The following is a 44,335-nucleotide window of genomic DNA, read 5'->3' as shown; positions in this document are numbered from 1 at the left end:
GCGTCATGGCCGATGGTCTTGTCGCCATTGTCCAGCGCAACCTTCGCCGAACCCTTGGTGATCGGGATGTCGTCGCCCGGGAAATCGTACTTCGACAGAAGCTCGCGGATCTCCATCTCGACCAGCTCGAGCAGCTCGGCGTCGTCGACCAGGTCGACCTTGTTCATGAACACCACCAGCGCGGGAACGCCGACCTGGCGCGCCAGCAGGATGTGCTCGCGGGTCTGCGGCATCGGGCCATCAGCAGCCGACACGACCAGGATCGCGCCGTCCATCTGCGCGGCACCCGTGATCATGTTCTTCACATAGTCGGCGTGGCCGGGGCAGTCGACGTGCGCATAGTGACGCGCAGCCGTCTCGTACTCGACGTGAGCCGTCGAGATCGTGATGCCGCGGGCCTTCTCTTCCGGCGCCTTGTCGATCTGGTCATATGCCGTGAACGTGGCACCGCCCGACTCGGCCAGAATCTTCGTGATCGCTGCCGTCAAAGACGTCTTGCCATGGTCGACGTGACCAATCGTTCCAATGTTGCAATGCGGCTTCGTGCGCGCGAATTTCTCTTTGGCCATGACACCTGTTTCCTGACAACGGCCCTACGAGGCCTGAAAAGCGCGGTCGCATTAGGGGTTTTTGGTGGAGGATGCAAGTTGCGGCTTCGCCACCGGCAAGCCTTCCGGGGCCGTATCACGAGGGCGATAGCCGCAGAGCTAGCCCAGCACGCCGCAGCGACCGCCGATACGCTTCAGCAAATGCGCCGTCACGGGGAAGCCATTGGATGGCGTGCTCACAATATCGCGGGCATCTGGATCATCGCGCCGCGAGAACGGCCAGGACGACAGCGATTAGGAAATAGCTGGCAAAGCCCAGATGCTGCGCCACCCAGCCGGCGCCGAGACCACCGGCCATGCTGACGACGGCGTCCACGCCTTGCAGCAGCGTGAAATCGATCCCGGCCTGGCGCGGATCGGTGCTAAGGCATAGGTCCGCTCTCGGCGGCATCCTCAGCGCCCAATTCGCCGCGGCCAAGAGTCCGCCTTCGCGCGATAGCGCTCAGCCGCCGAACACCCGCCGATACCGCGTCACCACATCCGCCGCGCCCGAGACCTTCTCGGGATTGTCCGAGAGCTTCACCGCCGGGCGGCCATTGGCCTTGCTCACCTTGCAGACCAGCGACATCGGGTCGAGGTCGCGCGAACCGTCCGGCGAGCAGCCGACGAGGTCGTTGGTAAGGTCGGTGCCCCAACCGAAGGCCATGCGGACCTTGCCGTCGAAATGGTGGTAGACGCGCTCGATCGCGGAAACGTCGAGCCCGTCGGAGAAGACCAGCAGCTTCTCCCTGGGATCGCGGCCCTTGCTGCGCCACCACGCCATGATCTCCTCGCCGGCCGGGATCGGCGGGGCGGAATCGGGCCGGAAGCCGGTCCAGTCGGCGACCCAGTCGGGCGCGTGCCGCAGGAAGCTCGTGGTGCCGAAGGCATCGGGCAAGGCGATCAGGAGATTGCCGCCATAGACCTGGCGCCATTCATCGAGCACGCGATAGGGCGCGCGCAGCAACTCATCATCGCTTTCGGCCAGCGCAGCCAGCACCATCGGCAGTTCATGCGCGTTGGTGCCGATCGCCTCCAGGTCGTTGTCCATCGCCAGCAGCACGTTGGAGGTGCCGCTGAAGGCCGGCCCCAGGCCCTCCTTCAATGCCTCGACGCACCAGCGCTGCCAGAGATGGCCGTGGCGCCGGCGCGTGCCGAAATCGGAGAGGCGCAGATTCGGCAGCTTCTGCAGCCGGTCGACCTTGTCCCACATCTTCGCCTTGGCGCGGGCATAGAGCACATCCAGCGAGAAACGCTTCTGGCCGACCATGACACGACGGGCGCGCAATTCGTTGATGATCGCGAGCGCCGGAACCTCCCACATCGTCGTATGCGTCCAGGGTCCCTCGAAATGCAGTTCGAACTGCCCGTCGACGCGGCGCAGATCGTATTCGGGCAGGCGGAAGTCCGCGAGCCAGGTGATGAAATCCGGCGAGAACATTTGCGTCTTGCCGTAGAAGCTGTTGCCCGCCAGCCAGATCAATTCCTTCTTCGAGAAGCGGACCTCGCGCGCATGGTCGAGCTGGGCGCGCAACTCGGCCTCGTCGACGATATCGGCGAGCCGGATGTGCTTCGAGCGGTTGATCAGCGAGAACGTGACCTGCACCTCCGGATGGAAGGCCCGGATCATCTGCAGCATCAGGAGCTTGTAGAAATCGGTGTCGAGCAGGCTGCGGATGATCGGATCAAGCCGCCAGCCATGATTATAGGTACGCGACGCGATATCGGTGACGGTCATGGCGGGGCCGCGGGGTCCGTGATGCTCAAAGGGCAGCACATGACTAGGCGAGGTCGCGCCTTTTTGACAATCGTCTTGCGTCGGGACGCGCCGACGGGCGCGCATGCCCCGTCGGCAGATGAGGCGCTTGTCTCGACCCCGCGAAGCGGAAACAGTCGCGGCAAATCAAAAGACGGCCTCAGGGAGAGACGATGACATCGAACGGCAGCATCGCCGGCAGGCGCGCCTATGGCTGAGAGCGCCAGCCACGGCATCCCCCAAGCCAACTTGCCCCACGTCAACTTGCCCAATGTCAGCCTCGCCGAACGGGCCTGGCGCATCCGCCGCAACGCCCTGCGCATGGGCGAGGTCCAGGGCCAAGGCTATATCGCCCAGGCGCTCGGTGTCGCCGATGTGCTCGCAGTCTCGTATTTCCACGCTCTGACCTATCGCCCGCATGAGCCGGAATGGGAGGGGCGCGACCGCTTCCTGCTCTCGATCGGGCACTATGCGATTGCGCTCTATGCCGCGCTGATCGAGGCCGGGATCATCCCTGAGGATGAGCTTGAAACCTATGGCGGCGACGACAGCCGGCTGCCGATGTCGGGCATGGCGGCCTATACGCCGGGCATGGAGATCACCGGCGGCTCGCTCGGCCATGGGCTCGGCATCGCTGTCGGCATGGCCCTGGGCCTGAAGCGCAAGGCGTCGAAGAGCTTCGTCTACAACCTGTTCTCCGATGGCGAACTCGATGAGGGCTCGACCTGGGAGGCCGCCATGGCGGCAGGTTCCCACAAGCTCGACAACGTGATCGGCATCGTCGACGTCAACAACATGCAGGCCGACGGCCCCTCGACGCAGGTGATGAATTTCGAGCCGCTGGCTCCGAAATTCGAGGCCTTCGGCTGGCAGGTCCAGCGCGTCGACGGCAACGACCTCGCGGCGCTGGTTGAGGCCTTTGACGCGGCGCGCCACAGCGAGGCGAAGAAGCCCCGCATCATCATCTGCGACACCAGGATGGCCAAGGGCGTGCCCTTCCTCGAGGAGCGCGAGCGCAATCATTTCCTGCGCGTCGAACCGGAGGAATGGGTCGAGGCTCTGGCCATTCTCGATGCAGGGAGGCCGGCATGAGGCCCTCGAAATACCAACGCCCCGCCCATCTCGACAATCCGGCGCTCGGCGGCACGCGGCTCACCACCTCGGCGATGATCGCCTCGATCGCAGGGCCGGACCAGCGCACCAAGGCAGCGCCGTTCGGCCACGCCTTGGTCGAACTCGCCAGGACACGGCCCGACATCGTCGGCGTCACCGCCGACCTGAGCAAATACACCGATCTGCATCTCTTCGCGAAGGCCTATCCCGACCGCTTCTACCAGATGGGCATGGCCGAGCAGGTAATGATCTCGACGGCGGCAGGGCTGGCGCGCGAGGGTTTCACGCCCTTTGCCACGACCTATGCGGTCTTCGCGGCGCGGCGCGCCTACGACTTCATCTTCATGGCGATCGCGGAGGAGAACCTCAACGTCAAGATCGTCTGCGCCTTGCCCGGCCTGACCACGGGCTACGGCCCGAGCCATCAGGCAACCGAAGACATAGCGATCTTTCGCGGCATGCCGAACCTGACCATCATCGACCCTTGCGACGCCCATGAGATCGAGCAGGCGGTCCCCGCGATCGCGGCGCATCGGGGGCCGGTCTATATGCGGCTCTTGCGCGGCAATGTCCCGCTCGTGCTCGACGAATACGGCTACCGTTTCGAACTCGGCAAGGCCAAGACGATCCGTGACGGCCGCGACGTGCTGATCATCTCGTCCGGCTTGATGACGATGCGGGCCCTGGAGGCCGCCAAGCGGCTCGAGGCCGACCGCATCGATGTCGCGGTGCTGCATGTGCCGACGATCAAGCCGCTCGATGTCGAGACGATCGAGCGCGAGGCTGCCCGCACCGGCCGTATGGTGATCGTGGCCGAGAACCATTCGGTCGTCGGCGGCCTTGGCGAGGCGGTGGCGGGCGTTCTGATGCGCGCCGGCATCCATCCCCCGTCCTTCCGCCAGATCGCCCTGCCCGACGCCTTCCTCGATGCAGGCGCACTGCCGACGCTGCACGACCGCTACGGCATCTCGACCGACGCGATGGTCGCGAGCATCAAGAGCTGGCTCTGACGAACCAAGCCGTGATGGCCTCGCTTCGCTCGCAATAACGGGAGCTGCGTTGACAGGCTCGGCCAACTCGGCAAGGAGCAAGCCTCGTCGGCGCGCTCGCATGCGCCGCGTTGTCGGGAGCCGGGATTGAGCGCGACATCACAAGCGGCGCAGAGTTTCATCGACCGCGTCCATAGCCGGGAGGTCGTGCTCGGCATCGTCGGCCTCGGCTATGTCGGCATCCCGCTGGCGCTGGCAGCGCTGCGCCGGGGCATCAAGGTCGTCGGTTTCGACATCGACCAGCCGCGCGTCGATCAGATCAATGCCGGCAAGGAGACGATCAAGCACATCCCGATGGAGCTGATCGTCGAGGGCCTGAAGACGCAGCGCTTCGCCGCCACGACGGATTTCGACCGGTTGGCCGAGCCCGATGCCCTGCTGATCTGCGTGCCGACGCCGCTCTCGCGCCATCGCGAGCCCGATCTCTCCTATGTCCGCCAGACCACGGAAGCGATCGCCCGGCGCCTGCGGCCGGGCCAGTTGATCGTGCTGGAATCGACTACCTATCCCGGCACCACCGATGAATTGATGCGCCCGATCCTGGAGACCGTTACCGGCGTCAAGAGCGGACGGGACTTCTTCCTCGCCTATTCGCCCGAGCGCGAGGACCCCGGCAATGGCGAGTTCGGCACCTCCGACATCCCCAAGGTCGTCGGCGGCGACGGCCCCGATGCACTCGCCATGGCCGATGCGCTCTACGCCGCGCTCGTGGTCAAGACCGTGCCAGTCTCCTCGACCGCGACCGCCGAGGCGGTGAAGCTGACCGAGAACATCTTCCGCGCCGTCAACATCGCGCTCGTCAACGAGCTGAAGCAGGTCTACGCCGCGATGGGCATCGACATCTGGGAGGTGATCGACGCCGCCAAGACGAAACCCTTCGGCTACATGCCGTTCTATCCGGGACCGGGCCTTGGGGGGCACTGCATCCCGATCGACCCGTTCTACCTGACCTGGAAGGCACGCGAATTCGACGTCACGACGCGCTTCATCGAGCTCGCCGGCCAGATCAACACCGATATGCCCTATCGCGTCGTCGACCGGCTGGCGGAGCTTGTGGACACGCAGCTCGGCCGCGGCTTCAGCGGTGCGCGCATCCTCGTCCTCGGCATCGCCTACAAGAAGAACATCGAGGACATGCGCGAGAGCCCTGCCCTCAAGCTGATCGAATTGATCGAGGCACGCGGCGCGAGCGCCGCCTATCACGATCCGCATATCGCCGAGATCCGGCCGACGCGGAAGCATGGCGGCCTGACCGCCCGCAAGAGCCAGGCTCTGAGCGCCGAGACGCTTGCCGCCTTCGACGCCGTGCTGATCGCGACGGACCATGACGATGTCGATTACGGCCTCGTCGTCCGCCATGCCAAACTCGTGGTGGATACCCGCAACGCCTGCGCCCGGCATGGGCTTGCGGCCAAGACCATCTTCAAGGCCTGATGCGACGATGAATAGCACTGAGCCAGCTTACGATCTCGCCGTCATCGGCGGTGGCATCAATGGTTGCGGCATCGCCCGCGACGCAGCCGGGCGCGGCGCCTCGGTCGTGCTGTTCGAGAAGGACGACCTTGCCAGCGCCACCTCCTCGGCCTCGACCAAGCTGATCCATGGCGGCCTGCGCTATCTCGAGCATTACGAGTTCCGGCTGGTGCGCGAAGCCCTGATGGAGCGCGAGCGGCTCTGGCGGCTCGCGCCGCATATCATCCGGCCGCTGCGCTTCGTGCTGCCGCATCATGCCGGCCTGCGCCCCGCCTGGCTGCTCCGGCTCGGGCTTTTCCTCTACGACCATATCGGCGGACGAAAGCTCCTGCCGGCGACGAAGACACTCGATCTTGCTCATGATCCTGCCGGCCGGCCGCTCAAGGACGACCATGCGCGGGCTTTCGAATATTCCGATTGCTGGGTCGAGGATTCCCGCCTCGTCGTGCTGAACGCGGCTGATGCAGCCACTAAGGGAGCGGCGATCCACACTCGGACAAAGGTCGTCTCTGCCGATCGCGACGGCGACCTCTGGCGGATCGTCAGCGAAAGCGAAGCCGGCCGCGTCACTGTGACCGCCAAGGCACTGGTCAACGCCGCCGGCCCCTGGGTCGGCGAGGTCCTGGGCGGCGTCGTGCGCTCGAACACCAAGGCCGCCGTCCGCATGGTCCAGGGCAGCCATATCGTCGTGCCCAAGCTCTACGAGCACGACCGCTGCTACATCTTCCAGAACGCCGATGGCCGTATCATCTTCGCCATCCCCTATGAGCGCGACTTCACCCTGATCGGCACCACGGACAGCGACTACAAGGGCGATCCTGCCCAGGCCAAGGCGACGCCCGAGGAGATCGATTATCTCTGCGCCGCCGCAAGCGAGTATTTTCGTGCGCCCGTCACGCCCGAGCAGGTGGTCTGGACCTATTCCGGCGTGCGCCCGCTCTATGACGACGGCGCTTCCAAGGCGCAGGAAGCGACGCGCGACTATGTTCTGACGCTCGACGCACCCGAGGGCGAAGCCCCGCTGCTCTCGGTCTTCGGCGGCAAGATCACGACCTATCGCCGCCTCGCCGAAGCGGCTCTGGACAAGCTCGCCCCGCATGCCGGCTGGGCCGGCCGGCCCGCCTGGACCGTCAACGGCACATTGCCCGGCGGCGATTTCCCGGTGACCGGCTTCGAGGCGCTGGTCAACGAGATCGCCGCCGCCTATCCCTGGCTGGTGCGATCGACCGTGACGCGGCTGGCGCGCGCCTATGGCACGAAGGCGCGCGAGATTCTCGCCGGCGCGCAAGGCATGAGCGATCTCGGCCGCCATTTCGGCGCCGATCTCTATGAGCGCGAGCTGCGCTATCTGATCCGCGCCGAATGGGCCAAGCGCGGCGCGGACGTGCTCTGGCGGCGCGGCAAGCTGGGCTTGCGCCTCTCGGAGGAGGAGCGCGCGGCGCTGGACGCCTTCATGCTGGCCGAGGCGACGATGACCGAGCCGGCAGCCTGAAGGCATCGAGGCTCGATGGCGGCTCAGCCTACCTTGCGCGCCAGCACGAAGAGCGCAGCGGCGGCAAGCGCCGACAGGGCGACGAGAAGCAAGGTGCTCGGCATCAACCCCGCCCGCTCGATCAGGATGGCAAAGGCCAGCGGAGCGGCGGCTTTCACCGCAAGCCCCGGCGCCGAAAGCTTACCCAGCATCGCGCCATATCCGGCTGGGCCGAAGAGCTGCAGCGGCACGGTTCCACGTACGATCGAGCTCAGGCCCAGGCTGACGCCATAGGCGATGGCGAAGAGCCCGGAAAGCGTCGCAGTCGTATTGCCGCTCATGAGCATGAGGAGGCCGAACGGCATCAGCGCAGCTGAAGCCCAGGCCGTGGTGACAGGGTCGAGCGCGGTGCCGAAGAGCATCTCGGCCAGACGGCCGGCAACCTGCGAAGGGCCGACCATCGCGCCGATGCCGACAGCGAGCCCGGCGCTCAGGCCCAGCCCCTGCAGCATCGTCAGCATATGCACCGACATGGCCGAGACGACGAAGCCCTGCAGCGAAAAGGCCAGCGCAAGCAGCATGAAGGCACGTCGTCGCGCCTCGCCTTCGAGATAACCATCCTGCGGTGCAGTCACCGCAGCGGTTACGGGCGTCATAACCGGCGGGCGATGCGGGCGCCCGGGCAGCAGGAACAGATGCAGTGGCACGCAGAGCACGAACTGCAGCACGGCATAAACCCGGTAGATCTCGCGCCAGTCGAACCCGTTCAGCAGGGCTGTCGTCAGCGGCCAGAACAGCGTCGAGGCGAAGCCGCCGATCAAGGTAAGCTGGCTGATGGCGCGCCGCGCCCCACCGCCCTTCGCCTGCGTCAGGGCGGTGAAGGCGGCGTCGTACAGCACCATGGTCGAGACGAGCTCGAGCGCGATCATGGCGGCGAAATAGCCGATCGGCCCGCGTGCTTCCGCCAGCGCCAGCAGCGAAAGACCAGCCAGGCCCGAACCCAGGCTCATGATCATGCGGGTGCCATGCTGGTCGATCAGACGGCCCACGAGCGGTGCGATCAGCCCGCCGGCCAGCAAGCCGGCAGCAAAGCCGCCATAGGTCCATTCCGGAGCCCAGCCGAAGCTTGCCGTCATGCCCGGCGCGAGCACGGCGAAGGCATAGTACAGGCAGCCATAGCCGACGACCTGGGTAACGCCGAGGGCGATGATAAGAGACAGCTCTCTTCCCCCGGACGGAGCGGGCGACGGCAGCAAGGAGCGCGACATCAGGCTTCGGCCACCTCATGAGTGGCATTGCGAACCGGCGCGCCTCCACAGCCACAACCAGCTTCGCCCGAGGCTTTCGCCCGGGCATCATCCGCGCAGCAGGCATCGACTGCCGCGGGAGCTGGGCCGCCGCAACATCCGGAGTCGGCCACGATCGGGCCGCCCGGCCTCGTGCTGCAAACGCCGGTCTCAGGCAGCACGAGCTCGACGCGCCGCGCCGCCGCGTGATCGCCCGCAATCTCGGCTACGATCGAGCGGACCTGCTCATGGCCGGTGGCCAGCAGGAAAGTCGGCGCCCGCCCATAAACCTTCATGCCGGCAATGTAGAAGCCGGGCTCGGGATGGGCGAGTTCAACCGCGCCATGCGGACGCACCGTGCCGCAGGAATGCGCGTTGGGATCGATCAGAGGCGCAAGGGCCGGTGGACATTCCAGGGCCGGATCGAGTTGGACCCTGAGTTCACGCAGCAAAGCGAGATCGGGCCGGAACCCGGTCGCGACGATCAACTCGTCGACCGTCACATGGCGTCCGCCGCCATTGGCCGCCGCTAGAGCGTTTTCGAGCGAAGTGGATACCGGTTCGCGTGAAGAAAACGCGTTAAAACAATGATCTAGAGTAATTGAACGATCCAACCGGATCGGAAATTGCTCTAGATGCAGACCCGCCTCCATCCGTTCGATCCGATCGAGCTGAAAGCCAGTCTCGACGCCGATCAAGCCTCGCTCGACGAGCTTTGCGATGCGCGTGCCCAGTTCGCCCCGCGCGGTCAATTGATCGGCCGCCCCACCGCCAAAGGCCTTGGACAGCAGGGCGCCGCGATAAAGCCAGACGATCCGGGTTTCAGGCACGCGCTCCTGCAGATCGGCGAGCGCGATCAGCGTCCCGATGGCGGAATGTCCTCCGCCCAGAACCGCAACCCGCTTACCGGCATGGCGCGTCCGTGCATCGCCCAGCACATCGGGCATGCCGTAGCTGATCGCGGCAGCGGCCTCGCGCTCACCCAGCGCCGTTAGCCCACCCGGGCCGGCCGGATTGGGCGAGAACCATGTGCCGGAGGCGTCGATCACGGCGTCCGCCAGCAGGGTCTGCTCGCCGGCTCCACTGCCATAGCGCAGAGCAAAAGGCGCGGATTCGCGCCCAGCTGTCCTGACCTTGTCGAAGCCGGAGCGGGTCACGGAGAGCACGCGCGCATTGAAATGGATCGCATCGCGCAGCGCCGTGCGTTGCGCCAAGGGCGCAAGATAACGATCGATCAGCTCGCCGCCGGTCGGGTATCCGCCGGGACCTGGATGGCTCCAGCCGGATGCGATGAGCAGCCGTTCCGCCGCGCCATCGATGTTGAAAGCCCAGGGCGAGAACATCGGCACATGCGCCCAGTGCCGCATGGCATGCCCGACCGCACTGCCCTGCTCCAGCACGACCGGCTTCAGGCCGCGTTCAGTGGCATGGGCCGCAGCCGCCAGGCCAACCGGACCTGCCCCGATGATCGCAATGGTCTTGATCGCCACCATCTCATGATCCTCAAATTCTGGAATAACCGAAATATCGGGCAGAGAAATCAGGCCGCATCCTGCTCGTTTGGTCGGCACCGGCTCTCAACGCAGCATTCGGCCACAAGGAACTGCAGCAACGCATTCATCAGGTCGAAATTGGCCCGGCAGATCAGCGTGGTGCCGTCGCGCTCCTGGCTGACGAGTCCCACGATGATCAGCGTCTTGAGGTGATGCGACAGGGTCGAGGCTGCGATCTCGAGCCGCTGCTGGCACTGGCCGACCGAGAGCCCGTCATGGCCAGCGCGGACCAGCAGGCGGAAGAGCGACAGCCGGGTCGGATTGCCCAAGGCTTCGAGTCTGGCGGCAGCGTCTTGCGTGTTCATGCAAGCACGATGCTTCAGGCTCGGCGGTCGGTCAATCTGTATTTCCGGAATTATAGAATAATAAGGTTTCCCTGCAGGCGGCCCCAGGCTGCGCTATCGGCAGCGCTATGCCAGCACGCTCTGATCCGCGAGATGGACGAGCCTGCCGCCGGCGATCGTCGCGACGACGCGCGGCTGAGGCCCCTCGGCGACCAGGATGAGATCGGCGCGCTTGCCGGGCGCGATCACACCGCGATCATGCAGTCCCAGCGCCTGCGCCGGCGCTTGCGAGACCAGCTTCCAGGCTTCCGCAAACACCGCCGCCCCCTTGCGCGCCAGGACGAACGGGGCCAGCGCCAGCGCCGGGTAATAATAGTCCGAGGCCAGGATCGTGCAGAGCCCCTGGCGCACCATGTCCTCGGCCCCGGGACAGCCAAGATGCGAGCCGCCGCGCACGACATTGGGCGCGCCGAACACGATCGCCTCGCCATGGGCGGCAGCTTCCCGCGCCGTCGCGACATCGATCGGGAATTCGGCGACGCGCACGCCGAGCGAGCGATACCAGGCCCGCATCTGCGGCGTCATGTCGTCATGCGACAAGGTCGGCACGCCAGCCTCCAGCGCCGCCTGCGCCAGCCGCGAAACCGAGCCCGCAACCTCGTCGCGGCGGGAATAGACCGCCTCGGCCAGCATCATGAAATCGGCAGAAGACAGCCCGGTGCGTTCGACCATCTTGGCGACCTTGCCCGGACGGACGCCCTCCTTCAGCAGGCCCTCGGTATGGTCGTTGAAGGCGAGCACGCCGACCTTGCCGGTCGCGAGCCAGTCGAGGATCTCGGCCTCGGCATCGAGATTGAAGGTCTCATGGCGCAGATGGAAGCGGGTGTCTGCGCCGAGCTCGGGGGCGAGGCGCGCCATCGCCTCGATCAGCGAGCGCGCATTGTCGGCGCCGCGCAGGCCCGGCTCCCAGGACCAGGTCACGCCATGGAAGGCGGTCGTGATACCGCTCGCCAGCATGGCGCGATCGGTGTCGCGCAAGGCGAGATCGATATCGAAGGAGACGCCGGGACGCGGCATGATGTGGCGCTCGAAAGCGTCGCCATGGCAATCGACGATGCCCGGCAGCACGAGCAGGCCGGACGCGTCGAGCCGCAAGGCACCGGCAGGAGCAGGTGCGCCCGCCTCCGCGATCCGACCGCCCTCTACGACGATGTCGGCTTGGACCAGGTCCTCAAGCAGCGCCCTGCCACCCGCGATCACGATCGACATTTCATTCCTCTCGGCCAGCGCGACGAATCGGCGCGAACGCCCCGCGATGAAAGTGATGCATGACGATGCGATGACAGCGAGCCCCGCTTGGCAATGCCGCATCGGGGCCGCGCCATCTCGGCTTGCCCTGTGCCTCATATGCCGGCGAGAGGCTTGTGTCGGCGAGAGGCTTGGGCAAGAACCGCGCGCCACGGTCGGCGAAACGGTTCACCGCCAGACCGCTACGGAGCGAAAACCAATGAGTGACGTGAAACCGCCGCGCATCGCCATCACCTACTGCACCCAGTGCAACTGGCTGCTGCGTTCGGCCTGGATGGCGCAGGAGCTGCTTCATACCTTCGGTCCTGATCTCGGCGAAGTCGCCTTGCGGCCGGGCTCAGGCGGCAGCTTCCAGATCCATTATGACGACGTGCTGATCTGGGACCGCGTCGCCGATGACGGCTTTCCCGACGTCAAGACGCTGAAGCAGCGCGTCCGCGACCGGCTCGACCCCAGCCGCGACCTCGGCCATCTCGACCGGGCCGCGCAGTAGAGCGTTTTCGAGCGAAGTGGATACCGGTTCGCGTGAAGAAAACGCGTTAAAACAAAGAGCTAGAGCGTTGCGCGAAAAACTGGGTACCAGTTTTTCGCAAGAGTAATGCTCTCAGCTTTTAGAATCGCTCGCGCCTCACGCGCTCTTCGCCACCGCCTCGATCTTATCGATGCCGCCGAGCTTGGGCGCGAATGAGGTCCAGACCTTGCGCGCGCCTTCCTCCCAGGCCGGCAGGTCCTGCGGCTGCACGACCTTGCCGCCTTCCGCTGCCGCTTTCGCCATCGAGGCGTCTTCATCGGCAACGATCAGATCGTCGAAATAGCCGACGCCCTCCGCGGCGGCAGCCGCCAGCGCCGCCTTGTCATCGGCTGAAAGTCCCTTCCAGAACGCGGCCGAGACATAGATCACGCCCGAGGCCCAGATATGCCCGGTCTCGATCAGATACGGCACGACCTCGTACAGCTTGAAGCCGACATAGGCCGATTTGGTCAGGTCCATGCAATCGACCACACCGGTCTTCAGCGCGTTATAGGTCTCAGGGATCGGGATCGGCGTCGGATAAGCGCCGAGCCCCGACCAGAGTTCCGTGTGCAGCGGGCTCTGGATCACGCGGATGCGCTTGCCCTTGATGCCCGCGGGCGTGGTGATCGGCTCCTTGGCAAGGAGATGACGCGCGCCGTAATTGATGAAGCCGAGCACGACAAAGCCCTGCCCCTCGAACTTACCCTTGAGCTCGTCGCCGAGCGGCCCTGCCAGCACACGCTTGAGATGGCCCCGATCGCGGAACAGGAAAGGCAGATCGAGGATCTGGCTGTCGGGAACCCAGCCCGACAAGGCCGAGATCGTCGAGAGCGAAGCCTGGACCGAACCCAGCCGGACACCCTCGGCGACCTCCTTCTCGCCGCCCAGCGCCGCATTGCCGACGATGCGCAGGTCGAAGCGGCCGGGCGCAGTCCGGTTCAGAATCTCGGCGATCTTCCGCCAGACCCTGGTCTCGGGCTTGTCCTCGCCGAAGAGCGAGGCGACCGTCACGGGCCGGCCGGCGGCATGGGCCGTATGGGTGGACAGCAGCGCGGGTGCGGCCAACAGGCCAGCCGTGATCTCGCGGCGGGTCGGCGACATCAGAACAACTCCTTGAAGGATGGTGGAAGCGAGGGCCAGGCGGCCGCCCCCAGGCACAGCACAGCAAGCGCGATCAGAAGCGTCGCCAGCAGCGGCAGGACGGCCCGAAAGACGGCCCCTGCCGGAACGCGAGTGATGCCGCTGACGACATAGACCAGAATGCCCAGCGGCGGGGTCAGACCATGGATCATCAGGTTGACCACGAGGATGACGCCGAACTGGATCGGATCGAGCCCGGCTGAGATCGCAACGGGCAGGAGCAGCGGGGCCAGCAGCAGGATCGCCGCGCCGATATCGAGGAAAAGCCCGGCCACCAGCAGGACGAGATTGGCGAGCAGCATCACCGCATAGGGGCCACCGCCAAGCGCCGTCACCAGCCCCGCCATCTGGTCGGAAACCCGATCGACCGCGAGCAGGAAGGCGAAGGGCGCCGATGCCCCGATCAGCATGCCCACGGCCGCCGCTTCCGTCGCCGATTTGCGCAAGGCGCCGAAGACCGTGCCGATATTGAGACTGCGCAGCGCCAGGCAGGCGATAAGCGCATAAGCCACCGCTAGCGCCGAAGCCTCGGTAACGGTGACGACACCGAAGCGGATGCCGACCACGACGACGACGCCAAGCCCGATCGCCGGCAGCGCACCGATGAAGCTCTTCGCCCTCTCCTGCCCGCTGGCCTTGGGCGCAGCATCGACCACTTCGCGCACGCTGAGATGGATACCGATCGCCAGCGCCAGCGCCAGGACCCCGCCGGCAACGAAGCCGCCGACCAGAAGCGAGCCGACCGACAGATTGGTCGCCGTCGCCAGGATCAGGAAGGCGATCGAAGGCGGGATGATGTTGTCGAGCATCGAGACGCCGGCCACGATCGCCGCCGCATGGGCCGGCGGGTAACCGCGCGCGATCAGGGCCGGTGCCATCACCTTGGCGCCGAAGGCGGCGTTGGCCACAGAGGAGCCCGACGCGCCCGAAAACAGCACGCTCGACATCAGTGTCGTCTGCGCCAGCCCCACCCGCCAATGCCCGACCAGCGAGGCGGCAAAGCGCACCAGCCGCTCGGCCAATCCTCCCGCCGTCAGCAACTCGCCGGCGAGCAGGAAGAACGGGATCGCCAGCAGCAGGAATTTCGAGACGCCCGACACTGTGTTCTGGACGATGGCCGGCTCGGGCAAGAGCCCGCCAAAGGCGCCGCTGAGCGAAACGCCGGCTAGCAGCGCATAGGGCAGCGGCGCGCCCAGGATCAAGCCGAGCCCGGCGAGCGAGGCCGCGACCAGGCTCGGCGTTTCCACGAAGAATCCCGTGACGCTCTGCGCCGCCAGATAAAAACCGATGCCGAGAACCAGCGAAGCCAGGGCCGCCGGCCAGGAATGATCCAGTGCGGCCCGCCACAGCACGACGACAACGGTCAGCCCGCCGCCCAGCGCGAAGGCGGCGAATCGCAAGCTTTCCGGCAGGCCGAGAACAGTCGAGCTGCCGCCGACGAGCGCCACGACACTGGCGCCGCCGAGGGCGAGCACGAGCGAGCCATGGACCGCGACCGCATCGGCGAAGACCGAAGCCAGGCGCTGCGCCCCAGCGGGCAACAGGCGCACGATCACGTCGAGCCGCATCGCCAGCGCGCTGGTCGCGGCCAAGGGCGCACCAACGGCGACCAGGGCCACGTTCAGCCAGATCGCCAATTCGTCGGACCAGACGAATCCACCGCCAAACACATAGCGGCGCAGCACCGCGGCCATCACCACGGCGAAGAGTACCGCGAGGATGATGGCTCCCAGCCATTCCAGCCCCGTGACGAGGCAAGACAGCCCGCGCTCGGCCTGACGGCGCAGCGGAGGCTTCGGAACCAACGATGATGTCGCAAGGCTCGTCATGGCGCTAACGCAGTGGCGAGAATGCGCGCGGACGCAAGAGGCGGCTGCACATTCCTAGAAAACCAAGCGGGGCTGCGGCGCGAAACCCTGGCCCGCGCAGCTCCGCATCGATCGTGCGGCAGAGATGTTCACCAGCATTGCCGCACCGCGCGCCCTCGAGATCTTGGGAAGGCCGCCCCATGTCAAAACTGCAGGCACATTAGGGAGAAAGCCGGGCGGGTCCAGAGGCGCGGCTCAAAAACGATAAATCTCTGGAGAACCGACTGCTTCGAGAAAATGCGCCCGAAAGCGGAGCGGAAACGACAGTCAATCTTCTCGCCGCCTTGCCGCGGCTCGGGCATGCGGGGAATTCTCGCGCGAGCGAATTCCGGGGTGGCCCAATCCAGGCTCAAGCGGATGATGCTTTGGGAAGGCTGGAGCGGGTGGAGGGAATCGAACCCTCGTATTCAGCTTGGAAGGCTGCTGCTCTACCATTGAGCTACACCCGCATCGCCGGACCGGAATCGACGATGAATGAAGCGATGTCAAGATGCCGGGGCGCAGTGTCGGAAACCGACCGGCTCCCGACGGCCCAAAGCGCGCCGTAACCGCTTCGTCTTGCCGTTGTCGGGCAGGAAAGGATGGTGGGGGAAGCAGGACTCGAACCTGCGAAGGCATAGCCAGCGGATTTACAGTCCGCCCCCTTTGCCGCTCGGGACATTCCCCCGCCCGCGCCTGTTGCGGTTGAACCGCAGGCGACCGCCTGTGTCACTTGCGTGACGGGCGACAGGCGCGGCCGGACTTATGGTGACCGGGCCTCAGTGTGTCAACCCTCCGTCTCCAACCGAATGTCGCATTGCACCGATCCGTGCGGCGACCATGTCCGCGCGCGCCTCGACGGTCCCGAAGGGAAGTCTCGTCAGCGCATAGCCATGCTCGCGATAAACCGCGAGCATGGCGTCATGGGTGCGCCGCGCCTCGTCAAAATCCTGCCGGCGCTCGGCGTCATTCTCGAAGATGTCGCGCCAGGGCGGCGCGATGAAGACCTCGGTGGCATAGCGGAACCGCTCGATCGCCCGGATAAAATGCGCCGGCACCGGCACGCCGCATAGCCGCAGATAACCGGCGATGTCAGGGATTCCACGATCAAACACGACGTTGGCACCGCGATCCACTGCCGCCTGATAAGCCTGCATGTCGAAGCCGAGCATCAATTCGGCGAAGAGCTCACGATTCGCCCAGGGCAGGCCGGCGCCATCGATTGCGACCTGGTCGCGGATGATCGCGCGCCCGGCCTCGGGCGAGATCGCGATGCCGCGTGCCGCCAACGCCGCAAGCAGCGTCGTCTTGCCAGAACCCGGGCCGCCGGTGACGATGATCAGGCGCTCGCTTGCATCCGTCATCGATAATGTCTCCTTCTTGCATTGAGTTTCGTCTGGATCGTGCCGCCGTGGCTCCTCGGCACTGGTCAAGCGGCGCGTGTCATGGCACGGCACAGATCCGCCCCCTGGAGACCGATGATGCCTGCGCCGTTCCGCCCCAAGCCGGGAAGACCCGCTGGCCACCATGCCGGCGGCCGCCGGCCGCACCACTCCGACGGGCCGCCGCCGCATCGCCCCGGCGATATCGACGAGGCCGTGCTCTATGGTGTCCATCCCGTCATCGAGGCTTTGCGCAATCCCAAGCGCCGCCATCGCCGCCTGCTCGCCACCGAGAACGCGCTGAAGCGGTTGACCGAGGAGATCGGCGAACTGCCGCTGCAGGCCGAGCTCGTTCGCCCATCCGAGATCGACCGGCTGCTGACGCCCGATTCGGTGCATCAGGGACTTTATCTCGTCTGCGATCCCCTGCCCTCGCCCGATCTCGACAGCCTGCCCGACGATGCGGTCGTCCTGGCGCTCGACCAGATCACCGACCCGCACAATGTCGGTGCGATCCTGCGCTCGGCTGCCGCCTTCGCGGCGGCGGCGGTGATCGTCACCATCCGCCATTCCCCGGCCGCGACCGGTGTGCTGGCGAAATCGGCCTCGGGCGCGCTCGAGCATGTGCCGCTGATCGCCGTGCGCAATCTCGGCGATGCGCTCGACGAACTCGGCAAGCGCGGCTTCCTGCGCATCGGTTTTGATTCAGACGGCGAGATCGCCTTCGACGATGTCGAACTCCGTCGCCCGCTCGTCATGGTGATGGGCGCAGAGGGCAAGGGCCTGCGCCAGCGCAGCCGCGATCTCTGCGATCATGTGGCGCGGCTCGAGGTGCCGGGCACGATCACCAGCCTCAACGTCTCGAACGCGACCGCGATTGCGCTCTACGCCGCCAGCCGGCGGCGCTGAGGCGGTCCCAGCTCGACCGGCGCACGACCGGCGAGGAACCCTCGGCCTCAGTGCGCTCGTTCCGGCGGGAGCATGATCGTGCCGACGGCCGACCGGGGCCCCTCCCGCCAAAGGTCGTAAGCCTAAAGATGCAAGACCATCTGCCTGATTGCACTGCGTAATTCGTGCGCGCATTGCTTCGGTCAGTCCGGAAATGGGGGGCCTTTGGCCTCAGTCCGGCGACATGGGGCTACGCTTCGCAAGAAAACGAGCCGCGTGCAATCGCGCAGTCCGGATTTTCCGACTGTCGGGCAACGAGCAGGGGAGAACGCCATGAGCATGGCAGCACAGACATCGGGGGCCGCGACGCCGCGCCCGATGACCAAGGAAGAACGCAAGGTCATCATCGCCTCATCGGCCGGCACAGTCTTCGAATGGTATGATTTCTATCTGGCCGGCTCGCTCGCCGCCAACATCGCGCAGACCTTCGTTCCGGGTACCAACGACACGGCGAAGTTCATCTTCGTCCTCTTCGGTTTCGCCGCCGGTTTCGCGGTGCGCCCCTTCGGTGCGCTGTTCTTCGGCCGCCTCGGCGACCTGATCGGCCGCAAATACACCTTCCTCGTCACCATGACCGTCATGGGCCTGGCGACCTTCGTCGTCGGCTTGCTGCCGAGCTTCGAATCGATCGGCTATCTCGCGCCAACCGCCTTCATCATCTGCCGCCTGCTCCAGGGCCTGGCGCTCGGCGGCGAATATGGTGGCGCCGCGACCTATGTCGCCGAGCACGCCCCGCAAAGCCGGCGCGGCTTCTACACCTCTTGGATCCAGACAACAGCGACCGTCGGCCTGATGCTGTCGCTGATCGTCATCCTGGTCCTGCGGCTCAGCATGTCGCCTGAGGCCTTCGCGGCCTGGGGTTGGCGCGTTCCGTTCCTGGTTTCGATCCTGCTGCTGGGCGTCTCGATCTGGATCCGCCTCCAGCTCGCCGAATCGCCGGCCTTCGTGAAGATGAAGGAAGAGGGCACCGGCTCGAAGGCCCCGCTCAGCGAGGCTTTCGGCACCTGGTCCAACGCCAAGATCGGCCTGATCGCGCTCTTTGGTGGCACCGCCGGCCAGGCCGTCGTCTGGTACACAGGACAGTTCTACGCCCTGTTCTTCATGACCCAGACGCTGAAGATCGACGGCACCACCGCCAACCTCCTGATCGCACTCTCGCTGCTGGCAGGCACGCCGTTCTTCATCTTCTTCGGCTGGCTTTCCGATAAGATCGGCCGCAAGCCGATTCTGCTCGCCGGCTGCCTGATCGCCGCGATCAGCTATTTCCCGCTGTTCACGATGCTGGCCAAGACCGCCAATCCAAAGCTGATCAGCGCGACCGAGACGGTGAAGCTCGTGCTCACCGCCGATCCCGCCAAGTGCGGCTCGCTGTTCGACCCGGTCGGCGTGCGCAACTTCACCGAGCCCTGCGACACTCTGCGCCGGACGCTCGCGACCAACTCGATCCACTACGACCTCGTCAACGGTCCCGCCGGCTCGGCTTTGGCGGCGACGATCAACGGCACGGCGGCGCCGTCGGCAGCCGCTGATCTGGTCACGGCGGCACAGGCTGCGGGTTATCCCAAGGCCGGCGATCCGACCATCCTGAAGACGCCGTCGTTCGGCGAGATGTTCAGCAGCGCCCGCGCATTGCAGGCCGCCGGTATCCTGTTCATCCTCGTTATCTTCGTGACGATGGTCTACGGGCCGATCGCAGCCCTGCTGGTCGAACTCTTCCCGACCCGCATCCGCTACACCGGCATGTCGCTGCCCTATCATATCGGCAATGGCTGGTTCGGCGGCTTCCTGCCTCCGACGGCCTTCGCCATCGTGGCGGCCAGCGGCAACATCTTCTCGGGCCTGTGGTATCCGATCATTGTCGCGATGATGACCTTCGTCATCGGCCTCCTGCTGCTGCCGGAGACCAAGGATCGCGACATCTACAAGTCGTAAACCCGCCAGCAACGGCCCTGATGCGAAGCCCCGCCCTCGTGGCGGGGCTTTTCTTTTGGCATGGACCGCCCGATCTTGCTCTCGGCGCGATCGACTGGTAACCGCATGCCCTGTGATCGGACGCCGGTTTAGCTCAGCGGTAGAGCAGCGGTTTTGTAAACCGAAGGTCGGGGGTTCAATCCCCTCAACCGGCACCAGTCACGATCGGGGCCTCGATGCAGGCGGCCTGCATTTTGCTGGCGATGACACGGGAAGACGACGCAGGAAGCCGACACCGGGAGCCGAAGCGAGGCTGCTCCCGGCGGCACGCATCGTAGGGAACCGCCTGGACGAGGATGATGGACACTCGACCGGAACATCTACTGGCGCTGGCCGAACGCTGCGAGGAGGCGAGCAAGCCCGACCGTATGCTCGACGCCGAGATCTACGAAGCGCTGGGCTACACCGTCCGGCGCAAGCCCACCAATCTGGTCAGCCGACGCGCGCCTGCGGGCGGCATTTACCAACAGGGATCGCTGTGGAAGACGCTGGGCACCGTCTCCGGCGACATCGAGGTCGCCGTCGGGCTGTTGCGCCAGAAGGCCCCGGAATGGGGCTGGAGCCTGCAATGCATGACCGGCGAGAACACCGCAGCCTTCCAGGCTCTGGTCGCCGAATGCACCGGCAACGGCGTGATGGGGTCGCTCGCGCTGTGCGCGGCGATGCTGCGGGCCTTCGCGCGGCAGGACGATTACACGCCCCGGCAACGCCCCTCCTCGAAGCCTTGAGCACTCAATCTGAATCCGTCTCTCATCTAAGAGCTGGAGCAGGATCGATTGCGAAAAACCGGGTGCCACTTTTTCGCATCCCGCTCTAGCCGCGCCTCTGGGCAGGGCGCCGCCGTTCACGGAAACTTGACCCCACGCAGCCAAGGCGCTGTTGAACCTGCCACATCGGTCTTTAGGGTCCAACGAGGCTGAACCGAGCCGAGCCAAGGGGGAGAAATGTCCATGATGAAATTCGAGCCATCGCGCCGCGCCGTTCTCGCCGGCGCAGGCGCGCTCGCCGCAGCCACGACTTTCGACCTGCCCGCCGGCCCCCGTCCGGCCCAAGCGCAAGGAGCCCCAGTGAACCAGGCCCCCGGATTCTATCGTTACAAGATCGGCGACGTCACGCTGACCGCCATCAATGACGGCTTCGGCAAGCGGCCGCTCGAAGGCTTCGTCAGGAACGCCGAGCTCGCCGACGTCAAGAAGGCGATGGAGCAGGCATTCCTGCCCGCAGACGCGCTGAACATCACCTTCACCACGCTCGCCATCGAGAGCGCCGGCAAGCTGACCTTGATCGACACCGGCAACGGTGATTCCGGCGCGCCGACATCGGGCACCTGGATGGCCAACTTCAAGGCTGCCGGCTTCGATCCCAAGAACGTCTCGACCGTGGTCTTCAGCCATTTCCATGGCGACCACATCAACGGCTTCCGCCTGAAGGACGGCAGCACCGTCTTCCCGAATGCCGAGGTGATGGTGCCGGCAGCCGAGTGGGCCTTCTGGATGGATGACGCCAAGATGAGCGCAGCGCCCGAAGGCCTGAAGGGCGCGTTCGCCGGCGTCCGCCGCGTCTTTTCGCCCATCGCCAAGGATGTGAAGCAGTTCGAGAGCGGCAAGGAGATCCTGCCGGGCCTGACCGCGATCGCCGCGCCCGGCCATACGCCGGGGCACACCACCTTCGCGCTGAGCTCCGGCTCGGGCAAGCTGATGATCATGTCCGACACCACCAACCACCCGGCGCTGTTCGTGCGCAACCCGGATTGGTCGGCCGTCTTCGACATGGACGGGCCGCAAGCGGCGGCGACGCGCCGCAAACTGCTCGACATGGTCTCGGCCGACAAGATGCAGGTCGCGTTCTACCACGCCCCCTTCCCCGCTACGGGCTACATCGCCAAGGCCGGCAATGGCTTCGAGATGGTGCCGGTGCAGTGGAGCGCTGCGATCTGACAAGCGCTTTCCGCGCCGATCATCCGAAAGGCCGGGGCCAAGAGCGTTTTCGAGCGAAGTGGCACCGGTTCGCGTGAAGAAAACGCGTCAAAACAAGGAGCTAGAGCTGTTGAACGATCCAACCGGATCGGAAACTGCTCTAGCCCCGGCCTTTTTTGTTGGCGCGCTCTCGCAGGCCTCACTCCGGCCATGCTAAGCACGGCTCGGCTCCCATGCGGAGCGCCGTCAGGACATGCGATGACCGCGCGTTTCACCGCCATCTCCTTCATCGCCAGCGAGACGCCGGAGGCGCAGGCCGCGCTCGCCAAGCTGGTCGACCGCTATGGCAACGCCGATCCAGCGACGGCCGATGTCGTCGTCGCGCTCGGCGGCGACGGGCTGATGCTGCAGGTGCTGCACCGCTTTCTCGGCACCGGCAAGCCGATCTACGGCATGAACCGCGGCTCCGTCGGCTTCCTGATGAACGAGTTTCGCGAGCGCGGCCTGACGAAGAAGCTAGAAGCAGCGCGCCGCAGCGTGGTGCATCCGCTCGCCATGCATGCCCTCGACCAGGACGGCACAGAAGTCGAAGCCAAGGCGATCAACGAGGTCTCGCTGCTGCGCCGCTCCTATCAGGCCGCCAAATTACGTATCTCCGTCGACGGACAGGTCCGCCTCGACGAGCTCGTTGCCGACGGCGTGCTGCTGGCGACGCCGGCGGGCTCGACCGCCTACAATCTCTCGGCCAACGGCCCGATCCTGCCGCTCGACGCGCCGCTGCTCGCCTTGACCCCGATCTCTGCATTCCGGCCCAGGCGCTGGCGCGGCGCGCTCCTGCCCGAGCACGCCAAGGTCATGATCGAGGTGCTGGAGGCGGGCAAGCGGCCTGTCAGCGCCGTCGCCGACCATACCCAGATCGAGAACGTCGTCTCGGTCTCGATAGCGATCGACCGCAGCATCGATCTCGTCATGCTGCACGATCCCGGCCACAGCCTGGACGAGCGGATCCTGCGCGAGCAGTTCGGATATTGAGGAGCGAGCTCAAGCTTGCGAGGTGCAGAGGCGCTCTTCGGTCTCTTCCGCCAGCTCGGTAACCTGCTCTGTCCCACGCCCGAGAAAGACGAAGACGACGATCGCGGTGACGACAGTGATGGCGCAGAGCACCAGGAGGAGCGTGGTGAAGGCGGCGCCATAGCCCTGAAGCAACATCACATGACCAATCTGCGGCAACGCAGCCGTTGCGCCCGCCAGATCGCCGGTGACGAGACGTTGCGCGGCCGGGCCCGCGTTCGCCACGGCGCCACCCGCCGTCAGATGCCCCGCTGTCAGGGCCGAGAGCACGGCGCTGACCACAGCCAGCGCCACGCCCTCGCCAGCGACGCGGGTAGTGCTGAAGATGCCGGTCGCCATGCCCGCGCGCTCCTTGGGCACGACGCTGACGGCAAGCCCGTCCATCAGCCCCCAGGGCAGGCTGATGCCGATACCGATCAGTGCCATCGGCAGGACGACGCCCAGGATCTCGCCACCGACCGACATCCGGCTCAGCCAGAACAGGCCGAGAGCGGCGATCAGAAGCCCAACGCCGCAGATCGTTGCCGGTGAGAACCAGCGCGTCAGCAGGCCAGCTGCGATCGGCAGCACAAGCAGCGGCGCCGACAAGGCGATCATCAGACGGCCGGCCGCGATCTCGCTCAGGCCCTCGATGCCGATGAAGCGCACCGGCAGCAGGATCAGCAACACCACGAAGGCATAGGCTGGTGCTGCCGCCAGCAATTGCACGCCGACGAAGCGTGGATAGCGGAACAGGGTCAGGTCCAGCATCGGCCGGGCGACGCGCCGCTCGATCACGCCGAAGGCAACGAACAGCGCAACGGCACCGGCCAGCAGGCCCATCACGGTCGGCTCAGCCCAGCCGCGCTCGGGCGCCAGCAGCACGCCATAGGTGAAGAGCGCAAGCGCCAGGGTGAAGCTGATTGCGCCCCGCCAATCGAGTCCGCCCGCCTCCGGATCACGCGATTCCCGGAGAGCGCGCATGCCGAGTACGAAGGCCAGCACCGCCAGCACAACCACGAGCCCAAAAATGCTGCGCCAGCCGAAGGCATCGATCATCAGGCCCGACGCAATCGGCCCGAAGGCAAGGCCGACGCCAAAACTGGTGCCGACGATGCTGAAGGCACGGATGCGTGCCGGCCCGTCGAACTCCTGGGCAAGAGCCGCCATGCCGCTCGAAAAGGCGGCTGCCGCCGCCACACCCTGAGCTGCGCGCCCCAGATCGAACCAGAGGATATCGGGCGCAACGGCGAGCGCCATCGAGAGCACGGCGAATGCGCCGACGCCGACGAGGAAGATGCGCTTGCGGCCATAGGCATCGGCGAGCGCGCCTGCCACCATCAGGCTCGATCCGAAGGTCAACATGAAGGCATTGGTGACCCAGTTGAGCGCGATCGGACTGCCCCCGAGCGCCCGACCGATGGCGGGGAGCGCCACGGCCGGCCCGGTGAAGGTCAGCGGCATCGCCGCGGCGGCAAGGCAGACGGAGAAAAGCACGCGCGCTTGTTGGGCCATGTTCGGCCGCGGGGTGGTTTGCGTCATGGCTATGATTGCCCTGTTCGGTATCCGGCGGGATGGCCGGCTTGCAGCGGCCGAGGCTCGCTTTCCGTTCGAAACAGGATAATCGTGAGGTAATGGCAGCCAATGGGCCATCTGATCCGATATAAGCGGAACAGAACGCTCGAATGACCGTACGCTCCGAAAGGGCCGAGCATGGATTCGCTGACGGGTCTGATGGCCTTCGTGCGCACCGCCGATCTTGGCAGCTTCGTCGCGGCGGGCCGCGTGCTCGGGCTGTCGGCCTCGGCGGTCGGCAAGGCCGTGACCAAGCTTGAGCAGCAACTCGCAATCCGGCTGTTCCAGCGCTCGACGCGCAGCCTGCGGCTGACCGAGGAGGGGCGCGCCTTCCACGAGCGCTGCCGGCGCATTCTCGACGATCTCGACGACGCCCGCGCGATGCTCGCCCGCACAATCGAGGTGCCGCGCGGTCGGCTGCGCGTCAGCACGCCGATCGTCAGCTATCATCTGCTGCTGCCGGTGCTGCCTGAGTTCATAATGCGCTATCCCGAGATCGAGATCGATCTCGATTTCAACGACCGCATCGTCGACCTGATCGATGAGGGCGTCGATGTTGCGATCCGCAGCGGCGTCCTGCCGGATTCGCGCCTGATGGCGCGCAGCTTACGCCCCTTCCAGATGCTGCTCTGCGCCGCGCCGGCCTATCTGGAACGCCACGGCATACCGGAATGCCCGCGCGATCTCGACCGGCATCTCGGCATCCGCTTCCGCTATCCCAATAGCGGCAAGGTCCAGCCCTGGCCGCTGACCCTGCCTGCCGGAGAGCCGGAACTGCGCGCGCGCACGGTCATGACCTGCAACAATATGGAGGCCCTGCGCGGCGCCACCATCGCCGGCCTCGGCATCGGCTGCATGCCGGATTTTCTGGCACGCGAGCCGCTGGCGAACGGCAGGTTGCGGACCCTGCTCAACGACCGGATCGACGGTCCCGGCCAGTTCAGCCTGATCTGGCCCTCGAACCGCAACCTTTCGCCAAAGGTCCGGGTCTTCGTCGATTTCGTCGGCGACAGGCTGTTCGCGGCGCGGTGCGAGAACCCGGCAGAGGCCTATCGCGCTTTCTAAGCAGATTCCGGAAAAGTGTCCCACGGTTTTCCGAAAAGAATCTGCGACAAATCAAAGACCTAAGCAGAACATTCGTTGGCGTGCCAAGGAATGTTCTGCTTAGAGCGTTCTCGAGCGAAGTGGACACCGGTTCGCGTGGAGAAAGCGCGCTAAAGCGAGAGCTGGATATCTCCGGCTGGTGCAGGGTCGCAGCACGCGCAGAGGGCTTCACAAGCTCGCTCGGGAGCCCGCACAAACCAAGCTCTCACGCCGCGTGGCGCAAATCGCCGATTTCGAGTTCGATCAGCAGCGCCGGATCCGCCTCGACGAACAGCGCCAGCGCTGCATCGTCGGCAAGCGAGTCGGCCATGGCGCGGGCTTCCTCGCGTGCCGCTTCGGAATCCATCCGCCGCAGCAGCCCCATCAGCGCGTCGTTGTCAGGGCCCTCCAGCGTCTCGCAGGCAATCAGCACCTCACGCAGGATCACCCGATCAATACCGCGCCCATTGCCGCCCGCATCGAAGCCGCGCAGGTTCAGTGCGGTGATCGCTGCCGTAAAGGCAGGCTGCAGCGCGCACGGTAAGCCGGCTTTGCGATAGAGCGCCTTGAGGCCCGTGCCGCGCCGGTCGCGCAGCAATGCCGCCACACGCTGCTGCGGCAACTCCGAGAGCATGACGAAAGCGGCCTCGGCCAGCGCCGGCTCGCCGCTCAGGAGCGAGCGCAGCATCAGGCCCGGCGTCAATCTGCCATCGGCGCGCAGCACCTCGACGATCGCTGGCGCATCGCTGGCTTCGCCGCCCGCGGCGAGCGCAACCGCAACGCGCTCTGTCGCTTCGCGGGTGAGCCGCGCGCTGCGCTCCGGCGTCAGCCAGCCGCAATCGGTCACGAAGCTCATCAACGTGTCGGACACCATCGTCGCGATCATCTGCCTGAGCCCCCCCGGCAGATCGTCGCGGGCGAGCAGCGCCTCGCGCAACGGCCCGCAGGCGCCAGCGCGCTCGACCATGCGTTCCAGCGAGAAATCGGGAATGTCGGCAGTCGGATTTCCGGCAAGCGTCACCAGCGCCTCATCTCCGCCGACCTCCGCAAGAGCCGCAGCGACGGAGGCTGCGAGATTGGGTCTGAGCGCGATGGCGCGCTGGGCCAGGTCGTCGCCGACCGCTGCGGCGTCGACCAGATCGGCCTCCGTCAGCACCGGCGAATGGGCTAGCACCAGGGCCGCGACATCGCTCTGTTCGGCGATCAGGCACAGTACCAGCGTGCGCGGCGCCAGCGCCGAGGCCGCCATCTCTTCGGCGATGGCGCGCCGCACCAGCGGCGAAGGATCGTCGACCAGCGAAATCAATGCCGTCTCCGCCTCGCGCCGGTCCTCGTCGGCCATGCCTGAGCGCAGATAGGCGCCAGCCAGTGCTGCGGCGCCGGAAGCCCGCGCCTCGGCATTCGCCGTGCGGGCCCAGAGCAGGAAGCGACGGACGATCACGAGCGCGCTCGCGGAAGCATGAAGGAGGACAGGTCGAGCGGCGCGCGCCTTTGCCTGGATACGGGCTTGGCCTGGGCGGCCGCCGCAGGCTGCGTCAGCTCGACCGGCCGCGACGGCGGTAGGGGCGCATTGACGGCCCGCATCGGCGCGGTCGACGCATTGGTCGTTGCCTGTGCCGGGGCCGCTTGAGCAGACGAGGTATCGCTCTGCGTCTGCGTCTGGCGCGGGAAGTAGCGATCGGCCGGATCGAGCGAAGCCAAGCGTGTCGTAGCGTCCATCCTGGGCGTGGTCCAGAGATTGGCGACGGCTTTCGAGACCGGCTCGCGTGAACCCTCGGTCGAGAACAGCCCGATCAGTCCCTTGGCACGCCCTGGCGCGAGCGCAGCCGCGATCGGTACGGGCTGGTCGACGCCCTGCCCCGCAGCCCCGGCCGCAGTGCCGGAGGCAGCAGCGGCAGCAGCCGTCGAGGCCGCCAGCTGCGTGCTGGCATGGCTCGCCGAGAGCACGCCATAAACCTCCTGCACCGAGCGTGCCCGCCCAGTCTTGTCATAGAACAGGCCGCGATTGGCCGCGGCGGCATCGGGAAAATCCTTGGCGGCGGTGCGTGTCGGGTCGCTGGCGGCGGCCTTGATCAGGTCGGACGCCCCACGTGCGCCGAGCACATGGGCGATGTAGAGTTCCCCGGCCTGCGGCTGCCGGCCGAGCACTGAAGCGAGCTGGTCACTGTTCTTCTGCGTCAACGCGCCGGCCATCACGGCGGCAACCTGCGGGTCGTTGCGGAGCTGCAATATCTTTTCGCGCGCTGCGGGGTCCGCCACCGTCAGGCGGCCGTCGCTGCCTTCGCTGATCGCGTTGGCATAGCCCGAGAGCCCCTGTTTTGGCCCCTCCTGCTTGACCATAGACAGCCAGGTCTGCTCGATGAACTGGAACAACCCGGTCGCGCTCGAGGTCTTGGCCTTGGCGTCGGGCTCCAGCGACGATTCGCGCTGGGCCGTCTTGAGGAGGTAGTCGAAGCCAGCGCCCGTCTTCTGCGCGCCCTCGCGAATGGCGTTCACGACCGGGTTGGCGGCTGGGGCTTCGCTGGTCTGCGGCGTGGTGAACAGGAACATTGAGTGTCTCGGGCGCGAGGCTGCCGCCAAGGCGCTCCCGCGATATCGCCGAGCGCCTGTGGAGACTGGACCGATTATGGTAAGCGAACCGTTAAAGTGAGGAATCGCCGAGCCGGCTCACCGGCGCGATTCGAGCTCGTGGAGAAGCGTCGATGACCGAGGTCAAACGTCACAAGCGCGGCGGGATCTATTTCGAGGACTTCCATGTCGGCGCGGTCATCGAGCACGGCCTGACGCGGACAGTGACGCAGATGGACAACATGCTGTTCTCCAACATGACGCTGAACCCGCAACCGCTTCATATCGATGCGCATTTCTGCGCGACCGAGACCGAATGGGGCAAGCCGCTGATGAACTCGCTCTTCACGCTCGGGCTGATGATCGGCATCTCGGTCAACGACACCACGGTCGGCACCACGATCGGCAATCTCGGCATGACCGACGTGACCTTCCCCGCCCCGCTCTTCGAGGGCGACACGATCAACTGCACCACCGAGATCGTGGCCAAGCGCGAGTCGCGCTCGCGGCCCGATGCTGGCATCGTCGAGTTCCAGCACAAGGCCTACAAGCAGGACGGCACGCTGGTCGCGCAATGCCGCCGCCAGGCCTTCATGCGCCGGCGGCCCGCGCCCGCCACGATCGCGGTCTGAGCTGATGCGCTCGCTCCTGTTCGTGCCTGGCGACAGCCCGAAGAAGCAGCAGAAGGGCCTGGAGAGCGGCGCCGACGCGCTGATCCTCGACCTCGAGGATTCCGTTGCGCTCGATGCCAAGCCGCAGGCGCGGGAGATCGCGCTGGCCTTCCTGAAGGCCGCCCACGCCCTGCCCAGACGCCCGCGCCTGATCGTGCGGGTCAACGCGCTGTCGACCGGGCTGACCCAGGCCGATCTCGACGCCGTAATGCAAGGCGCCCCCGACGCGATCATGCTGCCCAAATCCGAGGGCGGCATCGATGTCGGCCATCTTGCTGCCCGCATCGCTGTGCGCGAGGCGGAGAACGACCTGCCCGACGGCGCGACCAAGATCATCCCGATCGCCACCGAGACCGGCAAGGGCATCTTCGGCCTGGGCAGCTATGCCGGCGCGAGCCACCGCCTCGACGGCCTGACCTGGGGGGCGGAGGATCTCTCGGCCGATCTCGGGGCCGAAGCCAATCGCCTGAGCGACGGCTCCTATGCCGATCCCTATCGTCTCGCCCGTTCGCTCACCCTCTTCGCCGCCGCCGCCGCGCAGGTCGACGCGATCGACACCGTCTTCACCAATTTCCGCGACGATGCCGGCTTCCGCGCCGAATGCATCGCGGCGCGGCGCGACGGTTTCACCGGCAAGATGGCGATCCACCCGGCGCAGGTCGCCGCCGCCAACGAGGTCTTCTCGCCCGCCCCCGCCGAACTCACCAAGGCCGAGGCGATCATCGCGCTGTTCGCCGCTAATCCCGGCCTCGGCGTGATCGGGCTCGACGGCGAAATGCTCGATCGACCTCACCTCGTCAGAGCCCAGCGATTGAAGGCGCGCGCTGACAAATTGATCGAATAAATCGCCACAGGCGATTCCAATGACTGAATTTATTCCGGGATCGTTTCCGTTCACTGCGTCTCGATGCGCCGGCAGGCCCGCATCGTCGAGGACAGGCAATCCTGCGCCTTGCGCGCCCGGTCGAGCTCGAAGACCAGCCAGACCCCGGCGCCGAGCACGAGCAGGATGACGATGATCCCGAGCAGGTTCACCGTGGTTTTCCAGTCGTCGTCCGGTTCGCTCGGCTGCGGCAAGGCCCCTCCTTGGATCACGTCGGATTCAGATGATTCCGTCCGAACCCGACGTGATCGCTTCTAACAGTCTAGAGCAATACTCACGCGAAAAACCGGTACCCGCTTTTTGCGCAGCGCTCTAGCCGCCAGACGGGCGGATAATCGAGAACAGGTGGTCGACCTCAGCATAGTCGGCGTAGCCGCAGCGCGCGATCGGGTTGGCTGCGGCAGTGTCGAAGCGGCCACCGCGAACATAGGCGTCGTCCATGAAGATGCCGACGACCTGCCCCAGCACCATCCAGCGCGGGACCAGCTTGCCATCGAGGTCGATGAGCTGCTGCACCGAAAGCAGCTTGCATTCCAGCGCCGCCGGGCTGCCCGCCACGCGCGGTGGTTTGACGAATTTGGAAGCGGCCATCTCCAACCCGGCATGGGTGTATTCGCTCTGGCCCGCAGGCAACGGAGCCGAGGTCAGGTTCATCTGCTGCGCCAAAGCCTTGGTGACGAGCGAGCAGGTGAATTCGCCGGTCTCCTCGATGAAGGAGACGGCGTCCTTCTTGTCCTCGGAGCCGAACATCACGATGTGCGGTCGCGACGAGACCGCGTTGAAGAAGCTGTAGGGCGAGAGATTGACCTCGCCCTTGGCGTTCAGCGCCGTGATCCAGCCGATCGGCCGCGGAGTGACGATCGCCTTGAACGGATCATGCGGCAGCCCGTGATCCTGCAACGCGGTCGAATAGATCATGACGCGTCATGCTCCAAAATGGCTGACGATGTCGGCAAGGACCGGCCGCTCGCGATCGGCGGGTGCTGCGGTCGGCGTGCCGATATGGATGAAGCCGGCGATGCGCTCGTCAGTGCCAAGCCCGAGCGCGGTCAGCACAGTGCGATCGAACGAGAACCAGTTGGTCAGCCAGGATGAGCCGAACCCCATCGCATGGGCGGCGACCAGCATGTTCATGCAGACCGCGCCGGCCGAGAGTTCCTGCTCCCATTCCGGGATCTTCACATGCGGCTTGGCGGTGGAGACGACGGCGACGATCACCGGCGCTTGCAGCAGGCGGTTGCGCTCGAAGGCGACCTTCTCGCCATCGGCCTCCGGATGCTTCGCCTTGAAGGCCTCCGCCACGATCTCGGCCGCCTTGTCGCGTCCCGTGCCGGAAAAGACGATGAAGCGCCACGGCGCGAGTTTGCCATGGTCGGGCACGCGCGCACCGATGGTCAGGATATCGCCAAGCTGGCTCTCGTCGGGCCCGGGCGCGGTCAGGAATTGCGGTGGCACCGAGCGGCGCAGCTTGAGCAGGGCGAGCGTATCGGTCATGAAGCATCCAGGCGCGAGTTGAGGCCGCCGGAACGGAGAGCCGGCAGCGCAAGGTCTCCTGAACTAGTGGTTCGCCATGATGAGGACAAGCAAACCTGCTCTGACACGCATGCAGGGATGCCGAGGGCCATGAGCATGTTTCAATTCGAGGGGTTCCAGACAGGCGCGCGGCTGGCCGGGCGCGTGCTCGCTCTGACGCTGGCCTTGTCCGCGAATCCTGTATTCGCGCAATCGCCGCAGATCGCTCCGTTCGCACCAGGCGATACCGGTGTCGGCGTCGCCACCGCCCCCGCTTCGCTGACGCTCGGTGCACAGTTCTCTGGCGACCGTAAGCCGATCCGCTCCGGCCTGGTCTGGCGCGTCCTGAGCGAGACGGCCGACGGTTCGCCGCCGCGCATCGTCGCACGTTCGAACGAGGCCCAGCCCGTTTTCATGCTCGACCCCGGCACCTATCTGCTGCACGCCGCCTATGGCTTCGCCAGCGGCACCAAGCGCATCACGCTCGGGCCCCAGGGCCTGCGCGACCAGATCTCGATCAGTGCCGGCGGATTGTCGCTGGCGGGCTCGATTGGCGACAATCCGATTGCCGCGAACCAGCTCAACTTCTCGGTCTTCGTCCCGCTCCAGGGCAATTCGGAAGGGCGTCTCGTCGTCTCCAACGCCAAGGCCGGCGAGCTGATCCGCTTGCCGGAGGGCACCTATCACGTCGTTTCGACCTATGGCGATTCGAACGCGATCCAGCGCGCCGATGTGAAGGTCGAGTCGGGCAAGGTCACGGACGCCACCTTGCACCACCGCGCCGCACGGGTGACGCTGAAGCTGGTCGCATCGCCCGGCGGCGAGGCTTTTGCCGGCACCGCCTTCAGCGTGCTGACGCCCGGCGGCGACGTCATCCGCGAGGCGATCGGCGCCTTTCCGCAAGTCGTCCTGGCGGAAGGCGACTATGTGCTGATCGCCAGGCAGGAAGGCCAGGTCCATTCGCGCGATTTCAAGGTGGAGACGGGCCTCGACCGCGATATCGAAGTGCTATCGCGCTAAGATCACGTTTTTCCGCGCAATGCTCTGAGGTCGAGCCAATCTCAATTGGTCGGGCGGGACTTGTCTGGAAAGTCCGACTTCTCCCCGGTCAATCCGCTGACAAGGCCGTCGGCCATGCGGATCGCCAGGCAACGATAGCTGGAATCGACCATGTGCAGGCCATCCATGCCGACCAGCTCCTCCGCGGAGAACTGCTTCGACCTCGCCCAATTCCGCATCATTGCATAGCGCGGGAAGATCGAGACCGCGTGCTCCTGCGCGGTCTTGGCCAGGACGGCGCGGTAGTCCTCATATTTCGGATAGCGATCCTCGCGCGGTAGCCATTGCAGGTCCATCACGACCATGTCGATGCCGGCCTCGTGGACCTTCCTGATGCCCTTGCGCAGGATCTTGGCGAGCTTCTCCTCGCCGACATCGCGGACCACGTCGTTGACCACCGTCTGCCAGATGACGATCGAGGGTTTCTCCTCGATCACGTCGGCATCCATGCGCAACAGCATGTCGTAGGCCGACTGGCCGCCGACACCCTTGTTGATGACCTTGACCTCGGCATTGGGAAGGCGCCGCTTCAGCTCCGCTTCCAGCACCGCGGGATAGCTCTTGTCGGTGGCACTGGCGCCGGAACCCGCCGTCGCCGACGAGCCGAGTGCGACGACCGTCACCGAGCCGGTCTCCTGCAGCACCTTCCTGGCCGCCGGCAGCTCCGGCAGGAAAGACTGCTGCGCCGCGCCGTGGCGACAGCGTAAATCGGTGATCGTACCTGCCGGCATCGGCCCGGCAAGGACTGGACCGGCAAACAGCAACGATATCAGCGTTGCGGCCCCGACGCGCCGAGCGTGAGGGCCGGTTTCGCGGGCGCATTGCGAGACGATGCCGAATGATGCCAAGAGAGGAAAACCCCTAACCCGATCAATATCGTAACGCCGATGGCGCAAACGAGCAACTGAACGCCCAAAGCGAAGGCGGTTTCCGCCAGGATGACCTGGCCGATGATCGCGAGCACGATGCCGGCGCAGAAAACCTCGAGCGAATGCCGGCCGATCCCTGCAAGAAGGCGCGCGCCGGATGACTTCAGTACAGCCGAGCCAGCCGGCACGAAGCGGACCACCAGCCAGGCCAGCGCCGCGACATGGAGCACCCGCTCCCAGCCGAGATTGGTCTTGTCCATCCCCAGCTGCACGGTGTCGATCCAGTCATTCATCGCGGCGATGCCGAATGGGTTGCCCGAAGCGGTTTTGACGATCACGGCAAAGGCGAGATAGCCCGCCGCCGCGATATCGAGCGGCCTCAGACGTGGAGCGACAACGCCGAGCTGCCGGCTCCGGCCGATCACCACGCCCATGGTGAAGAGGAACTGCCAGGCGAAGGGATTGAAGAACCAGCCGGCCGAGCCCGTATTGGGCAGGTTCAGCTCGAGGAAAACCGCGCCCTGCCAGAGCGCCGCCGAGAGGATGAGCGTCAGGGCCGGGCTGAGGCGGACGCCAAGATGGATCAGCGGGAACAATGCCAGCAGCGCGACGTAGAGCGGCAGGATATCGAGATAGTTCGGCTGGTATTGCAGCGTCAGCGCGTGGAGCAAGGCTGTCGGCGTGTCGCTGAAGAAGGGCTGAATGTTGATCGTCTCGATATAGAGCGGGTTTTGCGTGCGCGTGACTGCCGCAGCGACGACGCCGCAGACGATCAGGAAAACCGCGATATGGGCGATGTAGAGCGTCCGCAGCCGCAAGGCGATCCTGCGGATGCCGAATGCCAGCCCATGCCGGTCGATCAATGAGCCATAGGCCAGGGCCGCCGAGACGCCTGCCAGCAGCACGAAGGCGTCGGCTGCGTCCGAGAAGCCGAAATTATGCGGCGTGTAGCCCGCGAGAACATTGCCGGGCATGTGGTTGATGAAGATGACCAGCAGCGCCAGGCCGCGGATGATGTCGATGCGCGCATCACGGCCGGGCTGGGGACGCGCCGCCGCAGCGTGCCGCCCAAAAGCCAGAAAGCGCCCGAAAGCCAACGCTTGCGACACGGGATGCTCCTCCAAGCAATCCACGGCGGGGGTTGGCTCCCCCACCGCAACATGAACGTTCCTTGCTCATGCCGTTCATCTGGTGTTCATATTAAGGCGAAGCCATCACCCAGTCAGCAGATATGCGATCACATCCGCGTGTCAGCGGTGTGGCCGATTTCGAATTGGGGATATACGAGGCTCGCCGCGGGGCCGGGCGCGGCGGCTGGCTCAGTAGGGCGGTTCGGCGTGAACGAGCTTGCCGTCGATCAGCAGGCGCTTGATCGCGGCTTCGCCGGAGGGCGACACCGCTGCCACGACCTCGATGCGCCGGCGCTCTGTGAGCTCGATCGCGCGGCCAGCGCCTTGCGGCACGAAATAGCTTTCGAGCCCATAGGCCACACGCAAACTGCGCCGCTCCTGCGAGCAGTCCATGGCGCCACTCTCATTGGTGCCGCAGGCGTTGATGCCGACGACGTGCCCCGTGATCACCGGCTCCGTTGCCGTGCCCGCCGGCCGGCTCCTGGAGAGGGCGACGGCGCGCGCAAAACCATCCGGCCCCGGCGCGAGCCGGACATGGACGGTCTCGCCGCGCTGGAAGTCGCTCTCGCCGCCAAGTTTTGCCGGGTCGAGCGTGCTGATCTCATAGCCGAGCACGACATAGTCGCCCCGGAACAGGTCGCGCGGATCGACCGGCACCGTCCGCAGCCTAACCTCGGTTCCCGAGCGCAAGATGCCGGCCCTGCTCTCGACGAGCGCGAGCAGCACGCCGCACAAGGCGAGAATGGCCAGAAGCGCGCGCCAGAGCAGCGGCACGCGGTCGACGAGGCGGTCGGCGCTTGCGATACGCATCAGCGCGCCTCCGCCGGGGGGCTCAGCCGCGCAAACAGCTTGCGCGCACCGCCCGCCAGGGCGAGCAGCAGGGCGCCCGCCACCAGGAAGAACACGGACTGGTCGAGCAGCGTGCCGATGGTCTGGCCAAGCAGGATCAGGATGGCGAGGCCAAACAGGGCCGAGCCTGCCAGCATGATCCGTCGGACCCCGCCCGAGACGCCGGCGACCACGAAGCCGATCGCGGCGATGAGGATCAGGCCGGCGACGACGGCCTTGCCCGGCAGCCCGACGACATGCCCGCTCCAGAACACCAGCGGCACGATCAGCGCGGTCAGCAGCGCGATTGCCAGCGGCAGGGCAAAGCGCCTTTCGCGCGCCAGCGCCAGAAGCGCCGCGATCGCCGGAACGGCAAGGCCATAGGCGAGATAGTTCAACCAAACTGCGCTGCCGGCGCGCGATTCCGAGGCGTCGAGAATGCGGATCAGCTCGACGCTGAGCACGGCCATCAAGGCAAGCAGCCCCCAGGGCAGGCAGCAGGTCAGCAGCGCCGGCCCGCCGCGATCGAGCGCGACTGCGCCGAGCACGACATAGACGGCCGCGAAGCCAAGCGCGTAGGCGAGCAGGCCATAGTCGAAGCGGCCATAGAGCCAGTCGCCCGGCAGCAGCGCGAGCCACAGCGCCAGCGCCAGCACGGCGGCATGGTGGACCAAGCGGTTCGTGCGGCCATGCGCAAGCCAGAGCGCCGGCAGATAAAGCACGAAGAAGGGCAGATGCAGCGCCCCGCGGCTCTCCTCCCAACGTCCCGTGCTCCACGCCGCCATCGCGACGAAGGCGATGATGAGCGCGCCGTTGGAGCGCAGCAGCAGCGCGACGAGCAGCGCTCCGATCGCGACCAGGGACGCACCGGCGGGCCAATCGGCCGGGAGATGGTACATCTGGCCGATGAGCGCGATGCCGGCGCCGAAGATCAGCGTGCCGCAGGTCGAGGCCGCATCGGCGCCCAGCGCCGAGCCGCGAGCCTGCAGCCTTGCCCCGATGCCGAGCGCAGCCGCAAGACCAACCAGGATCATGCCGAGCTTCACCAGCCGGGGCATCTCCTCCCAGTTCGCCGCCACAAAAGCCACGACGCTGGAAGCGATCAGGAGGCCGCCGAACATGCCAAGCAAGGCCGGCAGCTTGAAGCCGCCCTCGCGGGCGAGCGATTGGCGGATGGAGGCCGCGCTCTCGGCGGGGAGAAGTCCCTCCCCGACCCAGCGGATCAGGTCGGCATCGAGTCGCTTACGGTAGGAGCCAGTCAACATGCCGGCAATCTGGCATGTGGGGGAGGCTTTTGGCGAGAGGGGCTGTCGTTTCATCCCGTCATTGCGAGCGAAACGAAGCAATCCAGAAGCGGCGAACTCTACGTTCCTCTGGATTGCTTCTTCGCTACGCTCCTCGCAATGACGAAGGAGGCCACTCAGGCCATAGCCGCCCTCTGAGCCTTGAGCCGCTTCAGGTCCGGCGGCATCGCCTCGTCGCTCAGCGCCTCCAGCATCGCGTCGAGCGTCATCACGTTTTGCGCTTGGCTGCCGAGTCGGCGGATCGTCACCGTCCTCTCCTCCGCCTCGCGCTTGCCGACGGCCAGGATCACCGGGACCTTGGCCAGCGAATGCTCGCGCACCTTGTAGCTGATCTTCTCGTTGCGAAGATCAGCGCGCGCCCTGAGGCCCGCATTCATGCAGGCGATCGTGACCTGCTCGGCATAGGCGTCGGCCTCCGAGGTGATCGGGCAGACCAGGATCTGCTCGGGCGCGAGCCAGAGCGGGAAATGCCCGGCATGATGCTCGATCAGGATACCGGCGAAGCGCTCCAGCGAGCCGCAAATGGCGCGGTGGACCATGCTCGGCGTCTTCTTCTCGCCATCCGAGCCGATATAGAAGGCCCCGAAGCGCTCCGGCAGGTTGAAGTCGACCTGCGTGGTGCCGCATTGCCAGTCACGGCCGATGGCGTCACGCAGGACATACTCGAATTTCGGCCCGTAGAAGGCGCCCTCGCCCGGATTGATCTCGGTCTTGATCCGGTTACCGGACTGCGCCGCGATCTCCACCAAGACGCGGTTCATCACGTCCTCGGCATGGTCCCACATCGCATCCGTCCCGACGCGCTTGTCCGGCCGTGTCGAGAGCTTGATGACGAGATCGTCGGTAAAACCGAAATCGGCATAGACCGAGAGGATCAGCTCGTTGATCTTCAGGCACTCCGCCGCGAGATGATCTTCCGCGCAGAAGATATGCGCGTCGTCCTGGGTGAAGCCGCGCACGCGCATCAGCCCATGCAAGGCGCCCGACGGCTCATAGCGATGCACCGCCCCGAATTCGGCAAGCCGGATCGGCAGGTCGCGATAGCTCTTCAGCCCATGCTTGAAGATCTGGACATGGCCAGGGCAGTTCATCGGCTTCAGCGCGAAGACCTTCTGGTCGCGCGTCGGGTCGTTGGGGTTCTCGAACGCGCTCGCCGATTTCACCGCGAACATGTTGTCCTGGTACCAGCCCCAGTGGCCAGACGTCTCCCAGAGCGACTTGTCGAGGATCTGCGGCGCGTTGACCTCTTCATAGTCGGCAGCAAGCCGCCGGCGCATATAGGTCAGGATTTCCTGGAACAGCCGCCAGCCCTTGGAGTGCCAGAACACGACGCCCGGCCCCTCCTCCTGGAAGTGGAACAGGTTCATCTCGCGGCCGAGCTTGCGGTGGTCGCGCTTCTCCGCCTCCTCGATCTGCTTGAGATGGGCGTCGAGCTCCTCCTGCTTGGCGAAGGCGGTGCCGTAGATGCGCGTCAGCATGGCGTTGTTGCTGTCGCCGCGCCAATAGGCGCCGGCCACCTTCATCAGCTTGAAGGCATTGCCGACCTTGCCGACAGAGGTCATGTGCGGGCCGCGGCAGAGGTCGATCCAGTCGCCTTGCGCATACATCTTCAGCGTCTGGTCGGCCGGAATCGCGTCGACCAGCTCGACCTTGTAGGCCTCGCCCTTCTCCTTGAAGAAGGCCTTGGCCTTGTCGCGGCTCCACTCGTCCTTGGTGAAGGGCGCGTCGCGCGCGATGATCTCGCGCATCTTCTTCTCGATCGGCTCGAAATCCTCCGGCGTGAAGGGCTCGTTGCGGGCGAAATCGTAGAAGAAGCCACCCTCGATCACCGGGCCGATCGTAACCTGCGTGCCGGGGTAGAGCGCCTGCACGGCCTCCGCCAGGACGTGGGCGCAGTCATGGCGGATGAGCTCGAGCGCGCGCGGATCCTCGCGGGTCAAGAACTCGATCTTCGAGTCCTTCTCGATCGGGTCGCCGAGATCGACGACCACGCCATCGAGCGCCATCGCGACGGTGCGCTTCAGCAGGGAGGGGGAAATGCCGCCGGCGATCGCCTTTCCGGTGATGCCGGAGGGGAATTCGCGCTTGGCGCCATCGGGAAATGTCAGGGAAATCGTCATCGATCGGACTCCTGCTCACTCGGGGATACGAACCCCGTAAGCGAAGATGGGCTGCGATCCGCCGGAAAGGGCGGCCGCGCGACGCCGTTCCATGTCGGACCATCGCGCCGCCTGCCTATACAATGCGCTGGGCGTCCGCAATGCACGCGACGCGCCCTTGGCTAGCCTCTCTTGCAACCGCCCTTGCAACCCTGCAGATGTTAACTTAGCGTCATTCGCCTGCCGCGATCATGGTCTTCATCATGGCCGAGCCTCAAGCCCCGATCCTTCGCAATGTCGGCCCCTTCCCCTTCACCTGGGTCGGCGATCTGCTGCGTGTCATCTATGCCTGCCGGGTGTCCGTGATCGGCGTCGTGCTCGGGTTTCTGCTGCTGACGCGGGTGCCGCAAGCGCGGGATCTGTTCCTCGTCTTCAGCGGCTCGGCCATCGCCGAAGGCGCGGATTATTCCCGCAACTTCGAGATGTTCCTGCGCTGGTTGGTCTATTTCGTCGTCCATGTCCTGGCCTGGAGTGCGATGGTGCAGGCCTCGGCCGAGGATCTGCTTGGCAGCGACGCCTGGTTGATCGGCCCGGCGCGCAAGCTCACCGCACTCGACATGGAGATCTATGAGCGGCGCTTCCGCTGGATCGTCATCGCCCTGCCCTATCTTCTCGCCCTGTCCACCTTCGGGCTCGTCGCCTGGGGCTATCACCTCGCCTTGGCCGACCTGCCGAGCGCCACGAGCGGCTCGCTCTCCAAATCGGCCGCGATCATTCGCAGCGGCTCGCTCGGTTTCTATCTGGCGCTGACCTGCGGCATCGCCATGCACGCCCTTCTGTGGCTGCGCAATCTCAGCGAGATCCGGCAGGGCGAGATGCATCCGGGCTTCCGCGTCGCCGGGCACCCGCCCGGCGACGCCTTGGAACGGCGAGCAGTCCGTCTGCATGCCAATGCCTGGCTCGGATTGGGCCTCCTCCTCCTCATGCTCTCGGCGATCTGGGGTGGCCGTGTCGTGGAGGCCTTTTCCGGCGTCTATCTCGTCCCCATCCTGCTCGGCGCCTGGATTCCGCTGTTCTCCAAGATCGGTACGCTCAGCCAGCGAACGCGCTTCCCCTTCACGCTGCTGATCCTCGGGCTGTGGCTCTTCGCGGCAAGCCACTGGGGCCATTCGAACCGCGTGATGCGCGCCGAAGACGAGCCGCGTGCCGGAATGGGCTTCGATACCGCGATCGCGGCCTGGAAAGGTGCCAACTGCCGCGGCCCGGATGCCTGCCCGCGCCCGATCCTGGTGACGATCGCCGGCGGGGCCTCGCGCGCCGCATTCTTCGGCGCCACCGTGCTCGGCGAACTCCTCGACAACCCTTGCCTCGAACCCGGACGCGACTGCGAGCAGCCGGGCGCGCCCACGCCGCTTCTCGGCCAGCGCGTCTTCGCGATCTCGGGCGTGTCGGGCGGCTCGCTCGGCGCCGTGCAGACGCTGGCAGCGATGAACGACGCGATCACCGGCCCACAGCAACGCCCCGCCCCACCCTGCCGCGTCAAGGAGCCGGACCAGTATTTCAAGACGCCCAACCCCGAGAGCTGGCGCGACTGCCTGCAGACGCTGGCGAGCGGCGACTTCCTGTCCAAGACCGTCCTTGCGCTGGTGACGAGCGAGCCCTTCCTGGCGCTGGAACCGCTGATCGGTCGGCTGTGGCCGCGCGGCTATTTTCTCGACCGCGCCGCGATCCTCGAGCAAACTTGGATCGACGCCTACCGGACGGCCCTGAACAATCCGCAGGGGACCGCCGGAGCGAAAGCGGGGCTCGGTGGCCCGTTCAGCGAACTCGGCCGAACCAAACGGAACGGCAAGTCCTGGCTGCCGCTCCTGCTGCTCAACGCCACCTCGCAGGACAGCGGCAAGCGTGTTCTCGCCAGCCAGCTCAACGGGGATTTCGGCACCGCTCGCCTCTTCGTCGACGCTTTCGAGGCCGATCGCTTCCTCGGATTGCGGCCCGCCGACCCAGCCGCGGCCTGCGCCGTCGCACGTTTCGATGGGCGCGATCTGACTGTTGCGAGCGCGGCCCTGCTCAGCGCACGCTTCCCGATCGTCTCTCCCGCCGGGCACCTCTCGCCGGATTGCCGGACGGGCCTGCGCATCGTCGACGGCGGCTATTTCGAGAATGACGGCGCGACGACCACTAATGAAATCGCGATCGCGCTGCGCAATGCCGGTCTCACCCCTGTCGTACTTCACATCGCCAACGAGCCGGTCGACCAGATCGTCGATCCGGAACGCGACAAGCATCCCTTGCTGCGCAAGGATTCATGGTTGGCGCTCCTCGCCACACCATTCGACACCGTGCTCGCCACCCGCGAGGCGAGAGGCGCCTATGCGCTTGCAACGCTGCGCGCCTCGGTCGGCCTCGAGAATTTCGTCGATTTCCTCGTCTATGGCGAACCGAAGCAAGACGCCAAGGACGCGATGCCGAAGGTAGACGGCGTGAGCGGCTTCCTCTCCAACTCGCAGAGCTCGCTCAAGCATGAGTGCTTCGAGCGCACGACCAAGGATGTGAGCGGAGCCACATCAGCACTCAAGCAGGTCTCGATGAGCTGGTGGCTGTCGAAGCCGGTTCAGGAATATCTCGATCGGCAGACCTATGTCCGGCGCAATTGCGATGCGCTGCTGCAGGTGCGGCGCTGGCTCGAAGAGAAGGTGGTTCCAAGTCGCGCCGCCGGCGAGATGGCTCCCGCCGCCGCTCCGCTCAAGGCCCCGGATCGTTGACGCCGCGCCAGCGGCCATAGCGCCAGGGCCGGTACCAGGTCGCGTCCGGCGGCAATTCCTCGCAGACGAGATCGATGCCGCTGGTACCGTAAGGATTGCAGCGGCAGATCCGGGCAAAGCCGACCCAGCCGCCGCGCCACAGCCCGTGGCGCTGGATCGCCTCGTCGGTATAAGCCGAGCAGCTTGGCCAGTGTCGGCAATGCCGCCCGACCAGCAGCGACAGGCTGAGCTGGTAACCCCGGATCAGCCCATGCGCGGCGCGGCGCGGCAGGCGCGCGACTATCCGGGCGGCTGACGACCGGCCGGCTGAAAGCCTTTGTTCAGCAGGCTCGTGCGAATTTGGCTCCGTCGGCTGTTTCCGGTAGTCCGTCACTTGGTCCGCTTTTCTCAAAACGACGACACATGAATCACGCTCAGCGCTTTCGTTACGCCATCGCCGGCCTCGGCCTGTCCCTGGGGCTCGGCTTCGCCATGCCCGCCACCGCCCAACAGCGTGCCTATCTGATCTGGCTCGATCCGGGAAAGATCGACGTCGCCAAGATCATCGGCCTGCCGCCGGCCCAGAATTCGCCCGAAAACAAGGCCGAGTTCGACCGCGTATTGCAAATCTCCTCGACCCGGACGCCCGAGCGCGAGAAGGCCGCGATCGCCGATCAGTACCAGACCCTCAACCGCTTCCTCGACGGCATCGACCAGAGCTATGTCGACGCTACGCATCGCGAGATGCGGCTCCTGTTCAAGGAGGCGCAGGTCGAGGCCAGCATCGTGCTGCTCAGCGTCCGCCGCCTGACCAGCCGGCAAAGGCCCTTCACGGTCTGGAACAAGGTCAGGATCAAGCCCTGCCCCGGCGGCCGTCCCGAAGGCACCTCCTTCCCGTCCGGCCATGCCGCCACCGCCGCGCTCTATGCCGAATTGCTGTCCGAGGCCGTGCCCGAGCTCGCCGCAAAATTCGAGGAGCGGGTCAAGAGCTATGACGAGAGCCGGCTCGTCTGCGGCTTCCATTATCCCTCCGATCTCACCGCCGGCGACAAGGCCGGGCGCGCTATCGCCAAGGCGCTCCTGGCGGAGCGTGCCTTCCGCACCCGCTTCGACGAGACGCGCCCCGAAATCAGGAAGGCGTTTGGCCTGAGCTGAAGCGCCTTCAAGCAAAGTGCGCACCGGTTCGCTTGAAGACAACGCGTCGGAAATGAAAGCCTATTCGGCCGCCTGCTGCCGCCGCGCTTCGATCTGGCCGATCGCGTCCACCACCGCGTCGAAGGTCAGCATGGTCGAGGCATGGCGCGCCTTGTAGTCACGCACCGGCACGAGCACGGACAGATCGCTCCATTTCCCGCTCGGCGGCTCGGCATTCTCCTTCAGGATGGCCCGCGCCTGCTCGCGAACGCGGCGCAGTTCGTCGGCCGTGGAACCCACGACATGACGCGCCATGATCGAGGACGAGGCCTGTCCGAGCGCGCAGGCCTTCACCTCATGCCCGAAGGCAGTGACGACATCGCCCTCCATGCTGACATCGACTGTCACCGTCGAGCCGCATAGCTTGGAATGCGCCCTGGCGGTGGCATCGGGAGCCGGCAGCCTTTCCAGCAGCGGAATATTGCCTGCAAGTTCGAGGATCCGCTTGTTATAGACGTCGCTCAGCATATCTCGGTCTCCACCGGGGTCTGGAGTGACCGGTGCATCCACCCAATATAGGGTGGATCATCAGCGGGCGGGAGAGCGTGCAAGCGCATCCTGCCACAGGAGTGGAACTTGTCGCAGCCCCGTGCTCCGGTCTTTGGCCGGCCCAGCCGCGGGACATGTCATCGTAAACGGGAGGCACCACATGAACCCTGTGGTTAAGTCCTTGTCCGTCGAGCGGGTGCTCAGCCCCTCTGCAGACAAGTTTCTGATCAAGAAGCCGACGCAGGAACAGGCCGAGGAAGCGGTGCGCACGCTGATCCTCTGGGCCGGTGACGATCCCTCGCGCGAAGGCCTCACGGACACGCCGCGCCGCGTCACCAAGGCCTATCGGGAATTCTACAAGGGCTATCACGAGGACGCGCACGAGGTTCTCGAACGCGTCTTTGAGGAGGTCGAGGGCTACAAGGACATGGTCCTGGTGCGCGACATCCCGTTTTATTCGCATTGCGAGCACCACATGGTGCCCTTCGTCGGCAAGGCGCATATCGGCTACTACCCGTCCAAGGGCGTGGTCGGCCTGTCCAAGCTCGCCCGCATCGTCGACGTCTATGCGCGCCGCCTGCAGACGCAGGAGACGATGACAGCGCAGATCGCTCAGGTCATCGACAAGGTGCTGAAGCCCCGCGGCGTCGCCGTGCTGATCGAGGCCGAGCATATGTGCATGTCGATGCGCGGCGTGCAGAAGCAGGGCTCCTCGACCATGACGACGCAATATACCGGCGTCTTCAAGGATCCCGCCGAACAGGTCCGCTTCTTCACCATGGTCAAGTCGCCTGGTCTATAGGCCGGGCAGAAGGCAGATTGGCAGCGCTTGCCTGCATCCCTACAAGGGCGCGTCAAGTCGACGCGCCCTTTGCCCTTCCGGAGCCCCCATGAGCCTCTTCCCGGTCGCCACGGACAAACAAGCCCTCGAGGAGGGCGACGCGCTCAGCCCCCGCTTCGACGCGAACGGCCTCGTCACCTGCGTCACGACCGACGCGGTGACGGGCGAATTGCTGATGGTCGCGCATATGAACGCCGAGGCCTTGCAGCGCAGCATCGAAACCGGCGAGGCTTGGTATTGGTCGCGCTCGCGCAAGGAGCTCTGGCATAAGGGCGCGACTTCAGGGCAGATTCAGACGATCGTCGAAATGCGGGTCGATTGCGACCAGGACGCGGTCTGGCTCAAGGTCAACGTCGCCGGCGATGGCGGCTGCTGCCATACCGGGCGGCATTCCTGCTTCTACCGGCGCCAGCCACTGGGCCGCGACGTACAGCGGGGCACCGGCTTCCGGCCGCTTGCATTCGCCTGAAACCGTCTCTCATCCAGGAGTGAGAGCAGGATGAGCCGCGGCGGTGGTGATCCTTTCACCAAGCCTTCATGTTTTCGACAAAAGCCGCAGATATCCGCAAGGGTCAGCCGGCCCTATTCATGATTCCCTCATCCTCGCCTGCGACTCTGTTCCTCCCGCGGGGGATCGGGTCCATGTTGTGGGATGACATCGCCAAGCATGCCTTTGGGCTAGGCGGAGGTGGAGCCACGATGAACGACATGACCATCGCGGCGCCGCCACGACGCGGCAGGCCTCGGATCGGGCTTGCGCTCGGTGGCGGAGCGGCGCGCGGCTGGGCCCATATCGGCGTGATTCAGGCGCTGACGGAGGCCGGCTATCGCCCCGACG

42 protein-coding genes and 3 tRNA genes (1 of these 45 running past the window's edge) are annotated in these 44,335 nt (G+C 65.9%); 20 read left to right on the top strand and 25 right to left on the bottom strand.

Going from position 1 to position 44,335, the window contains the following annotated elements; translation table 11 throughout:
• The 3 genes from BMZ97_RS20885 to pncB form a co-directional block, all read right to left on the bottom strand.
• Positions 1-569, bottom strand: a 569-nt coding sequence (locus BMZ97_RS20885) for a GTP-binding protein (RefSeq protein WP_139221280.1), incomplete at its 3' end; no start/stop codon positions are given.
• 238 nt (positions 570-807) lie between these two features.
• The gene (locus BMZ97_RS20880; RefSeq protein ID WP_139221279.1) at positions 808-999 is read right to left on the bottom strand and encodes a hypothetical protein; all 192 of its coding nucleotides are present in this window, start codon (positions 997-999) and stop codon (positions 808-810) included.
• A 51-nt stretch (positions 1,000-1,050) separates the two neighbouring features.
• The gene (gene pncB / locus BMZ97_RS20875; RefSeq protein WP_092174058.1) at positions 1,051-2,325 is read right to left on the bottom strand and encodes a nicotinate phosphoribosyltransferase; all 1,275 of its coding nucleotides are present in this window, start codon (positions 2,323-2,325) and stop codon (positions 1,051-1,053) included.
• A gap of 228 nt (positions 2,326-2,553) precedes the next feature.
• Between pncB and BMZ97_RS20870 the strand changes: the two genes are divergently transcribed.
• The 4 genes from BMZ97_RS20870 to glpD all read left to right on the top strand — a co-directional run bounded on the left by BMZ97_RS20870 (position 2,554) and on the right by glpD (position 7,470).
• Positions 2,554-3,435 carry a transketolase gene (locus BMZ97_RS20870; RefSeq protein ID WP_092174056.1) on the top strand — a complete coding sequence of 294 codons (882 nt, stop codon included), beginning with the start codon at positions 2,554-2,556 and terminating at the stop codon, positions 3,433-3,435.
• Positions 3,432-4,466 (top strand): transketolase family protein, encoded by a 1,035-nt coding sequence (locus BMZ97_RS20865; protein WP_092174053.1) that lies wholly within the window; start codon positions 3,432-3,434, stop codon positions 4,464-4,466. The genes BMZ97_RS20870 and BMZ97_RS20865 overlap by 4 nt, the downstream gene beginning before the upstream one ends.
• 159 nt (positions 4,467-4,625) lie before the next feature.
• A complete protein-coding gene (locus tag BMZ97_RS20860) occupies positions 4,626-5,939 on the top strand; it encodes a nucleotide sugar dehydrogenase (protein WP_348272122.1) in 1,314 nt (437 codons plus the stop codon).
• Between the two features lie 7 nt (positions 5,940-5,946).
• The gene (gene glpD, locus BMZ97_RS20855; RefSeq protein WP_092174048.1) at positions 5,947-7,470 is read left to right on the top strand and encodes a glycerol-3-phosphate dehydrogenase; all 1,524 of its coding nucleotides are present in this window, start codon (positions 5,947-5,949) and stop codon (positions 7,468-7,470) included.
• 23 nt (positions 7,471-7,493) lie between these two features.
• Here the strand turns inward: glpD and BMZ97_RS20850 are convergent, their stop codons facing one another.
• From BMZ97_RS20850 to BMZ97_RS20835, 4 genes are all read right to left on the bottom strand, one after another.
• Positions 7,494-8,717 carry an MFS transporter gene (locus tag BMZ97_RS20850; RefSeq protein WP_092174045.1) on the bottom strand — a complete coding sequence of 408 codons (1,224 nt, stop codon included), beginning with the start codon at positions 8,715-8,717 and terminating at the stop codon, positions 7,494-7,496.
• Positions 8,717-10,228 (bottom strand): NAD(P)-binding domain-containing protein, encoded by a 1,512-nt coding sequence (locus tag BMZ97_RS20845; protein ID WP_092174043.1) that lies wholly within the window; start codon positions 10,226-10,228, stop codon positions 8,717-8,719. The genes BMZ97_RS20850 and BMZ97_RS20845 overlap by 1 nt, the downstream gene beginning before the upstream one ends.
• Positions 10,229-10,275: 47 nt before the next feature.
• Positions 10,276-10,593, bottom strand: a complete 318-nt coding sequence (locus tag BMZ97_RS20840) for an ArsR/SmtB family transcription factor (RefSeq protein WP_092174040.1) — start codon at positions 10,591-10,593, stop codon at positions 10,276-10,278.
• Positions 10,594-10,698: 105 nt separating this feature from the next.
• Entirely contained in the window at positions 10,699-11,943 is a 1,245-nt protein-coding gene (locus BMZ97_RS20835) for an alpha-D-ribose 1-methylphosphonate 5-triphosphate diphosphatase (protein ID WP_280141767.1), read from the bottom strand.
• Between the two features lie 136 nt (positions 11,944-12,079).
• Here BMZ97_RS20835 and BMZ97_RS20830 point away from each other — a divergent pair, with 136 nt between their 5' ends.
• Entirely contained in the window at positions 12,080-12,373 is a 294-nt protein-coding gene (locus BMZ97_RS20830; RefSeq protein WP_092174037.1) for an Rdx family protein, read from the top strand.
• Positions 12,374-12,508: 135 nt separating this feature from the next.
• Here BMZ97_RS20830 and BMZ97_RS20825 read toward each other — a convergent pair whose 3' ends face one another.
• From BMZ97_RS20825 to BMZ97_RS20805, 5 genes are all read right to left on the bottom strand, one after another.
• The gene (locus BMZ97_RS20825) at positions 12,509-13,495 is read right to left on the bottom strand and encodes a TRAP transporter substrate-binding protein (RefSeq protein ID WP_092174033.1); all 987 of its coding nucleotides are present in this window, start codon (positions 13,493-13,495) and stop codon (positions 12,509-12,511) included.
• Positions 13,495-15,339, bottom strand: a complete 1,845-nt coding sequence (locus BMZ97_RS20820; RefSeq protein WP_244546521.1) for a TRAP transporter large permease — start codon at positions 15,337-15,339, stop codon at positions 13,495-13,497. Before BMZ97_RS20820 ends, BMZ97_RS20825 begins: the two co-directional genes overlap by 1 nt.
• Before the next feature lie 438 nt (positions 15,340-15,777).
• A tRNA-Gly gene (locus BMZ97_RS20815) sits at positions 15,778-15,851 on the bottom strand.
• Between the two features lie 133 nt (positions 15,852-15,984).
• A tRNA-Tyr gene (locus tag BMZ97_RS20810) sits at positions 15,985-16,069 on the bottom strand.
• A 91-nt stretch (positions 16,070-16,160) separates the two neighbouring features.
• Positions 16,161-16,745 (bottom strand): AAA family ATPase, encoded by a 585-nt coding sequence (locus BMZ97_RS20805; RefSeq protein WP_092174028.1) that lies wholly within the window; start codon positions 16,743-16,745, stop codon positions 16,161-16,163.
• Between the two features lie 117 nt (positions 16,746-16,862).
• Here BMZ97_RS20805 and rlmB point away from each other — a divergent pair, with 117 nt between their 5' ends.
• From rlmB to BMZ97_RS20775, 6 genes are all read left to right on the top strand, one after another.
• The gene (rlmB, locus tag BMZ97_RS20800) at positions 16,863-17,672 is read left to right on the top strand and encodes a 23S rRNA (guanosine(2251)-2'-O)-methyltransferase RlmB (protein WP_092174131.1); all 810 of its coding nucleotides are present in this window, start codon (positions 16,863-16,865) and stop codon (positions 17,670-17,672) included.
• A gap of 312 nt (positions 17,673-17,984) precedes the next feature.
• Positions 17,985-19,643 carry an MFS transporter gene (locus BMZ97_RS20795; RefSeq protein WP_175525651.1) on the top strand — a complete coding sequence of 553 codons (1,659 nt, stop codon included), beginning with the start codon at positions 17,985-17,987 and terminating at the stop codon, positions 19,641-19,643.
• A 122-nt stretch (positions 19,644-19,765) separates the two neighbouring features.
• Positions 19,766-19,840 (top strand) — tRNA-Thr (locus tag BMZ97_RS20790).
• 141 nt (positions 19,841-19,981) lie between these two features.
• Positions 19,982-20,410: a hypothetical protein gene (locus BMZ97_RS20785; protein ID WP_092174025.1), complete on the top strand. Its 429-nt coding sequence runs from the start codon at positions 19,982-19,984 to the stop codon at positions 20,408-20,410.
• 225 nt (positions 20,411-20,635) lie between these two features.
• Complete coding sequence (locus tag BMZ97_RS20780) at positions 20,636-21,619, top strand: MBL fold metallo-hydrolase (RefSeq protein WP_348272121.1); 984 nt, start codon at positions 20,636-20,638, stop codon at positions 21,617-21,619.
• A gap of 237 nt (positions 21,620-21,856) precedes the next feature.
• The gene (locus BMZ97_RS20775; protein ID WP_092174020.1) at positions 21,857-22,630 is read left to right on the top strand and encodes an NAD kinase; all 774 of its coding nucleotides are present in this window, start codon (positions 21,857-21,859) and stop codon (positions 22,628-22,630) included.
• 9 nt (positions 22,631-22,639) lie between these two features.
• On the opposite strand, the gene BMZ97_RS20770 is transcribed toward BMZ97_RS20775, so the two are convergent.
• Positions 22,640-24,190: an MFS transporter gene (locus BMZ97_RS20770; RefSeq protein ID WP_092174017.1), complete on the bottom strand. Its 1,551-nt coding sequence runs from the start codon at positions 24,188-24,190 to the stop codon at positions 22,640-22,642.
• Positions 24,191-24,361: 171 nt separating this feature from the next.
• Here BMZ97_RS20770 and BMZ97_RS20765 point away from each other — a divergent pair, with 171 nt between their 5' ends.
• Entirely contained in the window at positions 24,362-25,288 is a 927-nt protein-coding gene (locus BMZ97_RS20765) for a LysR family transcriptional regulator (protein WP_092174014.1), read from the top strand.
• Positions 25,289-25,532: 244 nt separating this feature from the next.
• Here BMZ97_RS20765 and BMZ97_RS20760 read toward each other — a convergent pair whose 3' ends face one another.
• Positions 25,533-26,747, bottom strand: coding sequence for a DUF2336 domain-containing protein (locus BMZ97_RS20760; protein WP_092174010.1), 1,215 nt, complete (start codon positions 26,745-26,747; stop codon positions 25,533-25,535).
• The gene (locus BMZ97_RS20755; protein WP_175525650.1) at positions 26,744-27,856 is read right to left on the bottom strand and encodes a transglycosylase SLT domain-containing protein; all 1,113 of its coding nucleotides are present in this window, start codon (positions 27,854-27,856) and stop codon (positions 26,744-26,746) included. Before BMZ97_RS20755 ends, BMZ97_RS20760 begins: the two co-directional genes overlap by 4 nt.
• 152 nt (positions 27,857-28,008) lie before the next feature.
• Between BMZ97_RS20755 and BMZ97_RS20750 the strand changes: the two genes are divergently transcribed.
• Entirely contained in the window at positions 28,009-28,506 is a 498-nt protein-coding gene (locus BMZ97_RS20750; RefSeq protein ID WP_092174007.1) for a MaoC family dehydratase, read from the top strand.
• A gap of 4 nt (positions 28,507-28,510) precedes the next feature.
• A complete protein-coding gene (locus tag BMZ97_RS20745) occupies positions 28,511-29,389 on the top strand; it encodes an HpcH/HpaI aldolase/citrate lyase family protein (protein WP_092174005.1) in 879 nt (292 codons plus the stop codon).
• Positions 29,390-29,439: 50 nt separating this feature from the next.
• Here BMZ97_RS20745 and BMZ97_RS20740 read toward each other — a convergent pair whose 3' ends face one another.
• The 3 genes from BMZ97_RS20740 to BMZ97_RS20730 form a co-directional block, all read right to left on the bottom strand.
• Positions 29,440-29,622, bottom strand: a complete 183-nt coding sequence (locus BMZ97_RS20740; protein WP_092174002.1) for a hypothetical protein — start codon at positions 29,620-29,622, stop codon at positions 29,440-29,442.
• 118 nt (positions 29,623-29,740) lie between these two features.
• Positions 29,741-30,346: a flavin reductase family protein gene (locus tag BMZ97_RS20735; protein ID WP_092173999.1), complete on the bottom strand. Its 606-nt coding sequence runs from the start codon at positions 30,344-30,346 to the stop codon at positions 29,741-29,743.
• Positions 30,347-30,352: 6 nt separating this feature from the next.
• Positions 30,353-30,922, bottom strand: coding sequence for a nitroreductase family protein (locus BMZ97_RS20730; RefSeq protein WP_092173997.1), 570 nt, complete (start codon positions 30,920-30,922; stop codon positions 30,353-30,355).
• A gap of 129 nt (positions 30,923-31,051) precedes the next feature.
• On the opposite strand from BMZ97_RS20730, the gene BMZ97_RS20725 reads away from it, so the two are divergent.
• Positions 31,052-31,960, top strand: a complete 909-nt coding sequence (locus BMZ97_RS20725; protein WP_244546520.1) for a translocation/assembly module TamB domain-containing protein — start codon at positions 31,052-31,054, stop codon at positions 31,958-31,960.
• Between the two features lie 41 nt (positions 31,961-32,001).
• Here the strand turns inward: BMZ97_RS20725 and BMZ97_RS20720 are convergent, their stop codons facing one another.
• The 5 genes from BMZ97_RS20720 to thrS all read right to left on the bottom strand — a co-directional run bounded on the left by BMZ97_RS20720 (position 32,002) and on the right by thrS (position 38,250).
• Positions 32,002-32,763 carry an SGNH/GDSL hydrolase family protein gene (locus BMZ97_RS20720; RefSeq protein WP_139221278.1) on the bottom strand — a complete coding sequence of 254 codons (762 nt, stop codon included), beginning with the start codon at positions 32,761-32,763 and terminating at the stop codon, positions 32,002-32,004.
• A 5-nt stretch (positions 32,764-32,768) separates the two neighbouring features.
• Positions 32,769-33,977, bottom strand: coding sequence for an OpgC family protein (locus tag BMZ97_RS20715; protein WP_175525649.1), 1,209 nt, complete (start codon positions 33,975-33,977; stop codon positions 32,769-32,771).
• Between the two features lie 210 nt (positions 33,978-34,187).
• A complete protein-coding gene (locus BMZ97_RS20710; protein ID WP_092173989.1) occupies positions 34,188-34,808 on the bottom strand; it encodes a GDYXXLXY domain-containing protein in 621 nt (206 codons plus the stop codon).
• Complete coding sequence (locus tag BMZ97_RS20705; protein ID WP_175525648.1) at positions 34,808-36,091, bottom strand: DUF2157 domain-containing protein; 1,284 nt, start codon at positions 36,089-36,091, stop codon at positions 34,808-34,810. Before BMZ97_RS20705 ends, BMZ97_RS20710 begins: the two co-directional genes overlap by 1 nt.
• Before the next feature lie 155 nt (positions 36,092-36,246).
• Positions 36,247-38,250 (bottom strand): threonine--tRNA ligase, encoded by a 2,004-nt coding sequence (thrS, locus tag BMZ97_RS20700; protein WP_092173983.1) that lies wholly within the window; start codon positions 38,248-38,250, stop codon positions 36,247-36,249.
• A 242-nt stretch (positions 38,251-38,492) separates the two neighbouring features.
• Between thrS and BMZ97_RS20695 the strand changes: the two genes are divergently transcribed.
• Positions 38,493-40,994, top strand: a complete 2,502-nt coding sequence (locus BMZ97_RS20695; RefSeq protein WP_139221277.1) for a hypothetical protein — start codon at positions 38,493-38,495, stop codon at positions 40,992-40,994.
• Here the strand turns inward: BMZ97_RS20695 and yidD are convergent.
• Positions 40,975-41,265, bottom strand: coding sequence for a membrane protein insertion efficiency factor YidD (gene yidD, locus BMZ97_RS20690; RefSeq protein ID WP_210188294.1), 291 nt, complete (start codon positions 41,263-41,265; stop codon positions 40,975-40,977). The two genes, BMZ97_RS20695 and yidD, sit on opposite strands and share 20 nt — an antisense overlap.
• Before the next feature lie 131 nt (positions 41,266-41,396).
• Between yidD and BMZ97_RS20685 the strand changes: the two genes are divergently transcribed.
• Positions 41,397-42,128 (top strand): phosphatase PAP2 family protein, encoded by a 732-nt coding sequence (locus tag BMZ97_RS20685; protein ID WP_092173976.1) that lies wholly within the window; start codon positions 41,397-41,399, stop codon positions 42,126-42,128.
• A 60-nt stretch (positions 42,129-42,188) separates the two neighbouring features.
• Here the strand turns inward: BMZ97_RS20685 and BMZ97_RS20680 are convergent, their stop codons facing one another.
• Positions 42,189-42,635 (bottom strand): iron-sulfur cluster assembly scaffold protein, encoded by a 447-nt coding sequence (locus BMZ97_RS20680; RefSeq protein WP_092173973.1) that lies wholly within the window; start codon positions 42,633-42,635, stop codon positions 42,189-42,191.
• 181 nt (positions 42,636-42,816) lie between these two features.
• Here BMZ97_RS20680 and folE point away from each other — a divergent pair, with 181 nt between their 5' ends.
• The 3 genes from folE to BMZ97_RS20665 form a co-directional block, all read left to right on the top strand.
• Positions 42,817-43,458, top strand: a complete 642-nt coding sequence (folE, locus tag BMZ97_RS20675; RefSeq protein ID WP_092173971.1) for a GTP cyclohydrolase I FolE — start codon at positions 42,817-42,819, stop codon at positions 43,456-43,458.
• Positions 43,459-43,546: 88 nt separating this feature from the next.
• Entirely contained in the window at positions 43,547-43,966 is a 420-nt protein-coding gene (gene hisI, locus BMZ97_RS20670; protein ID WP_092173968.1) for a phosphoribosyl-AMP cyclohydrolase, read from the top strand.
• A 230-nt stretch (positions 43,967-44,196) separates the two neighbouring features.
• A protein-coding gene (locus BMZ97_RS20665) for a patatin-like phospholipase family protein (RefSeq protein WP_244546519.1) crosses the window boundary here: on the top strand, positions 44,197-44,335 show its start. It continues 830 nt past the right edge of the window; 139 of the gene's 969 nt are visible here — the first part of the coding sequence; its start codon is at positions 44,197-44,199; its stop codon lies off the right edge, out of view.

The sequence above is a fragment of the Allobosea sp. OK403 genome (assembly GCF_900113835.1).
Lineage (GTDB): Bacteria > Pseudomonadota > Alphaproteobacteria > Rhizobiales > Beijerinckiaceae > Allobosea.
This window is presented reverse-complemented; position numbering and strand designations above follow the sequence as displayed.

Coding starts and splice junctions, on each gene's coding strand:
- BMZ97_RS20880 (WP_139221279.1), bottom strand. CDS start 999: ATGCCGCCGAGAGCGGACCTATGCCTTAGCACCGATCCGCGCCAGGCC.
- pncB (WP_092174058.1), bottom strand. CDS start 2,325: ATGACCGTCACCGATATCGCGTCGCGTACCTATAATCATGGCTGGCGG.
- BMZ97_RS20870 (WP_092174056.1), top strand. CDS start 2,554: ATGGCTGAGAGCGCCAGCCACGGCATCCCCCAAGCCAACTTGCCCCAC.
- BMZ97_RS20865 (WP_092174053.1), top strand. CDS start 3,432: ATGAGGCCCTCGAAATACCAACGCCCCGCCCATCTCGACAATCCGGCG.
- glpD (WP_092174048.1), top strand. CDS start 5,947: ATGAATAGCACTGAGCCAGCTTACGATCTCGCCGTCATCGGCGGTGGC.
- BMZ97_RS20850 (WP_092174045.1), bottom strand. CDS start 8,717: ATGTCGCGCTCCTTGCTGCCGTCGCCCGCTCCGTCCGGGGGAAGAGAG.
- BMZ97_RS20845 (WP_092174043.1), bottom strand. CDS start 10,228: ATGGTGGCGATCAAGACCATTGCGATCATCGGGGCAGGTCCGGTTGGC.
- BMZ97_RS20840 (WP_092174040.1), bottom strand. CDS start 10,593: ATGAACACGCAAGACGCTGCCGCCAGACTCGAAGCCTTGGGCAATCCG.
- BMZ97_RS20835 (WP_280141767.1), bottom strand. CDS start 11,943: ATGCGGCATTGCCAAGCGGGGCTCGCTGTCATCGCATCGTCATGCATC.
- BMZ97_RS20830 (WP_092174037.1), top strand. CDS start 12,080: ATGAGTGACGTGAAACCGCCGCGCATCGCCATCACCTACTGCACCCAG.
- BMZ97_RS20825 (WP_092174033.1), bottom strand. CDS start 13,495: ATGTCGCCGACCCGCCGCGAGATCACGGCTGGCCTGTTGGCCGCACCC.
- BMZ97_RS20805 (WP_092174028.1), bottom strand. CDS start 16,745: ATGACGGATGCAAGCGAGCGCCTGATCATCGTCACCGGCGGCCCGGGT.
- rlmB (WP_092174131.1), top strand. CDS start 16,863: ATGCCTGCGCCGTTCCGCCCCAAGCCGGGAAGACCCGCTGGCCACCAT.
- BMZ97_RS20795 (WP_175525651.1), top strand. CDS start 17,985: ATGAGCATGGCAGCACAGACATCGGGGGCCGCGACGCCGCGCCCGATG.
- BMZ97_RS20785 (WP_092174025.1), top strand. CDS start 19,982: ATGGACACTCGACCGGAACATCTACTGGCGCTGGCCGAACGCTGCGAG.
- BMZ97_RS20780 (WP_348272121.1), top strand. CDS start 20,636: ATGAAATTCGAGCCATCGCGCCGCGCCGTTCTCGCCGGCGCAGGCGCG.
- BMZ97_RS20775 (WP_092174020.1), top strand. CDS start 21,857: ATGACCGCGCGTTTCACCGCCATCTCCTTCATCGCCAGCGAGACGCCG.
- BMZ97_RS20770 (WP_092174017.1), bottom strand. CDS start 24,190: ATGACGCAAACCACCCCGCGGCCGAACATGGCCCAACAAGCGCGCGTG.
- BMZ97_RS20765 (WP_092174014.1), top strand. CDS start 24,362: ATGGATTCGCTGACGGGTCTGATGGCCTTCGTGCGCACCGCCGATCTT.
- BMZ97_RS20755 (WP_175525650.1), bottom strand. CDS start 27,856: ATGTTCCTGTTCACCACGCCGCAGACCAGCGAAGCCCCAGCCGCCAAC.
- BMZ97_RS20750 (WP_092174007.1), top strand. CDS start 28,009: ATGACCGAGGTCAAACGTCACAAGCGCGGCGGGATCTATTTCGAGGAC.
- BMZ97_RS20745 (WP_092174005.1), top strand. CDS start 28,511: ATGCGCTCGCTCCTGTTCGTGCCTGGCGACAGCCCGAAGAAGCAGCAG.
- BMZ97_RS20735 (WP_092173999.1), bottom strand. CDS start 30,346: ATGATCTATTCGACCGCGTTGCAGGATCACGGGCTGCCGCATGATCCG.
- BMZ97_RS20730 (WP_092173997.1), bottom strand. CDS start 30,922: ATGACCGATACGCTCGCCCTGCTCAAGCTGCGCCGCTCGGTGCCACCG.
- BMZ97_RS20725 (WP_244546520.1), top strand. CDS start 31,052: ATGAGCATGTTTCAATTCGAGGGGTTCCAGACAGGCGCGCGGCTGGCC.
- BMZ97_RS20710 (WP_092173989.1), bottom strand. CDS start 34,808: ATGCGTATCGCAAGCGCCGACCGCCTCGTCGACCGCGTGCCGCTGCTC.
- BMZ97_RS20705 (WP_175525648.1), bottom strand. CDS start 36,091: ATGTTGACTGGCTCCTACCGTAAGCGACTCGATGCCGACCTGATCCGC.
- thrS (WP_092173983.1), bottom strand. CDS start 38,250: ATGACGATTTCCCTGACATTTCCCGATGGCGCCAAGCGCGAATTCCCC.
- BMZ97_RS20695 (WP_139221277.1), top strand. CDS start 38,493: ATGGCCGAGCCTCAAGCCCCGATCCTTCGCAATGTCGGCCCCTTCCCC.
- BMZ97_RS20685 (WP_092173976.1), top strand. CDS start 41,397: ATGAATCACGCTCAGCGCTTTCGTTACGCCATCGCCGGCCTCGGCCTG.
- BMZ97_RS20680 (WP_092173973.1), bottom strand. CDS start 42,635: ATGCTGAGCGACGTCTATAACAAGCGGATCCTCGAACTTGCAGGCAAT.
- folE (WP_092173971.1), top strand. CDS start 42,817: ATGAACCCTGTGGTTAAGTCCTTGTCCGTCGAGCGGGTGCTCAGCCCC.
- hisI (WP_092173968.1), top strand. CDS start 43,547: ATGAGCCTCTTCCCGGTCGCCACGGACAAACAAGCCCTCGAGGAGGGC.